The 54,656-nt window shown below is 61.6% G+C and carries 59 protein-coding genes, 1 pseudogene and 1 riboswitch (1 of these 61 cut by a window edge); of the genes and pseudogenes, 32 read left to right on the forward strand and 28 right to left on the reverse strand.

Translation table 11 applies throughout. The features are described 5' to 3' along the window. Window positions 1–20: 20 nt before the first annotated feature. Together RLCC275e_RS03935 and RLCC275e_RS03940 are read right to left on the reverse strand one after the other, a co-directional pair. Window positions 21–590, reverse strand: coding sequence for a pyridoxamine 5'-phosphate oxidase family protein (locus RLCC275e_RS03935; RefSeq protein WP_033182955.1), 570 nt, complete (start codon window positions 588–590; stop codon window positions 21–23). A gap of 89 nt (window positions 591–679) precedes the next feature. Further along, entirely contained in the window at window positions 680–1,384 is a 705-nt protein-coding gene (locus RLCC275e_RS03940) for an SDR family oxidoreductase (protein ID WP_033182810.1), read from the reverse strand. A gap of 116 nt (window positions 1,385–1,500) precedes the next feature. Here RLCC275e_RS03940 and RLCC275e_RS03945 point away from each other — a divergent pair, with 116 nt between their 5' ends. Next, complete coding sequence (locus tag RLCC275e_RS03945) at window positions 1,501–2,388, forward strand: LysR substrate-binding domain-containing protein (protein ID WP_033182811.1); 888 nt, start codon at window positions 1,501–1,503, stop codon at window positions 2,386–2,388. 108 nt (window positions 2,389–2,496) lie between these two features. Here RLCC275e_RS03945 and RLCC275e_RS03950 read toward each other — a convergent pair whose 3' ends face one another. The 3 genes from RLCC275e_RS03950 to RLCC275e_RS03960 form a co-directional block, all read right to left on the reverse strand. Continuing rightward, complete coding sequence (locus RLCC275e_RS03950; RefSeq protein WP_033182812.1) at window positions 2,497–3,987, reverse strand: gamma-glutamylcyclotransferase family protein; 1,491 nt, start codon at window positions 3,985–3,987, stop codon at window positions 2,497–2,499. Between the two features lie 259 nt (window positions 3,988–4,246). Beyond that, on the reverse strand, window positions 4,247–5,230 hold the full coding sequence (locus RLCC275e_RS03955) for a phosphotransferase enzyme family protein (RefSeq protein ID WP_033182813.1): 984 nt from the start codon (window positions 5,228–5,230) through the stop codon (window positions 4,247–4,249). Between the two features lie 230 nt (window positions 5,231–5,460). Beyond that, on the reverse strand, window positions 5,461–5,805 hold the full coding sequence (locus RLCC275e_RS03960) for an ArsR/SmtB family transcription factor (protein WP_033182814.1): 345 nt from the start codon (window positions 5,803–5,805) through the stop codon (window positions 5,461–5,463). Between the two features lie 106 nt (window positions 5,806–5,911). On the opposite strand from RLCC275e_RS03960, the gene RLCC275e_RS03965 reads away from it, so the two are divergent. Then, complete coding sequence (locus RLCC275e_RS03965) at window positions 5,912–6,658, forward strand: glucose 1-dehydrogenase (RefSeq protein ID WP_033182956.1); 747 nt, start codon at window positions 5,912–5,914, stop codon at window positions 6,656–6,658. 98 nt (window positions 6,659–6,756) lie between these two features. Here RLCC275e_RS03965 and RLCC275e_RS03970 read toward each other — a convergent pair whose 3' ends face one another. From RLCC275e_RS03970 to RLCC275e_RS03985, 4 genes are all read right to left on the reverse strand, one after another. Beyond that, window positions 6,757–7,299 (reverse strand): BA14K family protein, encoded by a 543-nt coding sequence (locus RLCC275e_RS03970; RefSeq protein ID WP_033182815.1) that lies wholly within the window; start codon window positions 7,297–7,299, stop codon window positions 6,757–6,759. Window positions 7,300–7,927: 628 nt separating this feature from the next. Continuing rightward, window positions 7,928–8,647, reverse strand: coding sequence for an SDR family NAD(P)-dependent oxidoreductase (locus RLCC275e_RS03975; RefSeq protein ID WP_033182816.1), 720 nt, complete (start codon window positions 8,645–8,647; stop codon window positions 7,928–7,930). A gap of 123 nt (window positions 8,648–8,770) precedes the next feature. Next, window positions 8,771–9,199, reverse strand: a complete 429-nt coding sequence (locus RLCC275e_RS03980; protein ID WP_033182817.1) for a putative quinol monooxygenase — start codon at window positions 9,197–9,199, stop codon at window positions 8,771–8,773. A 92-nt stretch (window positions 9,200–9,291) separates the two neighbouring features. Beyond that, window positions 9,292–10,143 carry a VOC family protein gene (locus RLCC275e_RS03985; protein ID WP_033182818.1) on the reverse strand — a complete coding sequence of 284 codons (852 nt, stop codon included), beginning with the start codon at window positions 10,141–10,143 and terminating at the stop codon, window positions 9,292–9,294. A gap of 247 nt (window positions 10,144–10,390) precedes the next feature. On the opposite strand from RLCC275e_RS03985, the gene RLCC275e_RS03990 reads away from it, so the two are divergent. Next, on the forward strand, window positions 10,391–11,533 hold the full coding sequence (locus tag RLCC275e_RS03990) for an MFS transporter (RefSeq protein ID WP_033182819.1): 1,143 nt from the start codon (window positions 10,391–10,393) through the stop codon (window positions 11,531–11,533). On the opposite strand, the gene RLCC275e_RS03995 is transcribed toward RLCC275e_RS03990, so the two are convergent. Together RLCC275e_RS03995 and RLCC275e_RS04000 are read right to left on the reverse strand one after the other, a co-directional pair. Beyond that, window positions 11,534–14,440: an ATP-binding protein gene (locus RLCC275e_RS03995; protein ID WP_033182820.1), complete on the reverse strand. Its 2,907-nt coding sequence runs from the start codon at window positions 14,438–14,440 to the stop codon at window positions 11,534–11,536. 330 nt (window positions 14,441–14,770) lie between these two features. Then, on the reverse strand, window positions 14,771–15,667 hold the full coding sequence (locus RLCC275e_RS04000; RefSeq protein ID WP_245484961.1) for a LysR family transcriptional regulator: 897 nt from the start codon (window positions 15,665–15,667) through the stop codon (window positions 14,771–14,773). Window positions 15,668–15,803: 136 nt separating this feature from the next. Here RLCC275e_RS04000 and RLCC275e_RS04005 point away from each other — a divergent pair, with 136 nt between their 5' ends. The 3 genes from RLCC275e_RS04005 to RLCC275e_RS34175 all read left to right on the forward strand — a co-directional run bounded on the left by RLCC275e_RS04005 (window position 15,804) and on the right by RLCC275e_RS34175 (window position 17,412). Then, complete coding sequence (locus tag RLCC275e_RS04005) at window positions 15,804–16,796, forward strand: MBL fold metallo-hydrolase (RefSeq protein ID WP_033182822.1); 993 nt, start codon at window positions 15,804–15,806, stop codon at window positions 16,794–16,796. Window positions 16,797–16,845: 49 nt separating this feature from the next. Continuing rightward, window positions 16,846–17,052 (forward strand): hypothetical protein, encoded by a 207-nt coding sequence (locus RLCC275e_RS34170; RefSeq protein ID WP_245484963.1) that lies wholly within the window; start codon window positions 16,846–16,848, stop codon window positions 17,050–17,052. Between the two features lie 123 nt (window positions 17,053–17,175). Further along, a complete protein-coding gene (locus RLCC275e_RS34175; protein WP_245484965.1) occupies window positions 17,176–17,412 on the forward strand; it encodes a hypothetical protein in 237 nt (78 codons plus the stop codon). Window positions 17,413–17,601: 189 nt separating this feature from the next. On the opposite strand, the gene RLCC275e_RS04015 is transcribed toward RLCC275e_RS34175, so the two are convergent. Then, a complete protein-coding gene (locus RLCC275e_RS04015; protein WP_033182823.1) occupies window positions 17,602–18,492 on the reverse strand; it encodes a LysR family transcriptional regulator in 891 nt (296 codons plus the stop codon). 104 nt (window positions 18,493–18,596) lie between these two features. Between RLCC275e_RS04015 and RLCC275e_RS04020 the strand changes: the two genes are divergently transcribed. Next, on the forward strand, window positions 18,597–19,466 hold the full coding sequence (locus RLCC275e_RS04020) for an SDR family oxidoreductase (RefSeq protein ID WP_033182824.1): 870 nt from the start codon (window positions 18,597–18,599) through the stop codon (window positions 19,464–19,466). Between the two features lie 33 nt (window positions 19,467–19,499). After that, window positions 19,500–19,973 carry an SRPBCC family protein gene (locus RLCC275e_RS04025; protein WP_033182825.1) on the forward strand — a complete coding sequence of 158 codons (474 nt, stop codon included), beginning with the start codon at window positions 19,500–19,502 and terminating at the stop codon, window positions 19,971–19,973. Between the two features lie 65 nt (window positions 19,974–20,038). Here the strand turns inward: RLCC275e_RS04025 and RLCC275e_RS04030 are convergent, their stop codons facing one another. Continuing rightward, window positions 20,039–20,731, reverse strand: a complete 693-nt coding sequence (locus tag RLCC275e_RS04030) for a type 1 glutamine amidotransferase domain-containing protein (RefSeq protein ID WP_033182826.1) — start codon at window positions 20,729–20,731, stop codon at window positions 20,039–20,041. Between the two features lie 121 nt (window positions 20,732–20,852). On the opposite strand from RLCC275e_RS04030, the gene RLCC275e_RS04035 reads away from it, so the two are divergent. Then, window positions 20,853–21,785 carry a LysR family transcriptional regulator gene (locus RLCC275e_RS04035; protein ID WP_033182827.1) on the forward strand — a complete coding sequence of 311 codons (933 nt, stop codon included), beginning with the start codon at window positions 20,853–20,855 and terminating at the stop codon, window positions 21,783–21,785. A gap of 192 nt (window positions 21,786–21,977) precedes the next feature. Here the strand turns inward: RLCC275e_RS04035 and RLCC275e_RS04040 are convergent, their stop codons facing one another. The 6 genes from RLCC275e_RS04040 to RLCC275e_RS04065 form a co-directional block, all read right to left on the reverse strand. Beyond that, window positions 21,978–22,352 (reverse strand): VOC family protein, encoded by a 375-nt coding sequence (locus tag RLCC275e_RS04040; protein WP_003557411.1) that lies wholly within the window; start codon window positions 22,350–22,352, stop codon window positions 21,978–21,980. Between the two features lie 109 nt (window positions 22,353–22,461). Beyond that, entirely contained in the window at window positions 22,462–23,082 is a 621-nt protein-coding gene (locus RLCC275e_RS04045) for a glutathione S-transferase family protein (protein ID WP_171816961.1), read from the reverse strand. Then, window positions 23,075–23,560, reverse strand: a complete 486-nt coding sequence (locus RLCC275e_RS04050; protein ID WP_033182828.1) for an SRPBCC family protein — start codon at window positions 23,558–23,560, stop codon at window positions 23,075–23,077. The genes RLCC275e_RS04045 and RLCC275e_RS04050 overlap by 8 nt, the downstream gene beginning before the upstream one ends. Continuing rightward, on the reverse strand, window positions 23,553–23,885 hold the full coding sequence (locus tag RLCC275e_RS04055; RefSeq protein WP_033182829.1) for an ArsR/SmtB family transcription factor: 333 nt from the start codon (window positions 23,883–23,885) through the stop codon (window positions 23,553–23,555). Before RLCC275e_RS04055 ends, RLCC275e_RS04050 begins: the two co-directional genes overlap by 8 nt. Window positions 23,886–24,179: 294 nt before the next feature. Beyond that, window positions 24,180–24,500 (reverse strand): DoxX family protein, encoded by a 321-nt coding sequence (locus RLCC275e_RS04060; RefSeq protein ID WP_033182830.1) that lies wholly within the window; start codon window positions 24,498–24,500, stop codon window positions 24,180–24,182. A 1-nt stretch (window position 24,501) separates the two neighbouring features. Continuing rightward, on the reverse strand, window positions 24,502–24,882 hold the full coding sequence (locus RLCC275e_RS04065) for a DUF4267 domain-containing protein (protein ID WP_033182831.1): 381 nt from the start codon (window positions 24,880–24,882) through the stop codon (window positions 24,502–24,504). 130 nt (window positions 24,883–25,012) lie between these two features. Between RLCC275e_RS04065 and RLCC275e_RS04070 the strand changes: the two genes are divergently transcribed. The 3 genes from RLCC275e_RS04070 (at window position 25,013) to RLCC275e_RS04080 (ending at window position 26,753) form a co-directional block, all read left to right on the forward strand. After that, window positions 25,013–25,606 carry a TetR/AcrR family transcriptional regulator gene (locus RLCC275e_RS04070; RefSeq protein WP_033182832.1) on the forward strand — a complete coding sequence of 198 codons (594 nt, stop codon included), beginning with the start codon at window positions 25,013–25,015 and terminating at the stop codon, window positions 25,604–25,606. A gap of 309 nt (window positions 25,607–25,915) precedes the next feature. Beyond that, a complete protein-coding gene (locus RLCC275e_RS04075) occupies window positions 25,916–26,278 on the forward strand; it encodes an ArsR/SmtB family transcription factor (protein ID WP_033182833.1) in 363 nt (120 codons plus the stop codon). Further along, window positions 26,259–26,753 carry an SRPBCC family protein gene (locus RLCC275e_RS04080; protein WP_033182834.1) on the forward strand — a complete coding sequence of 165 codons (495 nt, stop codon included), beginning with the start codon at window positions 26,259–26,261 and terminating at the stop codon, window positions 26,751–26,753. The genes RLCC275e_RS04075 and RLCC275e_RS04080 overlap by 20 nt, the downstream gene beginning before the upstream one ends. Window positions 26,754–26,776: 23 nt before the next feature. Here RLCC275e_RS04080 and RLCC275e_RS04085 read toward each other — a convergent pair whose 3' ends face one another. Both RLCC275e_RS04085 and RLCC275e_RS04090 read right to left on the reverse strand, forming a co-directional pair. Then, entirely contained in the window at window positions 26,777–27,511 is a 735-nt protein-coding gene (locus RLCC275e_RS04085) for a phosphotransferase enzyme family protein (RefSeq protein ID WP_033182835.1), read from the reverse strand. A gap of 115 nt (window positions 27,512–27,626) precedes the next feature. Further along, a complete protein-coding gene (locus RLCC275e_RS04090) occupies window positions 27,627–29,558 on the reverse strand; it encodes an adenylate/guanylate cyclase domain-containing protein (protein WP_033182836.1) in 1,932 nt (643 codons plus the stop codon). A 419-nt stretch (window positions 29,559–29,977) separates the two neighbouring features. Here RLCC275e_RS04090 and RLCC275e_RS04095 point away from each other — a divergent pair, with 419 nt between their 5' ends. Continuing rightward, the gene (locus RLCC275e_RS04095) at window positions 29,978–30,448 is read left to right on the forward strand and encodes a hypothetical protein (RefSeq protein ID WP_171816962.1); all 471 of its coding nucleotides are present in this window, start codon (window positions 29,978–29,980) and stop codon (window positions 30,446–30,448) included. Between the two features lie 130 nt (window positions 30,449–30,578). Here the strand turns inward: RLCC275e_RS04095 and RLCC275e_RS04100 are convergent. Continuing rightward, window positions 30,579–30,949: pseudogene (locus tag RLCC275e_RS04100) on the reverse strand (DUF308 domain-containing protein); the annotation flags it as partial. A gap of 49 nt (window positions 30,950–30,998) precedes the next feature. Further along, a riboswitch (Fluoride riboswitch) is annotated at window positions 30,999–31,075 on the forward strand. An 86-nt stretch (window positions 31,076–31,161) separates the two neighbouring features. Here RLCC275e_RS04100 and RLCC275e_RS04105 point away from each other — a divergent pair. From RLCC275e_RS04105 to RLCC275e_RS04115, 3 genes are all read left to right on the forward strand, one after another. Beyond that, window positions 31,162–32,982 (forward strand): voltage-gated chloride channel family protein, encoded by a 1,821-nt coding sequence (locus tag RLCC275e_RS04105; RefSeq protein WP_033182837.1) that lies wholly within the window; start codon window positions 31,162–31,164, stop codon window positions 32,980–32,982. An 85-nt stretch (window positions 32,983–33,067) separates the two neighbouring features. Next, window positions 33,068–33,505, forward strand: a complete 438-nt coding sequence (locus RLCC275e_RS04110; protein WP_033182838.1) for an EamA family transporter — start codon at window positions 33,068–33,070, stop codon at window positions 33,503–33,505. A 207-nt stretch (window positions 33,506–33,712) separates the two neighbouring features. Continuing rightward, window positions 33,713–34,288 (forward strand): dual specificity protein phosphatase family protein, encoded by a 576-nt coding sequence (locus RLCC275e_RS04115; RefSeq protein WP_082229827.1) that lies wholly within the window; start codon window positions 33,713–33,715, stop codon window positions 34,286–34,288. Between the two features lie 60 nt (window positions 34,289–34,348). Here the strand turns inward: RLCC275e_RS04115 and RLCC275e_RS04120 are convergent, their stop codons facing one another. From RLCC275e_RS04120 to RLCC275e_RS04135, 4 genes are all read right to left on the reverse strand, one after another. Further along, window positions 34,349–34,927, reverse strand: a complete 579-nt coding sequence (locus RLCC275e_RS04120) for a DUF308 domain-containing protein (RefSeq protein ID WP_033182840.1) — start codon at window positions 34,925–34,927, stop codon at window positions 34,349–34,351. A gap of 223 nt (window positions 34,928–35,150) precedes the next feature. Then, window positions 35,151–35,780 carry a hypothetical protein gene (locus RLCC275e_RS04125; protein WP_033182841.1) on the reverse strand — a complete coding sequence of 210 codons (630 nt, stop codon included), beginning with the start codon at window positions 35,778–35,780 and terminating at the stop codon, window positions 35,151–35,153. 70 nt (window positions 35,781–35,850) lie between these two features. Next, complete coding sequence (locus tag RLCC275e_RS04130) at window positions 35,851–36,441, reverse strand: TetR/AcrR family transcriptional regulator (RefSeq protein WP_033182842.1); 591 nt, start codon at window positions 36,439–36,441, stop codon at window positions 35,851–35,853. Between the two features lie 64 nt (window positions 36,442–36,505). Then, a complete protein-coding gene (locus tag RLCC275e_RS04135; RefSeq protein ID WP_033182843.1) occupies window positions 36,506–37,333 on the reverse strand; it encodes an oxidoreductase in 828 nt (275 codons plus the stop codon). A gap of 79 nt (window positions 37,334–37,412) precedes the next feature. On the opposite strand from RLCC275e_RS04135, the gene RLCC275e_RS04140 reads away from it, so the two are divergent. Further along, entirely contained in the window at window positions 37,413–38,351 is a 939-nt protein-coding gene (locus RLCC275e_RS04140) for an AraC family transcriptional regulator (protein WP_033182844.1), read from the forward strand. Window positions 38,352–38,460: 109 nt separating this feature from the next. Here the strand turns inward: RLCC275e_RS04140 and RLCC275e_RS04145 are convergent, their stop codons facing one another. Continuing rightward, complete coding sequence (locus RLCC275e_RS04145; protein WP_033182845.1) at window positions 38,461–39,063, reverse strand: TetR/AcrR family transcriptional regulator; 603 nt, start codon at window positions 39,061–39,063, stop codon at window positions 38,461–38,463. A 51-nt stretch (window positions 39,064–39,114) separates the two neighbouring features. Between RLCC275e_RS04145 and RLCC275e_RS04150 the strand changes: the two genes are divergently transcribed. From RLCC275e_RS04150 to RLCC275e_RS04165, 4 genes are all read left to right on the forward strand, one after another. Continuing rightward, window positions 39,115–39,564, forward strand: coding sequence for a VOC family protein (locus RLCC275e_RS04150; protein WP_033182846.1), 450 nt, complete (start codon window positions 39,115–39,117; stop codon window positions 39,562–39,564). A gap of 194 nt (window positions 39,565–39,758) precedes the next feature. Beyond that, window positions 39,759–40,157, forward strand: coding sequence for a hypothetical protein (locus tag RLCC275e_RS04155; protein ID WP_033182847.1), 399 nt, complete (start codon window positions 39,759–39,761; stop codon window positions 40,155–40,157). A gap of 185 nt (window positions 40,158–40,342) precedes the next feature. Then, window positions 40,343–40,750 carry a GFA family protein gene (locus RLCC275e_RS04160; RefSeq protein ID WP_033182848.1) on the forward strand — a complete coding sequence of 136 codons (408 nt, stop codon included), beginning with the start codon at window positions 40,343–40,345 and terminating at the stop codon, window positions 40,748–40,750. A 169-nt stretch (window positions 40,751–40,919) separates the two neighbouring features. After that, window positions 40,920–41,396 (forward strand): hypothetical protein, encoded by a 477-nt coding sequence (locus tag RLCC275e_RS04165; RefSeq protein WP_033182959.1) that lies wholly within the window; start codon window positions 40,920–40,922, stop codon window positions 41,394–41,396. Window positions 41,397–41,505: 109 nt separating this feature from the next. On the opposite strand, the gene RLCC275e_RS04170 is transcribed toward RLCC275e_RS04165, so the two are convergent. Continuing rightward, on the reverse strand, window positions 41,506–42,351 hold the full coding sequence (locus RLCC275e_RS04170) for a dienelactone hydrolase family protein (protein ID WP_033182849.1): 846 nt from the start codon (window positions 42,349–42,351) through the stop codon (window positions 41,506–41,508). A 1,165-nt stretch (window positions 42,352–43,516) separates the two neighbouring features. On the opposite strand from RLCC275e_RS04170, the gene RLCC275e_RS04175 reads away from it, so the two are divergent. The 11 genes from RLCC275e_RS04175 to RLCC275e_RS04225 all read left to right on the forward strand — a co-directional run. Beyond that, window positions 43,517–43,753 carry a spike base protein, RCAP_Rcc01079 family gene (locus RLCC275e_RS04175; RefSeq protein ID WP_033182850.1) on the forward strand — a complete coding sequence of 79 codons (237 nt, stop codon included), beginning with the start codon at window positions 43,517–43,519 and terminating at the stop codon, window positions 43,751–43,753. A gap of 21 nt (window positions 43,754–43,774) precedes the next feature. Then, window positions 43,775–44,248, forward strand: a complete 474-nt coding sequence (locus tag RLCC275e_RS04180; RefSeq protein WP_033182851.1) for a terminase small subunit-like protein — start codon at window positions 43,775–43,777, stop codon at window positions 44,246–44,248. Continuing rightward, window positions 44,214–45,785, forward strand: coding sequence for a hypothetical protein (locus tag RLCC275e_RS04185; RefSeq protein WP_033182852.1), 1,572 nt, complete (start codon window positions 44,214–44,216; stop codon window positions 45,783–45,785). Before RLCC275e_RS04180 ends, RLCC275e_RS04185 begins: the two co-directional genes overlap by 35 nt. After that, a complete protein-coding gene (locus RLCC275e_RS04190; protein ID WP_130707368.1) occupies window positions 45,785–47,884 on the forward strand; it encodes a hypothetical protein in 2,100 nt (699 codons plus the stop codon). Before RLCC275e_RS04185 ends, RLCC275e_RS04190 begins: the two co-directional genes overlap by 1 nt. A gap of 13 nt (window positions 47,885–47,897) precedes the next feature. Beyond that, window positions 47,898–48,209, forward strand: coding sequence for a hypothetical protein (locus tag RLCC275e_RS04195; RefSeq protein WP_033182854.1), 312 nt, complete (start codon window positions 47,898–47,900; stop codon window positions 48,207–48,209). Window positions 48,210–48,325: 116 nt separating this feature from the next. Next, entirely contained in the window at window positions 48,326–49,426 is a 1,101-nt protein-coding gene (locus RLCC275e_RS04200; RefSeq protein WP_033182855.1) for a hypothetical protein, read from the forward strand. A gap of 15 nt (window positions 49,427–49,441) precedes the next feature. Next, window positions 49,442–50,416, forward strand: a complete 975-nt coding sequence (locus tag RLCC275e_RS04205; protein WP_033182856.1) for a phage major capsid protein — start codon at window positions 49,442–49,444, stop codon at window positions 50,414–50,416. 22 nt (window positions 50,417–50,438) lie between these two features. After that, on the forward strand, window positions 50,439–51,224 hold the full coding sequence (locus RLCC275e_RS04210) for a hypothetical protein (RefSeq protein ID WP_033182857.1): 786 nt from the start codon (window positions 50,439–50,441) through the stop codon (window positions 51,222–51,224). 368 nt (window positions 51,225–51,592) lie between these two features. After that, the gene (locus RLCC275e_RS04215) at window positions 51,593–52,165 is read left to right on the forward strand and encodes a hypothetical protein (RefSeq protein ID WP_130707370.1); all 573 of its coding nucleotides are present in this window, start codon (window positions 51,593–51,595) and stop codon (window positions 52,163–52,165) included. Between the two features lie 16 nt (window positions 52,166–52,181). Beyond that, window positions 52,182–52,889, forward strand: a complete 708-nt coding sequence (locus RLCC275e_RS04220) for a phage adaptor protein (protein WP_033182859.1) — start codon at window positions 52,182–52,184, stop codon at window positions 52,887–52,889. Beyond that, window positions 52,886–54,656: the 5' portion of a hypothetical protein gene (locus RLCC275e_RS04225; RefSeq protein ID WP_033182860.1), read on the forward strand. It continues 53 nt past the right edge of the window; 1,771 of the gene's 1,824 nt are visible here — the first part of the coding sequence; its start codon is at window positions 52,886–52,888; the stop codon falls past the right edge of the window. The genes RLCC275e_RS04220 and RLCC275e_RS04225 overlap by 4 nt, the downstream gene beginning before the upstream one ends.

The following is a 54,656-nucleotide window of genomic DNA, read 5'->3' on the forward strand; positions in this document are numbered from 1 at the left end:
GCTTCGACGTCATCAGGTGTTCAGGGGTTGACCCAGCGGGACGAGGTCAGCGCGCCCAGTTTGTCGTAGGCAAAGACTGCGCGTCGGTTGTCGGCGTGGCGCAGCTGGAACCAGTCCAGCGTCTCGGCTCGGAATAGCAGTACCCCGAAGAAGGCCCGTCCATCGGCGTCCGTGACCGCTGCCTCGCTTGCCGGCGGCTCGCCGATTGCGTCGCCCGGCGGCCCGCCCATATAGGTGCTGCGCGTCGATTGCGGCAGCAGGCTCCAGGCTTCAGTCGCGCGTTCGCTTGCCGGTCCATTGAGTTCGGCCGATCCCTGAAGGCGAAGCTGCACTTTCGGCTGCGGCCCATAGCCGAGGATGGTGACCAAAGGATTGGCCGATATTTCCTGCCATTTCGGGCTTCTGACATCCGTATGGATTTCCAGGAGGCGTCGCGCCACATCCACGCGCCGCAGCACCACCATGCGGGCTTGCGGCCGGCCGCCGGCATCGACCGAACACAGGTTCAGGTAGCGGAAGGCCGACTGCGGATCGGCGGCAGCACCTTCCAGCTCGGCCCAGGCCGATGCATCGACCTCGGCGAGGTTCACCGTGTCGCCTCCGCGTTCCTTATCTTGCCGGCCCTGACGTTCCAGTCGAAGCACATCGCTGTTCTCCTTAGGCGTTGAGAGCGATCCCATCAGACGGAGCGGGTAAGGCCGCCGTCGATCCTGAGGCTCTGGCCTGTGATATAACCCGCCCCTTCGGAAACCAGGAAGGAAATCGTTGCGGCCACTTCGGCGCTGGTGCCGTAGCGCTTCATCGGCACGCTGTCGCGGCGCTCCTCCGTCGGCGGCAGGCTGTCGATCCAGCCCGGCAGCACGTTGTTGATGCGGATGCCGTCGCCCGCATAGGTATCGGCGTAAATCTTGGTGTAGGCGGCGAGCCCGGCGCGGAAGACTGCCGATGTCGGGAACATCGCCGACGGTTCGGATACCCAGGCGGTGGAGATATTGACGATTGCGCCCGACTTCTGCGCCTGCATGACCGGCGTGACCAGCCGAACCGAACGGATGACGTTCATCAGATAGACGTCGAGGCCGGTATGCCACTGTTCGTCGGTGACCTCGGTGATCGGCGCACGCGGGCCGTGGCCGGCGCTGTTGACGAGCACGTCGACCCGGCCCCATTTCTCCATCGTGGCGTCGACCAGGCGCTTCAGGTCATCGCTCGACTGGTTCGAGCCGGTGACGCCGATGCCGCCCAGTTCGGTGGCAAGCGCCTCGCCCTTGCCCGACGAGGACAGGATCGCGACCTTGAAGCCATCGGCCGCCAGCCGCCTCGCGGCTTCCGCACCCATGCCGCTGCCGCCAGCCGTAATGATCGCTACCTTTTCTACTGTCATCGTCGCTCTCCCTACACGATTTGCACCCATTGCCGGGCATTGATCCCTGGAATACCATGGGCTTTAAGCGAGAGCGAACCAGTTTTCGTGAAATGTCCCAGTAGAAAAACTATCGGATATCCATGTCCATCGGCAATCTTCCATCCCTCAACGGCCTCAAGGCCTTCGACGTGGCGGCGCGGCATCTGAACTTCCGGCTCGCGGCCGAAGAGCTCGGCGTCACCCAGGGAGCCGTCGCCCAGCATGTGCGGGGACTGGAGGCGGAACTCGGGGTGACATTGTTCGAGCGCCTGCCCAAGTCATTGGCGCTGACGGGCGAGGGGCGAAGCTATATCGCCGACGTCAGGCGCGCCTTCGAACTGCTCGCAAACGCGACGGCGAACCTGAAGCCTCAGCCGGTCAAACTGGTGGTCAGCACCACACCGACCTTCGCCTCGAGATGGCTGATCCCGCGTCTTCCGGATTTCACCTCGAGACATCCCGATCTCGATCTCCACATCCTGGCGACGGACCGCATTTCCAGCTTCCAGACAGACGGCGTCGATCTCGCCGTCCGATATGGCAGCCCTCCCTTCGGTCCCGGCCTCGCCGCCGAACTGCTGTTCGAGCAGGAGATCATTGCCATCTGCAATCCAAATCTCGTCGCCGAGGGAGCCGAGCCCAACAACGCCGAAGAACTCTCGCACTACACGCTGCTTCACGATGCCCATAATTCCTGGCCCGAATATATCGATCGCTTCCTCGGCGGCGGTGATCCCACGCTGTTTCGGGGCATCAGCTTCTCACAGACATCGCACGCCATCGAAGCTGCCATCGCCGGGCAGGGCATCGCCACGGCAACCCGCGCTTTCGTCTCGACCGACATCGAGGCGGGCAGGCTGAGGCAAGTCTTCGACGGCGCCCTCAGGGCGCGGTCGCATTTCTATCTGGTGAAGCCGCGATATCGGAAGTCCGGAGCGGTGGAAAAGCTTCAGGACTGGCTGCGCTCGCAGGTGCAGAGCTGACGGTCGGACAGCCATCGCGCAAGGAATGAACCAGCTGCGGCAGGTTTGCGGTAGAAGCAGACATCGGGTCCACAGGCTGGACAGACAACTCGAACCGACCCCATAGTTTCATCGGTTGGAACTCCCCAGCGTGGCTCGCTGCTTCTTGTCCCGTGTCTTGTCGGGATCATCTATCTTCTCAACCGACTCGATATATTCAGCAATATATTCCTGCGGCAGGCCATGTTCCGTGCCACCTGCAAGGACAAAGTCCTTATACCAGCTATAGGGTTTGAGGCTGTCGTCGATGTAGTCGGGGGTGGCGAGATAGGTAAGGACCTTTCGCCTGCGACCTTTGTCGTTAGTGACCGTGACCGTCGCATGCTCGTAGCCGCTGCCGACGCCTTCGGCCTTATCTAGCTCCGCACGCTCGGCAGGATCGAAGCTGAACAGGACTCCGATCACGCTATCCTCGTTGCCAGTGGCAAATGCGTTGCACTTCCCGGACTTGTCCAGGCTACGCTTATGAAAACGGAGCACATGACCCGGCAAGGTAGCGATGCCAAGTGGCTTGCAGCTCGGCATGCGTTCGCGTAGCCGGGCGGTCGACATGTTGGACCCATAGGCAAAATAAACAACGTGCTCCGGGGCCCCGGTCTCTGTGTTCTGCAGCGGCTCGATCGTCGGATTTCCCGGCTTCAGGATCGTACGCAGCGGTACTGTCATTATGCTGCACTCGTCGGTTTCTTTGCCTTCGCGTGTGATGATGGGCTGTCCATTCTCGAGGTCGAGGATTGGAATGGGTCTGCCAGCCCATCCGCAGTCGGCGCAGCGCGGTCGTTCCCAGAGTACACCGGGTGCCTCAGTATTTTCGCCATGTTCGGGTTCGAGATGCGGTGAGCCGCAGTTCGGGCATGCTCCAGGCACACCGCGCAACTCGCGAAGGATCAATGATGTCGCCATGCCGATGGCATGCTGGATCAAAGAGTGTGCCATGTCGGCATCAATCCAGGTGGCCGACTTTGCATGCGTCAGCCAGTTGGAAAACGTCCATGAGGACTCGAGCGCGCCCTTGAGGGCCCCGCGACGCTCCTTATTGGAGTCACCCGGCAGGAGATCGTTGCAGATGATCTCCGTCCACGCGCGGAAGTTCGCACGCTGTGGAGGTGTCTCTGTCCATATTGCCGCGTCCTGCGCGACGCCGACCAGCTCGAGTAGCGCCTCGCGGCAGCGAACGCCGACTGCCTGATAGTCCGAGAGGTTATGCGCCTGTGTCACGGCGGTGCCAGATTCTTCCATCTTCTCGAAGACGGGACCGAACGGAAGGATGCGCAGATCGTCTTCCTGTTGTTTTTCCGTACGCGGGATGCGGAGCATCAGGCCAATATGGAAGGTCAGAGCAAGGTCCATATTTGGGAACTGCTCCTGAGAGTAGAGGTTTGTGCCGCCCGTGATGACCCACCAGCGATCCTTGTTAGTGTGGATGTCCCACACGTCGTGGCGGGTATTGAGGACGGCCTCCGAGTAGACCTTCTGCATAAAGGTCACTTCGAGGTCGGGCGCCTGCCATTCAAAGTATTCCCGTACTTCCTCGATCTCCTCCTTGGTAGCTTTCAACATAATCGGCTCCCGCGATGGGTTCGTCGCATCGCGCTGCAAAGGGTTTACGAAGGCCTCAACAATAGACCGATGTCGCTGAAATTTCAAAATTCGCCGCGGCAACGCGGGATGCTCGCTTTGGGCCGACAGATGTCTCCGACAAGTTCCCGTATATCGATTATCGCGGGCGTCCCTTTACCTGCACCAGAAGTGCGAAGGTCGAAGCGATCACGGACTGCGCCGACGCACCGTCGATCCTCCGGGCCGAGCAGAACTGAATTCAAAACAGCCGGTCGACACAGCGTTCGGCCTCCCACCGCCTGAGGAAATTTGCTTCCCGGGCAATCCAGCCGACCGTCTCGCTTCCCCATTCCTGGGCCCGGCTGGCGTACTCGCCCATCAGCCAGATGTGGCGGATGATCACAAAGCGATGGGCGGCTTCGAAGTCGGCAGGCGTGATCGGCCGGATGGCCCGATAGCCATCGACGAAGGCGTCCCACATTTCGGTTGAGCTCCGGCCGAAGGATGTTTGCGCCCACAAGAATACCGACAAGTCGTAGGCGAGGTATCCCGGACCGCCGTCATCGAAGTCGAAAAAGACGGCTTCGCCGGCGTCGTTGATCCGCGCATTGAAGCCGTGACAGTCGCCATGGCAATAAGTCGACGTCAAATCGCCGAAGGCTTCGATCGCCTTTGCGGTCCGCGCAGCGATGTCTTCAAGGTCGCTGCGGACCTCGGCGTCCTCCACGACGCCGCTGTCGCATATGCGGGCAAGCGGCCGATGCAGCAGGTGTTCGAGGTCAAGCCGATAGAGCGCTCCTTCCGGCTGGAATCTCTCGGCGGCGTTGTGCAGCAAAGCAAGGGTCTTGCCGTTGGCCCGTGCATCGCCGGCATCCGCCGTATCCGGCTTGCGGCCCCCGATCTCCCGGAAAAGCACGGCCTGTCGCACGCCCTCCGGCGCATCTCCCTCAACGAACAAGCTGCCCTCCTGTGTCGCGATGGGCGCTGCGACCGGAACGCCCGATTGCGCAAGGTGCGCCAGGAACGCCGTTTCGGTCTTGACGTCGGCTGGCCCGCGCGCGCGGTGATGAGAAAGCCGGAACACATAACGCTCGCTGTTGCTCCCGAGGGCCAGATACACATCATTCAGGCCGCGCTGCAGCATCCGGCAGGAAACCGGCCCCACAAGCGGATAATGCCGATCGATGAACTGTTCGATGGCCGCAATCTGCGGGGTCGAATAGAGCGGATTAAAGTCGAGCATGGGCGCTGTACCACGGGCTTTGCTGGCAGGCTGCTTCCGCGGTGAAAAGACCATGAAGGCGGTGGCGGCCGCAGGCACTTGCGATTGCAATGATCTGCTGATTGGACAGGGTGAATGACGCTACTAATAAAACTATGAGATGAAAAACAAAATGCTGGGTTCGCGATTTTTCGCGCACAGGCGAACCTCCCGTCGGCAGCGGCCATTGGGGACTATGCTGCTAGCGGCGATCAGTCCGTCTTCGGCTGCCCGGGAAGCTGGCCGTAAGCCGTCAGAATGGCCCTGATCAGGCCCGGGAAGCGTTCGTCCAGCTCGGTGCAGCGCGTTTGATTGCGCATCTCCACACCCTGGCGCTCGCTCATGATCAGCCCGGACTCGCGCAGCACCTTGAAATGGTTGGACAGCGACGACTTTGGAATGACGCGGTTGCCGAGATCGGCAAGCGCAGAGCACGTCCCGCCACTGCTGGCGCCGGCAAGCTTTGCATAAATGGCAACGCGCTCCGGATCGGACAGCGCATAGAGGATCGCCTCGGGCTTGATGTCCTCCAGGGCTGGGTGAAAGAGCGGTCTCATGAATTTTATATAGCCTCCCTTGACATCGAGATCAACAGTTCCGAATTTCTGAACTATGGAACAAGCCTGTCAATCCGGCGGCTATCCAGATCTGAAGGAACGAGAAATGGCTAAGCTTACAGGAAAAGTCGCTGTCGTAACGGGCGCCTCCAAAGGCATTGGCGCTGCGATTGCCAAGGCGTTCGCAGCAGAGGGTGCAAAAGTGGTGGTCAACTACGCATCGAGCAAGGCGGGAGCCGACGCCGTGGTTGAGGCGATCAGCGCGGCCGGTGGCAAAGCCATCGCGGTGCAGGGCGATGTTTCGAAGGCCGGTGAGGCACGGGGGCTGGTCGATGCTGCGGTCAGGGAGTTCGGCAAGCTCGACGTGCTGGTCAACAACTCAGGTGTCTATGAATTCGCGCCGATCGGTGAGGTGACCGAGGAGCAATATCGCCGCATCTTCGACGTGAATGTTCTCGGTGTTCTCCTGACCACCCAGGCAGCGGTCAAGCATCTCGGCGAGGGCAGCAGCATCATCAACATCTCCTCGGTGGTCACCAGCCTGGCGCCGCCAGACTCCGCCGTCTATACCGGCACGAAGGGAGCCGTCGAGGGCATCAACAGCGTGCTTGCCAAGGAACTCGGCCCGCGCAAGATCCGCGTCAACGCCATCCTGCCGGGGATTGTCGAAACCGAGGGCACGCACTCGGCCGGCTTCATCGGCTCGGATTTCGAACAGACCCTGGTCGCCCAGACACCACTCGGCCGCATCGGCCAGCCGGACGATATCGCCGGCGTCGCCGTCTTCCTCGCTTCCGACGATGCCCGCTGGCTGACCGGCGAACGATTGGCCGCCAGCGGCGGTTTCCGCTAAAGCGCGTCGCGATCTTTCAGACTCGCTTGGCCCACGCTTTTGGGTCTTGGTTTTGCGCATGTCGCGCAAAACCGCTGCGCACTTTTGCGCGACATGCTTTAGTAGGGCGACACGCACGCCCGTCGCGGACCGTAATAGGGCTGGAACGTGTTGTCGTAGGCCCTGTAAGACCGGTAGCGCGAATAGCACCAGCTCGTATGTCCGTCGCCGCCACTATAGACCTGGCGGTAATAGCGCGGCGCGTAGTAGCGCGGACGGTAGATGGTCGAGCCGTAGTAGCGCGGCGGACCGTAATAGGGCGATCCGTAATAGCCCCGGTCGTAGTAGCCTTGATCGTAGTAGCCCCGACCGTAATAGCTTCGGCCATAATACGGCTGCGCCAGCATTCCGCCGATGATTGCGCCGGTCGCGAGCCCGCCGAGACCCCAAGCCCAATTGTCGTTGTGGTATCCACCCCCGCGGTAGCCTCGATAGCCGCCTCGGTATCCACCGCGGTAGCCGCCGCGGTAATGTCTGTACTGGACCGGCTGCGCCTCTGCGGCTTCGATTTTCGGCATTGCAACGGTGGGAAACGCCATGGCCGGCGGGACGCTCGTCAGCGCCGTCACCAGCGACAGGATAACAATTGCTAACCTTTTCATTGGCTCATCTTTCCTTCGTAAGCGCTGCGCGACGCATGCGGCGCGCAAGGACGTTTCAGCCTCCTAAATGCACTGGTTAATTTTACCCTAAAATCGACTTTGAATCGAGGAATTATGCAGGCAAGCCTTTCTTCGACGGCGGCGTCGCGTCGAAAGCACGCGCCCACCCTCCGTCATCTGATATGAGCAGTGCGCGCTCCATGAAACATGTGCTGCAGGGCTCATCCATGACGCCGGCAAAGCGCGGTCGTCACCTGCCGATATAGGCGGCCAGCTCGTCCGCCGTGCCATTCGGGAAGGCCTGTTATTTTCGGCCATTAACCTGATGGAGCCGATATCGATGACCTCAGGAGGCAATATGCAACGTGGCCCAAATATCTGCCGCCCGGAACAGGGGAAAGATACTGAGGCTTTCAAAAACATCCGACCAAGCGGACCATGAAGGTTGCGGCGCTGACCGGCGGTCATGCGCCCCCCAATCCAGTCATTGGCGTTTGCGCTAATGGAATCGAAAGCTCCCGAATAATGGAGGGAACAAAGGATAACAGGTCCGGATCAAGTTGTCTGACTGATCGCGTCTGCGGCTCGTAAGAGAGAGCCGCCCGCGATGACCCGCATGTCTCTTGCGCTACTGGGCAAGATAACCGCCGTCGATGTTCAACTCGACGCCGGTCACGTAGCTTGCCTCCTCGGAAGCTAAATACAGGCAGCCATAGGCGATCTCGATCGACCTGCCACCGCGCTTCATCGGTGTTGCCGCGATGACAGCTTCATTGAGCTCTGGCGCCTGTGCATCCGTCAGCGGCGTGTGTACGAAGCCCGGATGCACGGAGTTGACCCGGATTCCGTCGGATACGTACGTCATCGCCGCGTTTTTCGACATGTTGCGGACTGCGCCTTTGGCGGCATGGTAGGAATGCGCACCCGCAACCGCTGCACTGCCCCAGATCGAGGAGATGTTGACGATCGAACCCGCTTGCTGCTTGCGCATGACGCGAATTGCTTCCCGCATGCCGAGGAAGACACCAGTCTGGTCGACGGCGATCATCTTCAGCCAGTCCTTCATCTCCAGCTTGTCGAGCGGCTCGTAGGCGATGATGCCGGCATTGTTTACAAGCACGTCAAGTCGGCCATGTTTCCTGACGATCGCGGCAACGACCGTTGCCCATTGCTCTTCGCTGGTCACATCAAGCGTCATTGCCTCGACGGCGTCGGGATATGGTTTTTCGGACGGCTTGATGTCGCCGGCGATAACGATGGCACCCTCGCTATTGAACAGCTCCGCGACTGCGAAACCGATACCACCTGCGGCTCCTGTGACCAATGCAACCTTGCCCTCGAGTCTCATCTTGCAGCTCCTTCCTGGCTTGATGGTGTCGTGTGCAAAAGCGGCGCCTGCGGCGCGGCGTGTTCTTCCCCGAGCAATCCCGCGATGGCCCTCGTTCGCCGACGTCCAGTCTTGGGAAGTGTGCTAGTCGCCAGCCGGCGCGAGGATCTGCATTCGCATCACCTTCACTCCGCCATCGGCGAGTTCGGGCAGCTTGGCAAACCACTCCTTCACATACGGCATGGCGTTATGAGCCTCAAAGTCGGCTTCGTTGGCGAATATCTCGTAGAAGATGAAGTGTCCGGGGGCCTCACGGTCCTCCTGAAGAAAATAGACGAGGTTTGCGGGATCGCTGCGGACAAGGTCAATGAGAGGAAGCGTGACGGCCCGTAGTTCGGCCTCCTTGCCCGGTTTGGCACGGACCTCGGCAACAACCGAATAGGCTCCACTTGCAATTTTGGCATAGCCCTGGCCCGGGCCTTCCTGTGCGAGCGCGTCCGTTCGGAGAACGGGTCCCACGAGCAGGCCCCCGAGCAGAATAGCCGAAGCTTGCAGCCGCAGCGTTGTGATCATGTCGTTTCTCCTTATCTTGCCAAGCGCGGTAAGATGGCCCGCTGGCCAAATCCGGGTGCCGGCCTGCAAAGTGATGCTGATGCCTCTTGCGCCTACTTCGCGCTCGCAAGTTGCAGATGCGCCGCCAATGCATCGGCAAACCGCTTTTTCACGGGTCCAAGCGCCTTCACGAACTCCAGTTGTTCCCCCTCCGGGCCCTTGCAATAGATCAGTTCCCAGCCGTCTGATGGCGCAACGGTCACCTTGTTGGTGTTGGCGCTCTGGGGGGCCGCCTTTCGTTCGTCTTCTGTCGAAACACGTATGATGCGATTTGCCCGCACCTGCGTCATGCCACGTCGCGCGGACTCCGCCTCGAGATCGGCGATAAACTGATTGAAGTCGACATCATCCCGGACATAGAAGCAGATGTGCATCATTCGCGGAAAAGCCGGGCTCATGTGCTCCACAGGTTCCGCGAACGCCTTGGGGCCACCCATCGGTTGGTCCGCATCGCGATACTGCAAGAGCTCAATGACGACGTTGTCGAACTGGATGAAGCGCACATCGAGGCGTTGGGCGCCGTCCCTGAGGTCAGGCACGCCGATCGTCCGCGGATTGACGCCGAGCTGATTGGCCAGGATTTCCTGGTCGGCAAGCAGCGTGTTCTGTACGGCGTCGCCTTGAAAGTCACCATGGCGGAAGACTTCGGTCCCACCGAGTACGGCTGTGTAGAACTCGTAGGCGCGTTCCATGTTCTGCACGGTCAGGCCGAAATGCTGTACGCCTTGAAGCCGGGCACCCAGCGAACCTGGATCGCCGGTTGCGATTGGCGCTTGTGCGGACGCAGTTGCATCGCCTGCGAGGGCAGCGGCAATTCCGCCGATTGCAACGCCTCCGGCGGCGCGAAGGATGGCGCGGCGCTCCGGGTCGTCCGGTTGGGTAGCTGGCTTTTGATCGCGAGACATCGTTGCCTCCTGTGTTCGCGGGGTGACTGCGCAAATTCTAACGCGTCCGCGCTTGCGAGGCTGGTTAAGATCTGGGAAATTTGGTGAACCGAACAGCCATCCGGTCGGTAGGATAACGGCGACCTGGTATCTTCCTGCGCGCGGACCGCGGCCCCCGGACCGGCGCCAACAAAGGCTCATAAGGGATATGGACACAACGGCGGGGCGGACCAAACGGATTGCAATCGTGCTGGGTGCAGGCGCGGGAATGTATTTCAGCATCGGGATCGTGCTGATCTATGGCTTCAGCGTTTTCATCGTGCCGATCACCGAGGAAACTGGGTGGGATCGGACCGTTGTGGCCGCCGTCGTCGCACCGATAGCCGTCGTAAACGGTCTTATGTCGCCTGTAGTGGGGGCGTTGACGGATCGGTTCGGCCCGCGCCGGGTGCTTGCCGTATCGTCCATGTCGATGGCGATCGGCCTTATCGGGGTGGGCATTGCGTCGCAGAATTTGACCACATTCATCGTGGCCGTCGCCGTAGCAAGCCTTATGGGTGCCGCGCAGACCGGCGTGCCCTACACCTATGTGGTGGTCGGATGGTTCTCCGCGCGACGCGGTCTCGCACTGGGTGTCATGCTTTCCTTCGTGGGGCTTGGGATCGCAACGCTTCCTCCGTTCCTTGCATTGCTGATTTCCGAGTGGGGCTGGCGCTTTGCCTTCATGGCAGCCGGTCTGATATCGATGGCGGTCACGCTTCCCGTCGCGCTTTTCGCCATTCGTGATCCACCCGTGCTTCAGCGACCCGACCGCACAGGGGGCGAGGGCCACACTGTTCGCCGGGCGGTGGAGACGGCAAGCTTCTGGTTGATGCTGGGCGCATTCTTTCTCAACTACTTCGCCGCTGCAGCCGGGTCTATTTCGCTCCCTGTCGTGCTGGCGGATCGCGGAGCGGATCCGGCAATGGCGGCCTTGGTCATGAGCCTTGTGGGGTTGTCCTTCATTGTCATGCGTCTCGGCTTCGGGGCATTGCTCGATCGATTTCCCCCGGTCCCGTTGACCAGCCTGGCTTTTCTGTCACCCGTTATCGGTCATTTCATTCTGTTGAATTCCGAAGGTCTGATCCCGGTCTATGTCAGCGCCGTATTCTTCGGCCTCGCCACCGGAGCAGAGGGCGACGCGATCGGTTACCTGCTGTCGAAACGCTTCGGAATGCGAAGCTTCGGCAAGCTCTTCGGCATCAACTACATGGCTTTGACCATGGGCGCTGGACTTGGCCCGGCATCGCTGCACATCATGGCCGCCGAAGGTACGCGCTACGTCGAGGCCTTCTCAATCTTCGCGGGCATTGCCGTGATCGCTCCGATCCTTCTCATGTTGGATCGCCGTACGCGAGCGCTGACGCGCTAGCTAGGAGTTCGGATGTGTATGCCCATCGCGACGAGCCTGACGAGCAGCGCTTTTGCTCCCCTTGCCGGCATCCCCCAAGGTATCGAGGAGTGCGCGCGCCTTCACCAGATCGCGGGTGGTGAGCCCTTCGCCGAAGCGTCGATAAATCGGTGCCAGAAGCCCGCCAACCCTTTCGCTTTGTCCCGACTGAGCCCAATGCTCGGCGAGCGCCGTTGCGGCGCGCAACTCCCATGACAGTGCACCTTGGTGGCGCGCGAGGTCGAGCGACTGAAAATAAAGGGCTTCTGCGGTTTTTACCGACCGGTTGGCGCTTTCCTTGCCCAACAAAACCGCCTTTATGCGCAGCAGTTCCGGCATGCACCAGATTTCGCCGGTCGATGCCGAAAGCGCGACTGCCTCGCCGATCGCGGTCTGCCCCGCATCAACGTCCCCATGATCCCCCAGACCAGCAGCGTAAACGCCGATGTAGAAAGGGCAACGCATGCGGAAACCGACCACAAGAAGCTCATCGAGCGCGCCTCTCAACATCGCCAGTCCAGACGGATCACCGCTTTGCAGCAACCATTCTGCGCGCAGGCAGCGGCTCATGGCACTCCAAATCGACATCGCGTGCTCCGCGACATGGGCTTCGATACCAACAAGCAGGCGCTCCGCGGCAGCAAGGTCTCCCGTCCACAACGCAATGGGGCAGGTTGTGTGGACGATGGCATTGCAGAGCGCGAGGGCGTGCTGCGAGGCCCGTGCCTCTTCCAATTGACGCTGCGCCATGGCAACCGCCTTGTCAGGATGCCCCTGCAGCCACGTGACGTTCGCAAGGGTGCCCCTTGCCGCAGATCGTGGGTCCAACTGGAAACGCGCAATGTCGGAACGGGTCACGGGAGGGGCATATCGGGAGATCATGCGTTCGAGGTGACGCCGTGCCTCGGCAAGCTCTCCCAGGTAGCGCAGAGCGGTTCCAGTCTGCCTATCGACATTGTTGCGTGCATCCAGATCGCCGCGGTCGGTTGCCAGCCTTCTTATCCGATCCGCCATCCCCAAGGCCGATTGGTGATCGCCCGTCCAGGTGAAATAGTCACATAATCCCCACAGGCACCTGAGCATGTATTCGGTGTCGTTGAGCACTTCGGCGGAGCCGAGGGCTGTGGTCCAGGCGGTCTTGACTTCGGGTAGCGGGCCGCGGGTGTGAAGCAGCGCCGTGCCATAGGCAAGCTGCAGCTTCATCTCGTCGCTCGCACTGCGGAAATCGGCAAAACAACGACTGAGGGCGAGTTCTACCCCGGTGCGGCACTCCTCCAGGAGCGATAGATGTTCCCAAAACGGGAGAGCAGCAACCGTGAGCGCTACGCCGGTGGCAACGCTGCGGTTCCCGGAGAACGCCCAGCCCAAAGCACCGCGGATATCGTCCATCTTTCGCCCGTACTCGGCGAGCCATTGGGCCGTCGGCCGGATTTTCCATTCCGCCTCGGCGCGTTTGGCGAGTTCGAGGAGATGTTCGGCGTGGCGCTGGCGTAGGCTGTTGCTTTCGCCGCTCTCGGCAAGTTTCTGCAGCGCATATTTGCGGGTTGTATCGAGCAATCTGTAATGCGTCCCGAGCTCTCCTCTCTCCGTCGATATAAGCGACTTCGCAACGAGGTTCGCGACACCGTGAATGCATCCGGAGCGGGCATGACCCTTGTCGACTGCAACGGCGCAGGCCGATTCGAGACTGAAGGCGCCAGCAAAGACCGAGAGGCGTCGCAGCAGGACGCGCTCAGGCTCGCCGAGCAGGCCATAGCTCCAGTCCAGCGTTGCAGCCAAGGTGTGGTGGCGAGGGTCGCCACACCGCCTATCGCTCAACACATGAGATTGATCGGCGAGAAGGTCGAGGAGCTCGCGTGTACTGAACGCATCCAGCCGCGGCGCGGCGAGTTCGATCGCGAGTGCCAGCCCATCGAGCCTGCGGCAGATCTCAGCAGCGACTGGCGCGTTCCCGTCGTTAAGCTTGAACTCGCCGCGACTTCCGGCCGCGCGCTCGACGAAGAGCTCCACCGCTGGGAACGCCAAAGCCTGGGCTGCGGAAAGTTCGGACACTTCGGGTGGTGTTTCGAGAGGCGGCAGGCGATAGACCTGTTCTCCGACAACCCGTATGGGTTCACGGCTCGTGGCGAGAATCCGTACCCTCGCGGCGGCGGCCAGGAGCGTTTCTGCGCAGGAGGCCACCGCTTCGATGACGTGCTCACAATTGTCGAGCACAAGCATGAATTCCCGGTCGGTTGCGAAGGCGGCGACCGCAGCTTTGATATTCGCCGAGTGGACCCTCAATCCCATCGCCGTGGCGATCGCCGTCGGTACGAGAGTCGCATCGTTCACGGTCGCCAGATCAACGAACCAGATGCCATCGTGATACGCAGCAGTAAGTTGATCAGCTATTGCGAGAGCCAACCTCGTCTTGCCGACGCCACCCGGGCCAACGATCGTCAAGAGGCGCGATACCTCAACTGCGCACCGGATTGCATCAACAGCATCGCCTCTTCCCACCAAACGGGTTGTTGAAACAGGCAGATTGTTCGTGCGGGCACCTTGAGACGTCGCCGTGACGGAGGTGTCACTCTGGCCCGAAATACGCACGGGAAAGACGAACCGATAACCCCGGCCGCTCACCGTCGCTATGTATTGCATGTCGCCCGGAGCATCGCCAAGCGCGCGACGAAGAGCTGCAACGTTTACCTTGAGATTGCTTTCCTCGACGAAGGTATCCGGCCAGACGCGCGACACAAGCTCAGCCTTGCCCACCAGTTCGCCGGGACGTTCGATCAGCGCCGCCAAAATTTCCAGTGCGCGGCTACCGACACGAACGGCCGTCTGATCCCGCGTCAGCGACTGCCGTTCTGGTACAAGTACGTACGGGCCAAAGAAGTAGGAAAGCACGGTCGAAGCTCCGGACGCAAACGTACAAACCCCTTGAATACGTGAACGATCGCTTAATGAAACCGCTCACAGCCCCAGGACAATAACCAATATCACATGTGAAATACATCGCAGATCGATCGACAGGAGCAGCCGACCTGCAGGCCCGAAGATTATGGTCCCACCTCCAATCAACGGCAGTTCCGCGTCCTCGTTGCAGTCCTGGAGATGTTTGGCTCTTTCTGGAAAGCCCGAGCTGTTGGGAGCTTAGGGAAGGCGCGCTGCACCTTGCAGCATTCGCACCGGTGTGCCTGGCCGCCATTAACGGAGGCGCGCCTGGATAGCGGGACGCTAGCGAGCCATCTGCGCGCGTAGGCGGGGCGCGATCCAGTCGAGGAAGCAACGCACCTTCAGCGGCAGGGGATCGGCTGGTCCATGGACAACGTTCACCGGAAGCGGTTCCGGTGCGAACTCCGTCAGCAATTCCTGCAGCGCGCCGGAGCGCAATTGATCGGAGATCTGGTAAGAAAGCACGCGGATAATGCCGATACCGGCCAGTGCTGCCTGAATGGCAGCCTCCGTCGTGTTGACCGCGAGTTTGTAGCGCGGCTCGACGGCAAAGGCCGCGCCATCCCGGCGGTAGCGCCATTCCGGCGCGGTTGCGAAGCCCTGGAAGCTTATGCCGTCATGCTGGGCGAGGTCATCCGGCTGACGCGGCACTCCTCGGCGGGCGAGATAGTCGGGGCTCGCGCAGATCACCCGGCGGACGGTGCCCACGCGCGTTGCGATAAGCGCGCTGTCCGCCAGATGCCCGATCCGCAGGGCCACATCGACGTGCTCATCCGCCAGACTTAGCTGCCGATCGACCAGGCTCAGGCGCAGGTTGATATCGGGTTGCTCCTTCAGGAATTCCAGCGCAATTGGCAGCAGATGGCGCTCGCCGAAGGCAATCGGTGCGGTCACGTGCAGCCCGCCACGCAGCGCGCTGTAATCGCCGTTGGCTTGCCGCTCCGCCGCGTCCAGTTCCTCTAGAATGCGACGTGACGCGGCGACGAAGGCGCGCCCCTCCTCCGTCACGGCGAGGCCGCGGCGGGTGCGCAGGACCAAGCGCACGCCAAGGTGCTTTTCGAGATCGGTGACCTTGCGGCTGACCGTGGCGAGCGGTGCATGCAGTCGCCGCGCCCCGGCCGAGAGGCTGCCTGCCTCGACCACCGCCAGCAGCACCGACATTGCTTCGAACCGATCCATCGAAACCTTCCGGAATTTGAGAGGTAAGTTCTCTAAATGATAGGATACCCTATCAATTGTGGATATCATAGCTTTCATGTCGTCCAGGGGACGCCGGCCGGCTGGCTCCCGTATTGCCAAAGATCCGGAGGAACGCATGCCTCAACTTTCACGTCGCGCCTTTGCCAGCGCGCTTCCTTTGGGCCTCATCGGGGGGAGCCTCCTCGGGGGAGACCTGATCGGTGGCGCTCTCGCACCCGCCCTTGCCGCGACGCAGGATACCGCTCAGACGCCGGTCAGCGTTACGCCGCTGGCGCAGATCCGCATTGGCCGCTTCACGGTGACAGCCCTGACCGACGGGTATGCCGATATGCCCTACGACTATTTCCCGGGACGCGCCGCGGCCGAGGTCGAACAGGCGGCAATCGCGCAGTTCACCGCCCGGCCGAGCGGCGTGCGGTTCCTCTTCAACCAGTATCTCGTCGAGGATGGTGAGCGCCGCATCCTGATCGATGCCGGTCCAGCGGGCTCGATCGGGCAGACCGGCGAACTGCCGCAGGCGCTCAGCGCGCTCGGCCTGCAGCGCGACCAGATCGACGCGGTGATCGTGACGCATATGCACCAGGACCACATGGGCGGTCTGATCGTCGGGGGCAAGAACAACTACCCCAAGGCGGAACTCTACATCGATCGTCGTGACGTCACCCATTGGACCGACCCGGCCAAGCGTAGCGGCGCGCCCGATTATCTGCAGACCAGCTTCCACATGGCCGAGGAGGTCGTGCGCCTCTACCCGAAACTCCAGGCGATTGATGGAGAGCGTGAAATAGTGCGGGGCGTCTCCATTGTCGATCTTACCGGCCATACACCCGGCCATATCGGCGTGCGGGTCGAAGATGGCGGGCAGAGCCTGATCATGGTTTCTGATATGATCTTTCCCGTCGTGCATCCTGGGGCGACCGATGTGTTCTTCCTGTTCGAGCAGGACCCTGCAGCGGCCAAAGCGATGCGCGACCGCTTTTTTCCTCGCGCCGCTTCGGAGGGCGCGCTCATCGCCGCCACGCACATGCCCTTCCCGGGGCTCGGCCGTGTCGTCGCCGACCGCGGGCAGGTGCGCTGGCAGGTAGCGGACTGGGCCCTGCAGAACTGAGGTCCGCTACGGCGGGCCCCGCTCCGGCAGTCGCGAGGGTAGAAACGGCATGAGCACCAGATATCTCGGTATCGCCACGACGGCCTCCGTCGCGGCCGCGCAGGAACACTATGGCAGCGCGGCGCAGTGGGAGAGGATAGGCGCGCGCGGCCACGCAGACGATACCGGGCAGAGCCAGCGCCTGGGTCCGTCGGAAACGGCCTTCATCAGGGCGCGCGATGGTTTCTATCTCGGCAGTGTCTCGGACACCGGATAGCCCTATGTCCAGTACCGTGGCGGGCCCGCGGGCATTCTCACCACCGTCGATGTATCGACGCTGGGCTTCGCGGATTTTCGCGGTAACCGGCAATAGATCACTACGGGCAATGACCGCGTCTCATTGTTCCTGATGGACTATGCGCACCGGCGGCGTCTGAAGATCTTTGGTCACATGTGCATCATCGATGCGACAGACGATCCGGTGCTGGCGAAGAAGCTGACCGTGCCTGACTACGCCGCTCGCGTGGAACGTCTCGTCCTCATCGCGGTGGAGGCATTCGACTGGAACTGCCCGCAGCATATCACGCCGCGCTTCGCGCAGGCTGAGCTCGAGCGTTGGCGAACTCAACCAAAATAATCATTGGGGATGGAATTGACATCATAAACAGCATCAAGACGAAAGACGGCGCCCAGAGCAGGCCCATCGGCTTCGGCTCTGCCCCGCAATATCTCTCCGCAAGCAATAACGAAACACGCTGCTCTCCTCTGGATGTCGATATCGTCGGTTATGGGCCAGATTCTCTGCGTCCGAAAGCGGGTTCGGTCATCACCGGCCGATATAGGCGGCCAATTCGTCAGCCGTCCCATGGGGGAAGGCTTGTTTGAGAAAGTCCAGGAACGCCGAGACGCGCGCGCTGAGCAGCCGCCGGGAGGGGTAGAGCGTCCAGAGAGCGATCTCGGGGCCGTCGATATCGCCCCAATTGACCAATGTGCCGTCCGCCAGGTCACGGCTCACCAGCGAAATCGGAAGACGTCCTGCACCGACGCCGGCGCGCACCGCATCCCGGACCATGATGAGCGTCGCCAAGGTGAGCACAGGTTCGATCCTGATCGTCGACCGGCCGCCTGGTGTCTTCACCTGCCATGTTTGCGCTTCGCCTGCGCCGCGCGCGACGCCGGGAGCGGCACGTCCGCCGGTCGGGCGGGGGAGCTCGGGGCTTGCCACCACCACCAGCCGGTCGCGGAGAAACGCCCGTCCGACCAGGCTTTCGTCGGGATCCGGATTGACCCGGATGACCAGATCGTAGCCTTCCTCGATCATATCGACAGGCCGGTCCTCACTCGTCACCTCAAGCCTCACCTCCGGATATTGGAGGGCAAAGCCCGCAGCGATCCTGCCCATCGCGGTCTGGGAAAAATGCAACGGTGCGCTGATCCGCAATCTTCCCTTGGGCTTTTGACCGCCCGAGGCAATCGCCGCAGCCGTCTCGTCCAGTTCGGCGAGCAACGCCCCTGTCCGCTCGAACAGCGCCCGTCCTTCCTCGGTGAGCTTCAGGTTACGCGCACCCCGTTCAAACAGCCGCAGAGCGAGGCTGCTTTCCAGCTCGGCAACACGCCGCGACAGGGTTGCCTTCGGCCGGCCGGTGGCCCTTGCCGCTTTGCCGAAGCCACCATGGCGGGCAACCAGATTGAAATCGGCAAGCGCAAGAAGATCCATAAGTGTTCCACCAGCGAGACGGTGCGTCTAAAATTTCTGTCTATCAGACTACCAGTGAACCACACATATTCGACGTGTCAAGCAACCCAACACGGAGAAAGACCATGACCATTCTCGTTACCGGCGCCACAGGCAATGTTGGCCGCCAAGTCGTCGAACACCTCGTCAAGCGCGGCGCCGATGTCCGTGCTCTTGTCCGCGACCCGTCGAAAGCCGAATTCCCGGCTGGCGTCAGCGTCGTGCAGGGCGACTTCCTCGACGTCGACTCGCTGCGTAACGCCATGTCAGGCGTGTCGACCCTTTTCCTGCTCAACGCCGTGGTGCCGGACGAATTCACCCAGGCTTTGATCGCGCTGAACGTCGCCCGATCGGCCGGCATCGAGCGGATCGTCTATCTCTCGGTGATCCACGCCGACCTCTACGTGAACGTGCCGCATTTCGCCGGCAAGTTCGGGGTCGAGCGAATGATCGAGCAGATGGGTTTCAATGCGACGATCCTGCGCCCGGCCTACTTCATCCAGAACGATCTGACGGTCAAAGACGTCATCACCGGCTACGGCGCCTACCCGATGCCGGTCGGCGCCAAGGGTCTCGCCATGATCGACGTCCGTGATATCGCCGAGATCGCCGCCCTTGAGCTGCTGCGCCGCGAACAGTCTGCAGAGCCGCTGGCGCTCGACCGGATCAACCTGGTCGGTCCGGAGACGCTGACTGGGGCGGATATCGCCGCCATCTGGTCAGACGTGCTCGCCCGCCCGATCCACTATGGCGGCGACAATACCGAGGGCTTCGAGCAGAATCTCAAGCAGTTCATGCCCGCCTGGATGGCCTACGACATGCGGCTGATGGGCGAGCGCTTCCTGACCGACGGCATGCTGCCCGAGGCCGGTGACGTCGAGCGCCTGACAAAGCTGCTCGGCCGCCCGCTGCGCTCCTATTCCGCCTTCGCCGCGGAATCTGTTGCTTCCGCCTGAGGCAGCAACAGCGATCCCAAAAGGACGATCACCATGATCTATTCCGCAGCCACAGTTCCGGTGAACCCGGAAGGAGAAACCCCTTTGACGCACGCTGAGGCCTGGCGAGGTCTCGAACACAAGGCACGCGACGCCCGGCTCTTTCTTCCCGCCGGTCTCTGCACCCGCTGCGACGTCGTCGAGGAAAGCCCGACCCACTTCGTGCGCGAGGCGACAATTGCCGGGCAGGATCTGCGCGAGATCATCACTCTCGAACAGCAAAGCAAGGTCACCTTCTTTCAGGCAACGGGGCCACGCGAGGGAGCGATCATCAACGAGCTCTTCGAGGATGAAGAAGGTGCCTTGCAGCTGCGCTTCTACTGCTATCTCGGCCTGCGCGGCAAACAGCCGAACGGCCCGGAAGAGCAGGCCGAGCAGGCACAATTCGATGGCGAAACGGGCTACAAGGCCGCACTGCTGTCGACGCTGAAGCGGACCCGCCAACTGCTGGCAGAGGGAAAGCTCTGATCATCGCCGCAACACAAGCAACAGAGCGGCTGGTCCTGGGTTTATCCCCGACCAGCCGCTCTGTGTCAGGCGGCCTTTGCCGCCGTCACGGCGGCGAGCAGAATGCCGGCGGTTTCCACCGATGAGCCGGGGTTCTGCCCGGTGATCAGCAGGCCGTCCTTCACCGCATAGGACGACCAGTCATCGCCGCTGGAATAGACGCCGCCGTTCTCCTTCAACATGTCCTCGACCAGGAACGGCACCACCTGGGTGAGGCCGACGCCGTCTTCCTCGGAGTTCTTGAAGCCGGTGACTTGTCTGCCCTGAACCAGCGGCGTGCCGTCCAAAGCCTTGACGTGGCGCAGCACACCCGGCGCGTGGCAGACAAAGGCGACGGGCTTGCCGGCCTGATAGAGCGATTGGATGAGGGCGATCGAATTCCTGTCTTCCGCCAGATCCCAAAGCGGGCCATGGCCGCCCGGATAAAACACGGCGTCGTAATCGTCATGGGAGACCGAAGCGAGCTTTACGGTCGAGGCGAGCACGGCCTGGGCATCCGGGTCGGCATGGAAGCGGCGGGTCTGGTCGGTCTGGAAGCCCGGTTCGTCGCTCTTCGGGTCGAGCGGCGGCTGTCCGCCCTTCGGCGATGCGACGGTGATATCGGCGCCGGCTTCGAGGAAGGCATAATAGGGGGCGGCGAACTCTTCGAGCCAGAAGCCGGTCTTCCGGCCGGTATTGCCCAGTTGGTCGTGCGAGGTGAGAACCATGAGGATTTTCATCTGGAGATCCTTTCGAGACAGATGTGATCGGTTGCTTTCGATGAGGGGATCATGCCTCGGCGGCTCTCATTCCTGAAATTTATTTCTTTGATTTCAGATATGCGTTCGGCAATATATCTGGATGAAGTATGACCTCAACCTCCTGCCTGTCTTCGTGGCGCTCATGGAAGAGCGCAATGTCACGCGCGCAGCCGAACAACTGGGCATGACGCAGCCGGCCGTCTCCAACGCCTTGAACCGCCTTCGCGAGACGCTGCGCGATCCGCTGTTCATCCGCGAGCGCTATGGCATGAAGCCGACTGAGATGGCAGAGACACTTGCTCCAGTGATCCGCGGAGCCTTGGCGAGCCTCGATGACGTCATTCTCGGTCAGCAGGCGTTCGATCCGGCGCGGGCGACACGGCAGTTCACCATCGCCCCCAACAGCTACGTTGAGTTTGTCCTGATGCCGGTGATCGTGGCGCGGCTGCGCGAATGCGCTCCCGGGATCAGGCTGCGCCTGACGCCCTTCGGCAATGATCTGGCCGAGACCGGCGCGATGTCAGGAACGACGGAAATGGTGCTCGGCCGGATCGTCGAGCCGCCTGATAACATGGTCGTGCAGCATCTCATGGACGATGGACTGGCCTGTGTCGTGCGCAGAGATCATCCCGAGATCGCCGAAAGCATCTCCGAGGAACAGTATCAGCGGATGCGGCATGTCAACGTGCTTCCGCCTGGCCGGATGCGCGTCGGCCTGTTCCAGATGCTGCAGCAGGCAGGTCTCAGGCGCGACGTCTCGGTCTCCGTCACCCATTTTCTGGCCGTCCCTGAAATGGTTGCTGTCACCGACTATTGCGCCACGCTGCCCCGGTTGATCTGCCATCGCCTTGCCCGCGACCCGCGTCTCAAAGTCCTGCCCGCGCCGGTCGATCTCGGCAGCTTCCCGGTAGAGCTGGCATGGCATGTCCGCTACCGAAACGATCCCGCCCATCGCTGGTTGCGGTCATTGATATCAGAGGTGGCAAAAGAAGTCTCCGACGCTGCGGTGGCAGAAGCGATGGCTGGGAATTGAAAACGGGTTTTCGGTCGCCGCGGGCGCCACGCCGACAATGCTGCTGACGGGAAGCGCAATCAGGACGGCGCTCAATATCTCCATCCCGCGGGCCATGATGCCCCACCAGCGCGGATAGTCCCACCGAGCGAAATCGCCTCTCGCCTCTTGAGCATCGACCACGCTGTCCAGTAGGCGCTGCTGAAGGCTAACTCATTTCGTCGGCTGCGATCGTACGGTCAGTTTATTTCCGTCAGGATCGCGAAGATAGGCGACGAATGACCCGTTCGGACGTTCCCGTGGCGGGCTCTCGATCGCTGTGCCACCATGCGCAGTACCGGCGGCATGCCACGCTAGAACATGGTCGGGGCTCGCGGCGGCGATACCGATAGTCCCGCCGTTGGCTACGGTCGCCGGCTTGCCATCAATTGGTTTCGTGATCATCAGCCGACCTCCCTCGTGGGCATAGATCAGTCTGCCTCTTGCATCCATTTCGCCGGGCTTGCCTCCCAAAGCAGCGAACGTGGCGTCGTAGAAGTTTCTGGCCCGCTCCAAGTCGTTACTTCCAATCATCACGTGGGTGAACATGCTTCATCTCCAGTAAGGTAGCCAATAGATCAGTGGCCGATCTCGATAAATTCACGTGCCTTTGCCAACGCCTTTCACCCTGGCAAAATGGTTCTTCGCCCGTGCCCTCTTAGACCGGGAAAGGGTTTCGCCACGCATCCAGTTCTTCAAGCCGTCCGTACCACGTTTGGATATGCCGAAACTCGGCGAGTGGAATCCCGGCGGCGGTTGCAAAAGGAAGTGCAGCGGCCAATGCGAAGTCTGCCACAGTCAGTGTCTTCCCGACGGCGACGCTGTTCTTGGCCAAATGATCGTCGAGCACGCGAGCGTGGAGCCGAAAACTCGTCTTCGCATCGTCGATCACGGCGACGTCAGGCTCCCCGCCGAACAACGGCTTGATCAAGGTTTCAAACCACAGCGTTGCCCCGTGCCGGGTGAAATGACTGGCATCCCAACTCAACCAGCGCAGCACGTCGATCTGCCGGTGGTCATGCGGCCAGAAATCCGATGCGACGCTGTCAGACAGCCTGCACATGATGGCGTTCGCTTCCCATAAAGTTCCCGCATCATCCTCCAGCACCGGGACTTTCCCGTTCGGGTTAAGCGCCAGGAATTTTGGACTGCGCTGTTCTCCGCTTGCCAGGTCAACCCTGACGAACTCGACATCGGCTTTGAGAAAACGAGCGGCGGCGCAGGCCTTCCGGGGATTGAGCGTCTCGCAATAATAGAGCTTCATCGCCACCTTAGGCATGATCCGGCCCTTCGGATTCAGTCCCGAGAAACAAGCTCAAGCGCTCGAGACTTTGCGACCAGCCGTCTTCGTGACCCTTTAGTGACGATGCGCTATCAAATCCACTCTGTCGAAACGTCATTTCGGTGCCTCCGTCGCTTTCCCTGAATGTGATGGTGACGACCGTTTCCGGGCTGTTTTCGCCGGTTGCGAGCTCCCAGGCATGTGTGAAGACAAGCCTGTGCGGCGGCTCGACCTCCAGATATTTTCCGCCGACCCAATGCTCTTCTCCATCTGGGGCGATCAGACAGGCGCGGTGCCTGCCGCCGGGCCAGGCTTCAAGCTGGTCGCCTACCGCCTTGAAACCGTGAGGACCGCACCACTGTGCGAACGCTTTCGGGTCGGTCCATGCCCTGAAAACCAGATCGCATGGGGCATCAAACCTTCGGACAAGAACCAGGTCGCGGGTATTGTCGGTATCGGTCTCTGGATTAGTCATTGTCGTATCCTTGTACCTTGGACAGATAGTCATCGAGACGATCAAAGCTTTGATCCCAGAAGCGTCTGTAATCGGCGACCCAATCGGCAACCGTCTTCAACGCGGCCGGCTCGAGGACGCGGGGACGCGAATTCGCTTCACGGCCGGAGCGGATCAATCCGGCCTGTTCCAGGACCTTGAGATGCTTTGATATGGCAGGCTGAGACAACTCGAAGGGATCAGCGAGTTCAGCCACCGTCGCCTTGCCGTTCGCAAGCCGCCCAAGAATTGCTCGCCTCGTGGGATCGGAGAGTGCGGAGAAAATCGCATCAAGCTTGTCGTCCATATATCACCACCTAGCTATATAACCGTATGGATATATTCTACGCAGCGTAATGTCAACGGTTTTGCATGGGCGAAATCACGGGACAAAAATCGGTGTTGATGGCTCCCGATCATGTCGGGATACGTCGCTGTTCCCAGAGCAGACGCCACCCCGCGCTCCGTCGTCCTCGGGCTTGACCCGAGGATCCACTCTGGCCTCCTCGATCAGCAGCGGGCATGGATCCCAGGCTCAGGGCCTGGGATGACGGAGGGTAGGGGGCGGGTTGCACACGCCTGTCGGTGAAAGCGGTCGTGCTCAAGATGAGATCGCGGCAACAGCAATCAAGGTGACAAAGACGCTGAGCGGCGCCAAGTGTGCATGGTCGCGGTGGCGGAGAACAGTGAAAACCGCAGCCGCGATGATGACTGCGCCGAGCGCCACTCCGACAATGCGGCTGACGGGAAGCGCAATCAGGACGGCGCTCGATATCTCCAGTCCACCCGTCACGATGCCCCACCAGCGCGGATAGCCCCACCGGGCGAAATCGCTTCGCGTCCCGGACGTGCCGATGGCGTTGACGAGGCCTGCGCCGGAGAAGGCGGCGACCAGGAACCAGATTGAAAGAACGTGAACCATCTTAGTCGGCCCCGATCATCATGGGGACTGCAACCAGGACCATGATCATTGCCGTCAGGCCGTGAATGCCGAAGGCGCTTTTGGTGGAGCCTTTCGCTGCGAGAATGAGCAGCATGTCGCCTGCGGGGATCATCGCTTCGATCAAAAGCACGATGCCGACCTCCCGTTGGGAACCCCACATCATGAACGCCAGCACGAGTAATCCCGCGACGATATCGCGAACTCCCTTCAGGCGGAGCCACCAAGCGACGTTTGGGCCATCTTCGGGAAGCGGCAGGCCGAAACTGCGCATCATGGTCGTCGGGCTGGCAATATAGCCGGTGCCGATCGCGATAATAGCGAGGGCGAGCAACAACCCGGCCCCGTTGGCAAACCAAAGCATGAGACAATCCTTCTATCATTGATATAAAAAATAGCAACGCTAGATAAAGGTGCCTTAGCATTGCTAGTTAGTCAAGCATCGATATAATCTGTGACGGGAATTGGCCCTGCAGCGGCATGGAGATTGAGCAATGGGGATCGCAGAGCGAAAAACGCGGGAAAGGGCTGGGCGGGAAGAGCGCATTGTCGCGGCAGCACGTGCCGTCGCGGAGAATGAAGGATGGGATGCCGTGACGATCCGCCGCCTGGCCAAGGAAATCGAATACAGCCAGCCGATCCTCTATTCGCATTTCGCCAACAGGGACGCCATCGTTGCAGCGGTCGCAGTCGAGGGCTTCAAGGAGCTTGCAACCGTTCTGCAGGATGCGGCGGGCGCGGCGAACGGGCAACGAGAGTCCCTCATGGATGTCGCCATGGCCTATTTCGCCTTCGCCTTCAGCCGGCCTGCACTCTACGAGGCGATGTTTATCCTGCCCACCCAGCTGCAGTTCGCCGAGGCGGAAACGAGACCGGAACTTCGGGCCGGTTTCGACGCCATTGCAGCAGCCGTGTCGCCGTTCTGTGCCGATGTGGAGATCGCGACCGAGACCTTCTGGGCCGCCCTTCATGGGCTTGCCGAGCTCGAACGTTCAGGCCGCATCAGGCCCGGCATGCGTGACAAACGCATCGCGCTTGTTGTTCAGGCGATCGTCGATGCAGGAAGCAACGCGCCTATGCGGGGCTGATGACATTCCGTCGGATGACGCATCGGCTACCGGATGTGGACCGCGCATCTTCAACGGAGAGCCGTCGCCGATCATGTCCGGCTACGTCGCTGTCCTTGCTCCAGACGCCACCCCACGCTCCGTCCTCCTCGGGCTTGACCCGAGGATCCACTCTCGTCTCGATCAGCAGTGGGCATGGATCCCAGGCTCAGGGCCTGGGATGACGGAAGGTGGGGCGGCGACTTCCATGCCGAGATATCTGCGCCGCCAGCCTGAGGCCGATCTCGGCCGCTTGCATGGCGCCGATCTGCGTGCTAAACACTGAACTAGATGGTTCAGTTTTCGACAACTCGCCTTGATGCCTCCTTTGCCGCGCTCTCGGACGCCACGCGACGTGGCGTTCTGGAGCAGCTCGGGAGCGCGGATGCTTCGATCACGGAGCTCGCAGAGAACTTCCACATGACCCTCACGGGCATGAAGAAGCACATCGGTGTGTTGGAGCAGGCGGGGCTGGTGACGACGGAGAAGGTCGGGCGTGTGCGGACCTGCAGGCTGGGCACACGCGGGCTCGAGGAAGAGGCGGCATGGATCGAAGCGCGCCGCCAGATCTGGAATGCACGCTTCGACGCGCTTGATGACGTCATCGAGGCCCTGAAACGGAAGGAGAAAGTCGATGGGGGACAGAGCGAGTAACGGCCGCACGGCGGTCGAACGGATATCCGAACTTGAACTCGTGGTAACGCGCACCTTCAACGGCCCGGTTCGCCTCGTATTCGACGCGTGGACCAAGCCGGAGTTGTTCAAGCTGTGGTGGGCGCCGAAGTCGATGGGCGTGCCCCTGCTTTCCTGCGAGATGGATGTTCGCACCGGGGGCAGCTATCGCATCACGTTCGGACACGGTGCCGCCGACGCCATGGCCTTCTTCGGCAAGTATCTCGACGTGTCGCCGCCATCGCGCCTCGTCTGGACCAATGACGAAGGCGGGGAGGAGGGCGCCGTCACCACGGTGACCTTCGAGGAAGAGAACGGCAGGACGCTGCTGATGCTGCGGGAACTCTATCCCTCGAAGGAAGCGCTCGACCAGTCTTTCGTCGGCATGGAAGACGCGATGCCCGAGCAGTTCGAGCAGTTGGATGAACTTCTCATCACGCTTAGCGCGAGCATGTGACAGCCCGCCTTCAACTCAATTGTTTAGACCGCCCGAACCTCGGCAAGCCGCTTGACTGCGTATTCGTCCTGCCAGCAGATGGCGGCTTCCCATGCGGCTGAAGCTTGCGCGGCGATGTCATGTGCGCCGTCGTCGAGATCGGCAGCGTTGTCGGGCAGCACCAGGTCAAGGTCGGGGACGTCGACATGTGACTCATCCCAGTCGATCAACGCGACCCGATCTGCGGTGATGCGGACGTTGCCGGGGCTGTTGGGATTGCCGTGGACAACACATGTCTGACGCCCGATGAGCCGCGCCCACGCTGCTCGACATCGAATAACGCCCTCAGGCGGCATCGCGGCAAGGTTGATCCTCGTTCCGGTCTCAGTATGCAGGAGGTCGCTCGACGATCGCCAACCCGGGCGCTGCGGCCAGCCCTGCGTCAGCCGATGCAGCTCGCGCAGCGTGTCGGCGACGCGACGCCAGTCGGACGCCGTCTCGGGCGGTCCGCCCTCCATGTATTTCATCACCACCAGACCGTTTGCGAATAGCCGGCCGTCGGTCGTCGGTATCGGCACCGGAACGGTCATGCCTTCACGGTCGAGGTATTGCAGCAGCTCTGCTTCCCATGCAAGATCAGCGTCGCTCCTGGAGCCGAGACGAGCGACCGCGATCTGCCCGTGGACGCGAACGCTCCACACGTCGTTGGCAACGCCACCCGTGAGCCGTTCGATGCGAACCGCGTCTTCACCCCATTGCCCGAGTGCTTCCCATCCCATTGGCGATACCCTTGGCGGCCATGATTAAATTGACCGAAGAAATAGAGAAAGTTTACGACGCCACAAAGGCCGCTGGCGGCGCGAAGCTGCCGTTGGTCGCAACCCGAACGCTCATTCATTCCGTTGCCCTCCGGCTTTCCCCGACAAGTTCCCATAAATCGACCTTCTCGGCCCGCCCCTTGAGCTGCACCAGGCCAAGCGGGCGAAGGGCGAAGCGATCGGCGACAGCCTCGTGGATGGCGGCGCTCACCAGGATCGAGGTGTTGAATTCCTTGTTCAGTCCTTCCAGCCGTGAGGCGACATTGATCGTATCGCCCATGGCCGTGTACTGCTGCCTGGAAATCGCGCCGAAGCTGCCGACCACCGCCGGTCCGGTGTGCAATCCAAATCGGGTGATGAGCGCGGGACGGCCATTCCGGCAGTTGGCTTCATTCAACTCGTCGACCGCTGCTTTCATGGCAAGCGCGCATCGGCAGCCGTTTTCGGCATGTCTGGCATCCGGAACAGGGGCGTTCCACATGACGAAAATGGAATCGCCGAGATATTGCACGACAGTCCCGCCATTGCGCTCGGCGATGGTGTTCAGCAGTTCGAAATAGGCCGACAGCGTATCGACCACGTCCTCGGGCGAATGTTGCTCGGATATGGTGGTGAAGTCCCTGATGTCGGTGAACAGCACGGTCACATCCTGCCGCTGCGCCTTGACGGCAGTTCTTGCCTTGGGATCGATGATCCGCCTGACGACTTCACGCGGAACATAGAGGGCAAACTGGCCGATGGCGTGGCGGCTTGCCGCCAGCGCGCCCGCCAGCGTGTTGATCTCCGATATGAAGGAATGGGATACGCCTTTCTCGCCGACGTCGAGATCGCCGATCCTGCGCGCCTCGTCGGCGAGGCGATAGAGGGAGCGGCTGACCATGCGCGAGAGCATCACCGAGGCAGCAACGCCCGCAATCACGAAGGCGGCCGCAATCAGGAGATTGTGCAGGAGCAGCCGATTGGCCTCTGCCACCAGATCTTCCAGGGGCACGACGATTGCGGCAACGCTTCCCTTGAACAGACCGGACACGCCGACGGGGGCGATCTGCAGGATCTGGCGTTCGCCATCGAGATCGATCCGCACAACGCCGCCGTTTGCAAAGGCCGGATCCCGCCTGAGCCTCGCCACCGTTTCGAGGCTCGTGTCGTAACTGTCTGTCGTCGTATCGACGGCAACGGCGCCATCGGCATTTTTCGACCATATGCCGAGAAGCCTGTTCATGATTGCCGGGTCGGAATGGGCGATCAGATCATCGGCATCATCGATGATATAAGCCCGCGCCCGCGGCGAAATCTCCTGCGCATCCAGCAGGCGGCTGACAGTCATCAGGTGGATGTTGATGCCGACGACAACCTGATCGTCGTCTCTCATCGGTGCTGCGATCGTCAGCGTTGGAAGCTGCAGCGTTCCCGCAACATACGGTCCGACGGATACTTCCTCGCCGTGCTGGATGACGGATTGGTACCAGGGGCGTTGCCGCGGATCGAATGATGCATAGTCGACGTCACGCTCGGCGATCGGCCTTGCCTGGCGGTCGAGGAAGCGAAACGTCGATACGACGTCCGGCCCCTGACTGCGTGCTATCATGCGGATCGCAAAAGCCGTGCCATCGGGTGCTGCGAGGATCCGGCGGACATCCTGCCTTTGCGTGTTGATGACCTGCAGATACGAGCCGTCAGGATAGCCGGTGTAGACGCTCGTCGCGTTGGGGACGTTTCTGAGAACCTCCAGAAAGAATTGCTGTTTGGCCGTGATATCCTGGGGAGGCGGGGAGGTGAGCTGCGGCAGGGTCGATGCCAGTGCCACCGCCTCGGTGCCGCCCTGCAGCGTATTGCGGTACCCCTCGATCAGCCGCAGGCTCATCTCGCGCATCTGCTGCACGCCCGCACTGACCGCAGCATCGCTCCCTTGCCTGAACGCCAGCCAGATGATCGGCGTCGACGTGCAAAGCAGCGATGCGACGACCAGGACGCCGAGATGCAGTCTTAGGGGTTTGGACCAGTGCACGAGATTTCCCCCGAAATGCGGACACGTCTCAGCACACGAGGCATAGCCAACGATGGCAGCTAACTGCTTTTTGAAAACTTACACAAGGCGGTGAGTGCGGTCACACCGCGCTGCGCGTCTCGGTAGAACAAGATCACCGACCGCGCCGGTATGGAACTCGCTTTTGGACACCGCATCTCGATCAGCAGCGGGCATGGATCCAGGCTCAGGCCTGGCTGCCCCTCACCCTAACCCTCTCCCCGTAAAACGGGGCGAGGGGACGTGGCAAACGCAACGTCGAGGTTGGGGGAAGCCGGTGCGGCATGTCCCTTCGCCCCGTTTACGGGGAGAGGTGCCGGCAGGCGGATGAGGGGCTGGTCCGTTTCAGCCTCACGCAATCAACGCGAAATAGACATGCCTATGCATAAGGAAAGACACCGATGCCGAAAGCGCTCCTGAACCCGCATATGCGACTGTGCTTCACAGCAATTCTTGCTTTATTGGCTATTGGTCTAAGGCCAGCAGCCGGAACGCCCCAGTGCCCTCCTCAGAATGAGCTGCTGGCGAAAGCGAAGATCGTGGTGGAGGCGCGCGTGAAATCGCTGTCGATCGGCGAATCCGGTTTGCTCCTGGCGGAAGGCGTTCCGACGCGCATGATACGGGTGGATTTGGCGATCAAGCGAGTTATCAAAGGCAAATACCCCGGAAAGGAGGCAATCGTGTACGGAGCCGCGCTTCCTCCAGGGCCGTTAAGCGAGCTGACCATGATGGCGTTGATTACCGGGCTCGGTGGCGACGACACCTTCGAATGGGAGCTTGCACGCCAAGAAATAGGAGATGGTGCGGCGTACTTTTCGATGAATGCCTGCAGCTATTACAAATTCCCAGTTTATAACGTTGGTCCCGACTGATCGATGGATTCACATCGCAATCGGCGCACGACGCGCCTCACCCACAATTCATGAAATGACAGGAGATAGGCGGCGCCGGCGAGCGGTTCGCCGCCGCTCGCCGCCCCGGCACTTTCCCGCCCCAGCCAGCTCAGGCCCGCTTCCGCCGCATCTGCGTGACGCTCCGCCAGACGGCCGACACCAGGAAATAGCAGGCGCCGAGGCCGGCATAGCCGGCGATGTTGGCGATGGAGGGTGGTTCCGGCATTTGCGCCTGGGCGATGAAGAAGGCGCCTGCCACGGCGGATTGGCCGCCGCTGAGGATCATCGCCCACTGGCCGCCATTGGTCTTCCAGCGCCGGGCAGCGGTTCCAAGCTGCAGCAGGCCGGAAAGATCGGCCACAGGCCAAAGACGCCGAGAACCCAGTTCATGCTCATCGTCAGGGCGACGATCACGGCAGCCGTCGTCGCCGAACTGACGGCGACGTTGATCGCATGGCTGCGGTTGTTTGCCAGTCGTGACCGACGGAACGGCTCGACGTTGACAGGCCGCCCATGCATGACATATGCGTTTCGGAACGGTAATGGATTCTGCCGGGCATCACGCCGAACCGCTTCCCCGATGAAGCTGATGACTCCTACTCAACGCGAACCACGCGAAGGAGTAGAGTCGTGTCTGGAATTCATCTGTCGTATCCCCATTTGATTGCCGTGCTCGATGGAGCGGCGCGCCTATGACGCCCGCTTCGATATTCGGTCTTCGTTTGCAGCAAATCCGCAGCCTGGCAAAATGGATCGCCGTCGTTGTTCCGATGGCGATTGCCGTTGGATCGCTCGTCGCCCTCTTCCTGTGGAGCCTCGATCGGGCGACGGAACTGCGCTTCGAATATCCATGGCTGATCTACTGCATGCCGTTCGCAGGCTTTGCCATGGTCTGGGCCTACGGCAGGTTCGGCAAGGCTGCCGAAGGCGGCAACAATCTTATCGTCGATCAAATCCATGAACCGGGCGGCGGCGTGCCGCTGCGCATGGCTCCGTTCATCCTGGTGACCACCGTGCTGACACACCTTGTCGGCGGCTCGGCAGGGCGAGAGGGAACAGCCGTCCAGCTCGGCGGCAGTCTGGCCAGCGCCTTCGGCAAAGTCTTCAAGCTGACCCCTGCCGATGTCCGCATCCTCCTGATGGCCGGGATCGCGGCGGGCTTCGGCGCGGTCTTCGGCACCCCGATCGCGGGTGCGGTCTTTGCGCTGGAAGTGCTCACCATCGGCCGGATGCAATACGAGGCTCTGCTTCCGGCACTCTTGGCGGCCGTCATCGCCGACTGGACCTGCCATGCCTGGAGCATCGGCCACGTTCACTATTCCATCGCCTATCTTGGCGGCGTCGGAGAGGCGGCCGGCTTCCATCTCGACGCTCTGCTTATGCTCAAGGTGGTCATTGCCGGCGTCGCCTTCGGGTTGGCAGCCCATTTCTTCGCGGAATTCTCGCATTTCGCCTCGTCTGCCTACAAGGCGATTCTGCCATACGCGCCGCTGCGTCCGGTGCTGGCGAGCACCATCCTCATCGGCCTAGTCTCCTGTCTCGGAACCACCGAATATCTCGGCCTCGGCGTCTGGTCTCCCAATCCGCAGGACGCAACGATCCTCGGTTTCTTCCGCCCCGACCACATCGACGACTGGAGTTGGGCCTGGAAAGGGCTGTTTACCATCGTCACCCTGAGCGCAGGTTTCAAGGGTGGCGAGGTCACGCCGCTTTTCTTCATCGGCGCGGCGCTTGGAAGTGCGCTCGCCGGTGTGCTTGGTGCGCCGCCGGACCTGTTTGCGGGCCTCGGCTTCGTGGCGGTGTTCGCAGGGGCCACCAACACGCCGCTCGCCTGCATGATCATGGGGATCGAACTGTTCGGAGCGACACACTCCGTCTATCTCGCGGTCGCCTGCTTCGTCGCCTATCTCTGCAGCGGCCATTCCAGCATCTATCTCTCGCAGCGTGTCGGCGTGCCGAAGACGGCCGTCGCCAATGACATCCCCCCGGACATTTCCGTTCGCCACATGCGCGACATGAACGCAAAGGCCATGGGCGATTTGATGAGCCGCGTGCGGCTGCGCTCCCTCCGGACAACCGCAAACCTTCAGGAAAGGCCAATCGTTATGACCAGCCACAAGCTCTCCTCCCGCGAGATCGGGATGATCCGCATTTATTTGAAGCCGCGCGAGAAGGCTGTCGGCAAGGGCGGATGGTTCGGCGGCGGCAAACCGCTCTACCGGGAACTGGTGATGCAGGCCAAGGCCGCCGGCATCATGAACGCCGTCGCCCACCACACCCATTTCGGCTACTCGAACAGCGGCAAGCTTCAGGACGAAGGCTTCGAGATACCCAATCCCGACCTGACCATGTGCGTCGAACTGATCGCCGACCGTGGCCAACTCGAAGAGTTCTGCCGCACGCATGGGTCGATCCTGACGAACAAGGTGATCATCTACAAGCACATCGAGCATTGGGATGTGCTGGGTCACGAAATCGCCACCGACGAGGCTTTGAAGCAAGCCGCCCTTTGAGGAGACCGGAATGATCCATCTGGTCGTCGTCTTCTTCCGTTTGTCGGGCTATTGATGATCCGGTTCAGCGGACAGGGAATTGAGCATGAAGAACTTTCTCACGAGCTGGCCGTTCTGGGCGTTGCTTTCGGCGGGATTTGCAGCCCTGACGGCGATCTTCGCGAAGGTCGGCGTCGAGAATGTCAATTCCGATTTTGCCACCTTCTTCCGCACCATCATCATCCTGATGGCGGCTGGCCTGATGCTCTCCATCACCGGAAACTGGCAGGAGCCGTCGTCGGTTTCGCCGCGAAGCTGGCTCTTCCTCGTCCTATCCGGCCTTGCCACAGGCGCGTCGTGGATTTGCTATTTCCGGGCCCTCAAGCTCGGCGATGCCGCGCGCGTGGCCCCCATCGACAAGCTGTCCGTCGTCTTCGTCTCGGTGTTTGCGGTGCTGTTCCTCGGAGAACGATTGTCGCTGCCCAACTGGCTCGGCGTGGCCATGATCGCGGGAGGAGCCGTGCTTGTCGCCTACCGGGCTTGAGATCAACAATCAGCAGGGAGCGAGCCGGAAGAAGCCGATCGACAACGTCATCTTCCGGTTCGAGACCGCCTGGCGGCGAGGGAACCCGCAAACGAGCCGTCGGGAATTCAGGTCGCTCCGCACCGGTCGGGAGCAGGACTGTGAAAACACAGGTCGAGAATGTGAAAAACGCAAACCATGCCGGGAAACGAAGCGAGGACCTCCAGATTGAAGCAGACTCTTAGACAATTGGCAAAACGGGCCGGCCTTGCAGTCCTCGGCACCTCGGCACTCCTTGGAAGCTATCTCGGATATCTCCAGCTGTCTGGAAATTTTGCACCAGTGATCGCAGGCGAAGTATACCGGTCGGCGCAACCCTCACCCGCGGATATCCGCGAATATGCCGCGCGCAATGGCATTCGTTCCATCATAAACCTTCGGGGCGAGAACGTGGGAAAGGCCTGGTACGACGAAGAAATAGCGGTCTCCAAGGAATTGGGCATTACGCATATCAACTTCGGTATGAGTGCCCGTCGGGAGCTCGATCAGAACAAGGTCGAAGAGTTGCTTGCAACGATGCGGAGTGCTCCAAAACCCGTCTTGATCCACTGCAAGGCGGGTGCAGATCGCACGGGTCTGGCTTCCGCCCTATACCTCGCGGCTGTCGCCAAACAGGGAGAGCAGGCGGCAGAGGGCCAAATCTCGTTCTATTTTGGGCACATCTCACTCCCGTTCATTCCTGAATACGCGATGGACCGGACATTCGAGGCCATGGAGCCGATGCTCGGCCTCATCAGCAACTGAGCAGAGCGGACTTCAGTATGCCAAGCTCGGACGTTCCGTGCCGGTCGTCGCACTCGCGGCTCAGGCCCGCTTCCGCCGCATCTGTGTGACGCTTCGCCAGATGGCCGAGACCAGGAAATAGAAGGCGCCGAGGCCGGCATATCCGGCGATGTTGGCGATGGACGGCGGTTCCGGCATTTGCGCCTGGGCGATGAAGAAGGCGCCTGCCACAGCGGATTGGCCGCCGCTGAGGATCATCGCCCACTGGCCGCCATCGGTCTTCCAGCGCCGGACAGCGGTTCCAAGCTGCAGCAAGCCGGAAAAGATCGCCCATAGGCCGAAGACACCGAGAACCCAATTCATGCTCATCGTCAGCGCGACGATCACGGCGGCTGTCGTCACTGCGCTGACGGCGACGTTGATTGCCTGGCTGCGGTTGTTTGCCAGGCCGCCGTTCCGCGTTGCGTCGATGAGGTTGGCGGCGGCATCCCAGGCCGGGTAGAGGATCAGCAAGGCGGCCGCGACGGCGAGCGACTGGCGGCCTGCGGTCAAGGCTGTGGCGACCCAGATGGCGGAAAAGGCTGCGCGGGTGAAGTAATAGCGCGTCAGCCACTCTTGCCTGTCGCCAGACGCGACGGTGGTTTGATCGGTGGTCATCATGATCTCTTTCCTGTGTGTGATGGTTTGGTCTGATAGGGGCGGCTCGCCGTCATGAGCGGTGTCGTCCGTCATCGAGATTGGGTTTCACGGAACCGCCCCGGCACCGCCGGGCTGCTGTCCGGTGTTCTCCGTCGTTCGAGTCCATCGCCTGCAGTTCAGGCGACATTCCCTGGTAAATCGCCGGTCGAACCGGGGGCGGCCCGGCCGACCGGCGACGACGTGGTCACATGGGCGGGACCACGCCATTCTTTCCGACAAGTACCTGATGGGCGAGGGGCCCCGAGGCAGCCTTCTCGGCGGGGATGAAGACGACGGCGCCGGGAATGAGATCGTCATTTGTGGCCGGAGCGATGGTGACGACGGGCGTGCCGTCCGGAATGGCGATCTTCTTTTCCTTGCCGTGATAGGAGACAGTGACGGTGCGGCCATCGACGCCCTTGACGGCATCGGCGACGGTCGCATTGGTCATGCTGCTGTCGGGCTTGAGGTCCCAACCGTAGCTGCCTTCACCCGCACCCTTCATCGCCGGCGGGAAGATCAGCACCTCAAGCGCGCCGTCACCGCCGCCTGCGCTCGGCAGCGATGCGATGCCGACGAAGTCGCCCGGCTTGATGTAGGTGACCGCAGCATTTGCAACGCTCGCCAGTTTCCAGCCGTCGGCGAGGGTGACATCGACGGTCTCTCCTTCGCGGGTCTTCACCTTGAGAACAGAGCCGCGGTAGGTGACGATGCTGCCCCTGACATGGACCTGCTCGGGTTTCTGGTCTTCGGCATGGACCGGCGTCGCCGGGAGGGCCGCCGACGCGATAGCGGTGAGCCCCAGGAGGAGGGCGGGGAGAATGGTCTTGATCATGTCGTTCTTCCTACTAGTTGGTAGTTTCACTGAACGTCGTTATCGCTCCGTGCTTTATTCCGCCCGGAACTTATCGAGCGGCGGTCGGAGTGAGCCGCTGCAAGGTGGGGGCCAGAATGGTGGCGAAGACCTCCGGGGTCCCGTAGGCCCGGGCCGACAGCATGGCGCCGTGAACGGAGGCCATGAAGGCTTCGGCCTCGACGCGCGGTTCGCTCGACAGTTTCAAACTCCCGTCCTGAGCGCCTCGCTCCATGACCGAGGTCAGCCATGCCGACGCAAAGCGAAAGAACGCCTTGACCTCGGCCGCGACCTCCGGCGGCAGCGCCGGCAGTTCGCTCGCCAGCAGGGCGCAGACGCAAAAGGGCCGGCTGGCATCCTCGATGCATTGGGCCCAATGACCCGCATAGGTTTTAAGGAGTGCGAGCGGATCTCGCACCTGTTGCTCCAGGCCGGCGATACCCGCCTCCGCGTCTTCGCGATATCGCACCACCAGCGTCCGCACCAGGTCGGTCTTGCTGGGAAAGTGGTGATGGATGCTCGCCTTGCGGATCCCGACGACGGCAGCGATATCGGCATAGCTGAAGCCGTTATAGCCTCCGGTCATGATCAATGCTCGGGCGGAGGCCAGGATCTCGTCGGATGTCGTCGAAAGATTGCTCATGAGATTTATCTACCTTCCAGTAGGAAGGTTGTCAAGCAGCATGCGGAATTTCCGCCGTCAGCCGTCAGCCGTCGGTCGAGACGGTGACGGATTTCCACGCCTCGATCTCCTGCTGCAGGCGAACGATCCTGTCCGACACGTGCTTGAGGGCGTCGCTGCCGAGCAGAAGCTGCGGCGGCGGATTGTCGGATTCGATGAGTTCTAAAACCGCCGCGGCCAGTTTGGCGGGTTCTCCGCGCTGCTTGCCGCTGACGGCCTGCCGCGCCTCGCGGATCGGATTGAAGAGGGCATCATAATCGGCGATCGACCGCTCGGTGCGGACCATCGATCGTCCGGCCCAGTCCGTCCGGAAGGAGCCGGGGCAAAGGGTCGTCACATGCACCCCGAACGGAGCCATTTCCGAACGCATCACTTCCGATATGCCCTGGAGCGCAAATTTGCTGCCGCAGTAATAGGCGATGCCGGGCATGGTGATCATGCCGCCCATCGAGGTGACGTTGACGATGAAGCCGCGGCGTCGCGCGCGAAACCGCGGCAGAAATGCCTTGGCGACGGCGACGGCGCCGAAGACGTTGACGTCGAACTGCCGCCGCATCTCTTCGATCGGCGACTCCTCGAGCACGCCCTCGTGGCCGTAACCCGCATTGTTGATCAGCGCGTCGACCGGCCCATGCTCGTCTTCCGCGTCGGCGACGACATCATCGATGCGGTCGAACTCGGTGACGTCGCAGACGACCGGCCGCAGGCCAGGCAGGGTTTTGGCGAGCGCCGTGCGCGACGCCTGCGAGCGCACAGTGCCGATCACCATGTGGCCCGCCTGAAGGGCCGCAGATGCAATGGCGAGCCCGAAGCCGGAATTCGATCCGGTGATGAAGAAGGTCTTTCGTGACATCAACGATACTCCTTGATTGAGGATAGGAATTGACAAATAGTATGGAGAAACCGGCGCATCGATTGCAGATTCTCTCAAAATGTTGCCAAATCCTATGAATGGTGATCGCGGCCTATCCAGGCGAGGGGAGATGGTCGCCTTGGCCGCACGTCTCGCTCTCCGTCACGGATATAATCCGACCGCTCTTGCTTCCGTTCGCATATTGCGCACCGAAGCCGTGCTCCACGACATTCCGGTCCTCTATCAGCCGGGCGCGGTTTTCGTCCTTCAGGGGAGCAAGCAGGGCATCCTCGAAGGTGAGGTCTTCACTTATGACGAGGAGCACTATCTGGCGGTGTCGCTGCCCGTTCCGTTTCGGATGACGTCGATGGCCAGTCCCGAGCGGCCCTTGCTGGCGGTCTATGTCGAGTTCGATATGCAGATGGCTGCCGAGATCGCACTACAGGTGGAAGAGCATGCCGAACTGCCAGGCGACGAGCCGAGAAGTCTCGTGTCGAGCAGGATGTCCGGTGATATCGAGGATGTCCTGCTGCGCCTGCTGATGGCGTTGCGCAGCAGCGTTGAGACGGATGTGCTTGGCGCCGGCCTTCTGCGCGAACTGCACTACCGGGTCCTGGTCGGTCCGCAAGGCGGCGCGATGATCGCCGCTCTCCAGCAGAAAGGCAGATCCGGAAAGATCATCCAGAGCCTGGCCTGGTTGCGGGAAAACTATGGCCTGGAGATCGCGGTCACCGATCTGGCAAGAGCTGTCGGCATGAGTGTTCCGTCCTACCACGTCCATTTCAAAGGTCTGACCGGCAGCAGCCCGATGCAATACGTCAAAGCGATGCGGCTTCACGAGGCAAGATTGATGATCGCCCGCCAGACGAGAACGATCGCCGAGGTCGCGGCTTCGGTCGGCTACACCAGCCCGGCGCAGTTCAGCCGCGATTTCAAACGGCATTTCGGGCGCACGGCGTCGGAGGAGATCAAGTGGGTCCAGCGCCATCTTGGCGAACTGGGGGACGATCACGGCTAAAGCATGTCTCGCAAAAGTGTGCAGCGGTTTTGCGGCAAAGACATGCGGAAAACAAAGACTTAATGCGCGGGCCAAGCGAATGTCCCTCGCCCATCGCGACGTGACGGTCTCACGCGCCCGATGGTGCAACGGCCTGCAACGCGGTCCTGACGATCGCATCGCCGAACTCCGGCGAGACCGGGCGATGGCCGACGAGCAGCCGGAAGAAGACCGGTCCGTAGATCATGTCGAGCAGCACCTCCATATCAAGCGGCGGAACGATCTCTCCCCGAGCCAGAGCCTCCTCCAGAATGACACGACCCGCGTTGCGGCTCGACAGGATCACCTGATTGCGGAAGGCCTTGGTGAATTCGCTTTCCGGGTCGGCGGCCGCAAGTGCCATCGTGATCTGCCGCCCGCGTGTGCTCGCAAAGGCAGTCACCAGTCCGCTCATCTGCGCGCCGAGAGCCGCCTGCGCCGTGCCCCCTCCAACTTCCGCTTCCGGTAGCCGGTTGACCAGAAGAGCGGCCATCGCCAGTTCCTGCGCATTGGCCCAGGAGCGGTAGATCGTCGGCTTGCCGACGCCGGACCGCGCCGCCACGGCTTCGATGGTCATGCGGCCGAAACCTTCGGCCATCAGGATTTCATGGGCGGCCTCCAAGGCACGCCTCTGCGCGGCAGCGCTTGGCGGCCGCCCTCGTTTCTTCGGTGTTGCGTTACTCTCTTGACTCATATCTTTACGATACGTAACGTTAATGAAGAACCCAGTCAAGGAGGATCATCCATGCCGAGTTTTGCCCGAAAAGTGAGCGCCTACTTCATCGTCAAGGATGCGGCACGGGCCATCGATTTCTACAAGCAGGCTTTCGGCGCCACGGAAGTCTTCCGCATGACCGATCCTTCTGATGGGCGGATCGGCCATGCCGAGCTGCGTTTCGGAGAGACGCTGATGATGTTGGCAGACGAATATCCTGATTTCGGCGCCCTGTCTCCCGATGCCATCGGAGGCTCGCCGGTGACCTTCCACATGGACACGGTTTCGACCGACGCAGCACTGGCGCAGGCACTGTCGGCCGGGGCGACGATGTTGCGCCCGGCGACCGACCAGAGTTTTGGCGAGCGGGTGGCACAGGTGCTTGATCCCTTCGGTCATCGCTGGATGTTGTCGCAAACCATCGAACAGGTCACGCCTGAGGAGATGCAACGCCGCTGGAACGAGGACATGTCGGCGTGACTGCCGCAGCCCTTGAATCGCTCGAGGAGGCCGGTGGCCGGCGTCCGTCCCGAGCGGCTGCACCATTTCTCTGGCGGTTCACTGAAAGGCAGCTCACACCAAAATATCCGTCTTGACTCTCTCGGTTGTCAGAACATAATAAGAACATCGGCGCGGCGGCCGCCATCTGAAAACCGAAGATGTGGAGAGCGGATATGCGTGAGCAGCCGATCGGCGAAGCCGTGGAAGATGATGCTTGGCCTGCAAGTGATGTGATGTGGCCGCCGGAGAAGGAGATTGAGGTCTCCGAGGCGCATGCAAGCCTGGTCAAGGCCGTGGCGGGGAGCCGAGGCGTGAGATATTTCACGGCCTTCATCATCGACATCCCCAGCGATACCTGTCTTGGCGATGTCCAGATGGCGATCGACGAGGCTGCCGGCGAGGCCTGCGGCATCCTGCTGACGCAGCATGTCACCGGCCGTGACGCCGCAACAGGCGAGCCGGTTCTGACCGAGGAAGCCACGCGACCGTTCAAGTTTCCCTGCGGCGAGGGCGTCGCGAAAGCCATATCGGTATTCTGCAGCAAACTCAAAATGGCGGGCATCTTCGCTTGAGCGCCGCCATGCAACGCTTCCAGCCGGATCTCTCGAAAACGCCGATGCATCGTCGCCGCGAAGACGGTGGAGCTCCATCCGGTCATGCTTTGCCGCATGCGAGGGTCCTGGCAAATTTTGATAGACCGTGTCGATTCCGGCGTCGTAAAATCGACAACCGTGAGAAAAACACGGAATGAGCCCCCATGCCCATATTTCATGCGCAGTGTACCTGTGGCGCCCTTGCCCTGGAGGTCGATGGCGATCCTGTGCACAACCACGTCTGCACGTGCACGCGTTGTCAGCGTGCATCCGGCAGTGCACTTGCGCATAATGTGTGGTTCCGTGAGGAAAATGTCCGGATCGTCTCCGGAGAATATTCCGTATGGTATCCGCAAGGCGAAACCACGCCGGATGTGATGAAAGCCTTTTGCCGGATCTGCGGCGGGGGCGGATTTTCCAAATCCGGAACATACTTTCCCGGCACTGTCGTCATCGCCGGCGGCACATTCGCCGATCCGTCCTTTCCGGCACCCGACCATGTTCATTGGTGGGACAATCGCCCGCATTGGCTCGACCTCGCCGAACCGATCGAGCGTCTTGCTGGAAATTGACCTCTCCGGGCATCGCTTGCGTCACCCCTGAATGATGCCGCTTATGTTTGAAACCTGCACAACACGGAGGCTCTCTTTTGCCCCCGACGCAGCGGATGGCGCGTCAAGTAGCCAGGGATAGCGGAGTTGAGTTGCGGGCAACCATATGCTGATGCAGAGTGCCGTGGAAATGGGAAGCCCAAAAGTGACCAGGAAAAACCGTAGCAACCCGCGCTCGCGAAAACACACCGCCGACGCTCCAGCGGTCGACGCGTTCACCCGGAGCGCGCTCGCATCGGATCTGACGTGGCTGCCGGATATGACGGGTGTTGGAAAGCCACCGCTTACCGCTGAGGCCTATATAGAGGCCTATCTCGCAGATCCCGGCGAATGGTATTGGTCGACGATTTTACTGCACGATCCGAGCGAGGTCGTCTTGAAACGAGTGCTCGCCATTATCGATCAAGCCCGATTGCCTGGCCACGAAAAAGCGCTCGGTCAATTGGGCGCCGGCCCGCTCGAAGACATGATGTCGGAGGAGTTGCTGGATCATCTGCAACATTGGCTGCCCTTCACGCCGGCCATGCGCCATGCGCTCAGTCTGGTTCGAATGGATGTCGAACCTCCTGTCTTGCAACAGCGACTGAAGGCGATGCTCTCGCGGTAGTGCCTCCGCGGGCGGCGGGCATGGATTCCAGGCTCAAGGCCTGGAATGACGGAGAATGGGGTGCGTTACCGCCAAGCTCCCCGCCGGCGACGCGCTCCGAGCTCGTGCTTTAATTCGAGAGGTATTTTTGGAGGAATGTGTAAACGCTGCGGATCGATTTTTCGGCGGCGTCTGGATTGTATTTTTCGATGTGACCCAACACCTTCCTTCCCACCTTAAACTCCGGGGCATCGAAATCGTGGTAGGTACCCTTGTAGATGTTGAGCTCGATGGGCGGGCTATCGTCACTCAGACGCGCAAGCCTCTTTCGGCATCGGTCAGCCGGGCTCCAATTGTCTCGTTCGCCACTCAAAATCAGGATCGGCACGGTCGCATCGCCCTGACTTGCGGCGCAGACCGGATAGTAGGCAACCGCTGCTTTGAACTTGTGGTCCATAAGCTGTTCGTTACCCTCGATTTTTGTTCCCTCCAGCGTCGCGGTGCCGCCCGCTGAAAAGCCCATCAAGGCGACGCGACTGATATCGACAAAGCTTTGCTTCGATAAAAAATTCAAAGCGCCATAGGCGTCGAAGACGCGATCGGGGAGATAGCTTTGACACGTGTCCTTGATGTTGCGGGTGGTGAAGCTATCGACGACAAGCACGACGTAACCCCAGGAGACCAGCCGTTTCGGCCAAAGCTCATTGATGCTCAACCGCATACCCTCGCATCCATGCAGGACGACGACCGCCGGGAAGGGGCCATCACCCTGGGGGCGGGATAGATATCCGAGCAGGGGCGTGCCTTGCGGTTGAGGGAGGTTCTCTCCCTGTTCATTGGCCTTGCGTATTCGAAATGGGCTGAGCTTTACGGGCGCGCTTTCGAACCGCACCAATTCGTCGGCATCAGCCCGGTTTCCAGCGAGCGTGGCGCTGAGAAAAGCGACAAGGCAAAGAAAAAGTCTCGTGGTTTTCACTGAGCTTCTCCACCGTTGGATCAACAGCCTGCTTATTGTACGCCGGACCTGAAGGCGCGCAAAGCGGGCGAGGGGTTTTACCGCCGATTGGGTCGGGTTGGGTGGCGTTCAAATTAACCGCATGCTGCGGCTAGAAGCCCTTGATCACCCCCTGGCAGGTCGTTTATGACTAGCGTAAATACAGGCTGCGAGATTTGAATTCAGAGGTGATGTCGACCAAGTCGGCGCCGCCCTCCGATCGTACACGCCATTCGCCAAGGCTTGCGGATTTGCCACAGGGCTCACCTCTTGCTCCGTCCTCCTCGGGCTTGACCCGAGGATCTACGTCGACCTCCACCAGCAGCGGGCATGGATCCCAGGCTCAAGGCCTGGGATGACGGAGGTTGGGGAGCGCGTTTTGCCAGATCCGCCGCCGGCACGGGGTAAGCCGTTCTGTCGCCGACTGGGTTGCGCAGGCTAGATTCCAGACTGCCCCACGACCACAATTAGCCCTTGATCACCCCCTGGCGGATCATTTATCACTACCGTAAATCCAAGCTGCGAAATTTGAGTCCAGAGGTGATGTCGATCAAATCGGCGCCACCGGCTGATCAAGGGTGACATGCCGAACCAGATCGCGAGACCGGCAAGACCACGTTGATCGAGCCAATAACATCCGTCAGCGTCGCTGAGCCACCACCGCAGATTTGCCACAGAGCTTACCCCTTGCTCCGTCCTCCTCGGGCTTGACCCGAGGATCTACGTCGACCTCCACCAGCAGCGGGCATGGATCCCAGGCCCAAGACCTGGGGTGTCGGAGATTGGGGAGCGCGTTTTGCCAAATCCGCCGCCGGCGCGGCGTAACCGTTCTGCCGCCGACTGGGTTGCGCAGGCTAGATTCCAGACTGCCCCACGACCACAATTAGCCCTTGATCACCCCCTGGCAGATCATTTATCACTACCGCAAATCCAAGCTGCGAAATTTGAATCCACAGGTGATGTCGACCAAGTCGGCGCAGCCCTCCGATCGAATGTGTCACTCGCCAAGGCTTGAGAACCGGTCATCTTAGACGTCCGGACACCGTCCTCAGATCATCGTTGATCCCCATCCCTTTCCGCCTGACCTCTCATGCTCGATCACATCGGGATCGGGCCGGATAGCGCGCCTCTTCCAAGGAGAACTGCAATGGACCCTTCGATTGCTCCGGCCTCGCGGGCCGCAGTGGTAACGCCGAACGATACCGCCATTGTCGGTGCGCGCGCGCTTTATATCGGCACGGCGGGCGATGTGGCCATTGCGCCGCGTCGGGACATGGATCCTGTGATCTTCAAGAGCGTGCCGGCCGGGACGATCCTGCCGGTTCACGCCGCCATCGTGGCGCTGACCGGGACCACGGCATCCAACATCGTCGCGCTGTTCTAGACGCTCCAGAAGCGGCGCCTCATGGGCAGACCCATCAAGTTCACCCAGGCGATTGCCGACAGGATTTGCGAGCGCATTGCTGACAGGGAAAGCCTCCGGTCGATCTGTCGGGATGAAGAGATGCCGTCCATGTCGAGCGTGCTGTCCTGGCTCGCCGATGACGAGAAGGCCGCGTTTCGGGTCAAATACGCCCTGGCGCGCGAGATCCAGGCGGACGGCTTTGTCGATGAGATGGTCGAGATTGCCGATGACCGTGCGGACGACTGGATCGAAAAGAAGAATGCGAGCGGCGAGACCACGGGCTGGCAGGAGAATGGCGAGGCCATCCGGCGCTCGCAGCTCCGCATCGCCACCCGGCAGTGGGTCGCCGAGAAGCTGAAGCCGAAGAAATACGGTTCCAAGGTCGAGCCCGACCATGGCGCGGTGACCGGCGGGGTTTCGCAGTTGCTGGAAGATATCAATGGCAAGACGCGCGGACTTCCAAACGGCAATTGACCAGTTTTCCGACTGGCGCTGGCGTCTGAACAATCTCTATTGGATCACCGACAAATCGGGCAAACGCGTCAGGTTCGAGATGAACTGGACGCAGATGACGTTTTTCGAGCAGATGCATTATCTGAATGTGCTGCTGAAGGCCCGCCAGCTGGGTCTCACGACCTTCATTCAGATCTTCATGCTCGATGCCTGCGTCTTCAACAGGGATATCCGCGCCGGTACCATCGCCCATACGCTGGGCGACGTGCAGACGATCTTCCGGGACAAGATCAAATACCCCTATGACAATCTGCCTGATGGTATCCGCAACGCCGTGCCTGTTGTCAGGGCCAACCAGACCGAACTGCTGCTTGGCAATAATTCGAGCATTCGTGTCGGCACCTCGCTGCGCTCGGGAACGCTGCAATATCTTCATATCTCCGAATATGGAAAGCTTTGCGCGAAATATCCTGACAAGGCGAGGGAAGTCCGCACCGGCGCTTTGAATACGGTGCAGGCCGGCCAGCTGGTCTTCGTCGAAAGCACTGCGGAGGGCCAGGAAGGGCATTTCTACACGCTCTGCGAAGATGGCCAAGTCAAGCAGCGCCAGGCGGCGAAACTGACCGAACTGGACTTCAAGTTCCATTTCTTCCCGTGGTGGAAGGAGCAGCAATATGCGATCGCGCCTGAGGGCGTCATCATCACCGATGCTTTCGCAAAGTATTTCCGCAATCTGGCCGATCAGGGCATCACGCTGACGGACGGGCAGAAGGCCTGGTACGTCAAGAAGGCCGAAACCCAGCTCGGCGACATGAAGCGCGAATATCCCTCGACGCCGGCCGAAGCTTTCGAGGCGAGCGTCGAGGGCGCCTATTACGCCGACCAGATGGCGGTCGCCGACGCTGAAGAGCGCATCGGCGTCTTCCCGCATGTCGAAGGTTATCCCGTCCATACCATTTCAGACATCGGCATGGACGATACCAACAGCGTCTGGCTGTTTCAGGTGCTGCCCGGCCGTGTGCGGATGATCGGCTATTTCGAGCACACCGGCACCGGCATGGACGGCATGCTCGACGAGCTGGAGCGGCGTAGCGCCGAGCATGGCTATGTCTACGGCGTCCACAACATGCCGCACGACATCAAGGTCAGGGAATGGACGCGCGGCGGCATGACCCGCATCGAAGTCATGCTGAGAGAGGTCAAAGCCCGCGGCCTTGGCACCGTCCGCAAGATCGAGCGCGCCTATGTCCATGACCGGATCAACGGCACCAGGCGCATTCTGGCGAAGATCGAGTTCGACCAGGCCGGCTGCATCCAGGGCATCAAGTGCCTGAGGAACTACCGCAAGGACTGGGACGAGGATTTGAGCGTCTTCCGCGACGAACCCCTGCACAACTGGGCCTCGCACGGTGCCGACGCTTTCGGGGGCCTGGCGATCATCTTCACCGGCTTGGCGCCCGAACCGCTGAAGCCGCAGGTGAAGAGCCTCCCGACCTTCCAGACGATGACCTTCAACGAATTTGCCGATTCCACCCCTGCATATAGCGAGCGTGTTTGATGGAAGACGAAACAACGGCTTTGGCGGACGGGCAGCAATGGGACCTGGCAAAGGTCGGCGCCCGTTGGCAGCAGGAGCTCGAGCGCGCGCAGCGTTATTTCAGATCCTGGCATGACCGCTGCGTCAAGATCGAGAAGATCTATCTCGACCAGCAGTCGGACCAGACGAATGCGGCCAAGCGAAGGTTTCCGATGCTCTGGGCTAACACCTCGGTGCTGCAGCCGGCCGTCTATGCCCGGGTGCCGCAGCCGGTCGTCGAGCGCCGCTTCAAGGACGCCCAGCCGGTGGCGCGCATGGCCTCCGAGCTCGTCGAGCGCAACCTGTCCTATATGGGCGACGAAGCCGATATCGATTCCATCATGCGCGCGGTGCGCGACGATTTCCTGCTCTGCGCCCGCGGCACGGTATGGCTACGCTACGAGGCCGATTTCGAGCCGCTCGACATGGGCGTTCAGCCTTCCGACGCGCCTGCGAATAGGGGCTTGCCCGAAGGTCTCCTTGGCGGGATGGGCGAGGATGGCGGAGCGCCGCCGGAGGCGATCAGCGACGAACGTGTCTGCATCGATTATGTGCACTGGTCGGATTTCCTGCATTCTCCGGCCCGGCGCTGGAAGGATGTGACATGGGTGGCGCGCCGCGTTCCGATGACCGACGAGGAGATGCAGAAGCGGTTCGGCCCGGACGCGATGACATCTCTCCAGGCGCAGGGTGCCGGCAGCAACAAGGGCAGCAACCAGACGGAGCGCGCCGAGAACGAGGGCAAGACCCATGTCTGGGAGATCTGGTGCAAGAGCGAGAACTATACGGTGTGGATCGCCGACGGCGCGCCGGTGGCGCTCGAAGTGTCGGAGCCGCCGCTGGATCTGACACACTTCTGGCCTTGCCCGCGCCCGGCCTATGGCACGATGTCGACGAGCTCGCTGATCCCGGTTCCCGACTATGTCTATTATCAGCAGCAATGCGACGAGATCGATCTCCTGACGAAGCGCGTCAACAAGCTGACCGATCAGCTGCGGCTGAAAGTGTTCTACCCCTCCGGCGATGGCGCGATCTCGCCGGCGATCGAGAAGGCGATGCGGCCGGAAAACGACACGGTGATGGTGCCGATCCCGGAATGGGCTGCCTTCACCGACAAGGGCGGCTCGAAAGCCATCGTGACGCTGCCGATCGACGAGGTGCAGAAGGTCATCATCGCCTGCATCCAGGCCCGCAAGCAGCTGATCGAGGACGTCTACCAGATCACCGGCATCTCCGACATCGTCCGCGGCGATACCCAGGCGTCGGAGACGGCAACGGCGCAGCGCATCAAGAGCCAGTGGGGCTCGATCCGCATCCGCGACCGCCAGTCCGAGCTTGCCCGCTTCGCCCGCGATATCATCCGCCTTGCCGGCGAAATCATCTGCGACCAGTTTCAGCCGGAAACGCTGATGCTGGTGAGCGGCATCAAGCTGCCGACCATGGCTGAAAAGCAGCAGGTCCAAATGCAGATGCAGATGGCGGCACAGCAGGCCGCGGCGCGCGCCGAGCAGCTGGGACAGCCCGCACCGCCGCCACCCGAGATGCCGCCGCAGCTCCAACAAATGATGCAGCAGCCGACGATCGACGAGGTCGTGCAGCTCTTGCGCAACGACAGCATTCGCGGCTTCCAGATCGACATTGAAACGGATTCGACGATCGAGCCCGACGAGGACGCCGAAAAGCAGCGCCGCATGGAATTCGTGCAGATGATCGGCGGCTTCCTGCAGCAGGCCGGCGCCATGGCGCAGCAGAACCCGATGCTGGTGCCTGTCATGGTCGAGACGCTGCTCTTTGCCGCCCGCGGCTTCAGGGCCGGCCGCCAGCTCGAAAGCACGCTGGAGCAGGTCGGCGCCCAGCTCTCCGAGGCCGCCACTGCGCCAAAACCACCGCCGGAGCCGCCGGCCGAGCAGATGATCAAGCTGAAAACGGCTCAGGTGAAGGCGGGTGCGGAACAGCGGAAAGCCGAGCTTGGTGTGGCGCAAGCCGAGATCGAGCATCGCGCCGTGGTGGAACAGGCACGCGGCGAGGCGGCGGCGCAGGCCTTGCAGCAGCTGCAGGCGCAACAGCCTGCCTATCAGTGAACGGAGTGAAAGCATGAGAGAACGCTATTGCCGCGTCTGCGGCGGCTGGCACCAGCTCGACAAATGGCCGCACAACTGCATGCCGGTAAAGAGCCAGGCGCAGTCCGATCTGCCAGCGCCGCATTTCGTCAGCGACAGCATCGATATCCAGTCGATGCATGACGGCAGGCATTACACCTCGAAAGCCAAGCTGCGCTCCGCCTACCGGGCAGCCGGCGTGGTCGAGATCGGCAACGAAAAGCCGCAGCCGATCGAAAAGCCGAAGACGGATCGAAAGGCGATCCGCAAGGAGCTGCGGCGAGTTCACGCCGAATACAACGCTTAGAGCCCAGGAAAGGCTCTAAACTTTTGTTTTTACGCAATTCCGGACGGAAAACCGCTTCGCACTTTTCCTGGAATTGCTCTAACGGGCATCAACCCCCGACAAAGGAAGTTTCCGACATGGACATGGAAGACCTGAACGAGGCCGGCAACGGAAGCGAAGATTTTGGCGCGTTCGACGACAAGCCCCTGAATGACAGGCCAGTCAGCATCCGCGACAGCCTGAAGGCAGCGATCGACACCGTCGAAGGCAATGGACCGGGCGATATTACCGGCCAGCCGCGCGACGGGGAAAACGGCCGCTTCCTGGCCAAGGGGCAGGAGCAGGCCGCCACAGCGGCGAGGGCAGGGCAGGCGCCCGCGGCAAACGCCGCTCAGCAGACGCCCCAAGCACAGACCCAGATGCAGACCCGGGAACAGCCGGCAGGCATCGGCAGCCGGGTTCCGCCCGGCTGGTCGACGGAAGCCAAGGCGCAATTTGCAAGCCTTCCCGGAGAAGTGCAGGCGGCCATCACCAAGCGGGAACAGGAGGTCGATAACGGCTTCCGCGTTCTCCAGGATTACAAGGGGCTCGAGGAGTTCACGCCGCTCATCCGCCAGGCCGGCATGACCCATGCCGATGTCATGCGCCGGGCGATCGACTGGGAAAAGGCGCTCATCCACAATCCCGTCAACACCGTCGTTCACGTCGCCAGGATGGCAGGCGTCAATCTTCATGCCCTGGTCAATGGCCAGACGGATCAGGTCCTGCAGCGGAGTTCGCAGCAGGCCGGACCACAGCCCGGACTACAGCAAGGAGGACCGCAGCCTCGACACGTCAACGTCGAGGCGACGGTCGAACATGTTTTGCGGAAAAGGGACACCGAAACTCAAGTCGATGCCTTCCTTTCCGACCCGGCAAACGCGCACGCCGATGATGTGCTTGATGACATGATCGCCCTTATCAATGCAGGGCGGGCAACGTCACTCCAGGACGCCTACGACGCCGCATGCTGGATGCGCCCGGACATTCGCCAGCAGTTGATCAACCAGACTGCGCAGGCGCCCGTCCGAGAACAGCAAGCCCAGAGGGCAGCAGCGGCAGATCAAGCCCGCCGCGCCTCGCGATCCATCTCTGGATCTTCCGCGCCGGGGCCGACCCGCGATGCGGCAAGAGGCCAGCCCACCTCAATCCGAGACTCGCTGCGCGACGCCATGCGTTTTTCGCGCGGTCAAGTCTGATCAAAGGAATGATCAATGCCCATTTCGCCCAACCTTTCTGAAATCGTGACCACGACGCTGCGCAACCGCAGCGGCACGGTCGCCGACGACGTGACGAAGAACAATGGTCTTCTCACCCGTCTGAACAGCCGCGGCCGCAAGAAGCCCATCTCCGGCGGCCGCACCATCGTGCAGGAACTGCAATATCAAGAAAATGGCAGCTTCAAGCGCTATTCCGGCTACGATATCCTGAACGTCCAGCCCTCCGACGTCATCACCGCTGCCGAATACGACCTCAAGCAGGCGGCGGTGGCCGTCTCGATGTCGGGCCTCGAACAGCTGCAGAATTCCGGCGAGGATGCGATCCTCGATCTGCTTGAGCAGCGCATCGAAAACGCCGAAACGACGCTGAAGAACAACATCGCGCTCGACTGCTATTCCGATGGCACGGCCGATGGCGGGCGTCAGATCGGCGGCCTGCAGCTACTGGTCTCGACCTCGCCGACATCAGGCACCGTCGGCGGCATCTCGCGCGCCACCTGGGGTTTCTGGCGCAACCAGAAATTCTCGGCCTCGGCCGATGGCGGTGCCGCCGCCTCGAATGCCAACATCCAGAGCTACATGAACCGGCTCTATATGTCCTGCGTTCGCGGCTCCGACGCGCCCGATCTTGTCGTCGCCGACAACAACTTCTTCCGCCTCTACTGGGAATCGCTGCAGGCGATCCAGCGCATCACCTCGGCGGACAAGGGCATGGCCGGCTTCCAGTCGCTGCAATACATGGGCGCCGACGTGATCTTCGACGGCGGCTTCGGCGGCGGTGCGCCTCTCAACCAGATGTTCTTCCTGAACACCAAGTACCTGTTCTATCGCCCGCACCGCGACCGCGACATGGCCCCGATCGGCGACGAGCGCATGAACACCAACCAGGATGCCTTCGTGCAACTGATGGGCTTTGCCGGCAACCTCACCATGAACAACGCCTTCCTGCAGGGCGTGTTGTTCGCCTGATCGTCAACGAAAGGAAAAGCAAATGTCGGTCGCAACAATCCAGTCCGATCGTCTTGGCGCGAACCCGTTCGTCGTCGAAGGCCCGATCGTTTCCGGCTCCGGTATTCCGGGCCCGAACTTCTCCCTCGGCGCTGTCGCCGGCGGGGACCGCGAATCCGAATGGGTCTATTGCCAGCTGGTGCTGGCCTCGCAGACGACCCTTCAGCCCGGCCAGTGGTTCCAGTGGACCCGGGATTATGTCGCCTCGCTGCTAACCACGGCGGCTGCCGTCGTCGGCCAGCGCTGCGGCGTCTTCTCCGGTGCCGCCCAGCCGCCGACGCTGACCGGCGGCCCGGTCGGTGCTATCACGCTTGCACCCGGCACCTATTATGTCTGGCTGCAGCGCAATGGCCAGGCGCCGGCATTGGTTGCAACCGCAACGGCGGCCCTTGTCGTTGCCGAAACCACGACCACGGCAGGCCAGGCGAGCGCCCCGGCATCCGCCACGGCAACCACCAAGGCCATCGCCAACGTCAACTTTGCGGCGGCCAACCAGACGTTCACGGCAACCACCGTCAACGGCTCCAACCTGCTGACGAGCCTTTCCGGGCTGAATGCCGGTTCCGGCCCGTTCATCGGCGCGGCCGTTTCCGGCACCGGCATATCAGGCGGAAGCACCATCTCGGGCATCACCTACAACCCGAACGGCGTCATCCAGAGCATCACCCTCTCGGCCAACGCCACCGCCAACGGCACCGGCATCACCATCACCGCGACGGGTGTGCTCGAGGCAACGCTGATGCGTCCGTTCCTGTCGAAGGTGAACTAACATCGACGGGCGCTTCGGCGCCCGTTTCGGCAACCTCTCTATGCGTGACTGCCCCTCATCCAGTTCGTGCCGATGGCTGCCCCTCACCCTAACGCTACCCGGGTCGAGCCACTCGTCTCGACCCGTCCTCCGGACCCCCGTAAAAACGGGGAGAGGGGACGTGCCAAACGCAACGTCGAGATTGACGAAGCCGGCGCGGCATATCCCCTTCTCCCCGCCTGCGGGGAGAAGGTGGCGGCAGCCGGATGAGGGGCAGTCGGCGATCTCATGCGTCGAGAACGACGCCGAGTATCGTTTGTGAACAATCACGCCCGAGGCGCTTCGACGCCCGCTTCCTTTCCCCCGCCATCAACAGCGAGACAAACACAATGTCCGACAGCAACACCGGAATTTATGCCTCCTTCAGCCTCGAACCGGTCGAGCAGACCTTTTTGACGGAGAAGGAAGGTCGGCCGATTTTCGCCGACAAGGAATTCGTCCGCATCTTCATCTCCGGCGACAAGCACACCGAAGTCTATCGCGAGGTGACCGACAACGACAAACAGCGCTTTTCCCAAGCCTATAAGCGCTTCAAGGAAGGCGCCGCCGCCCGCGAGCAGCTGACCGGCACGCCCCTGGCGCAATGGCCCTATCTGAAACCCAGCCAGATCAAGGAGCTGGAGGCGGTCAACATCTACACCGTCGAGCAGCTCGCAGCCCTCTCCGACACCGTCAAGCAGAAGATCGGCATGGGAGCGAACGAGCTCGTCGCTGCCGCCCGGGCCTATCTGGCAACCGCTGAGAACTCGAGTGCCGCCTCGGCCTTTGCCGCCGAAAACGAACGGCTGAAGGACGAGGTGACGCGCCTGCAGGAGCAGATGAGGGAGATGGCCTCGCGCTTCGAGGCGCTCGAAAACGAATGCCAAGCCGGCGCCAAGTCCCGCGGCCGCGTCGCTGCTTGAACCGGAGATCCCGCGCATGTCGCTCTTGACTATCATTCAGAATGTCTGCGCGGAAATCGACCTCGATCCGCCGACGGCCGTCATGTCCTCGGCGGATCCGCAGATCATGCAGCTGCGCATCCTTTCCACCCGCGCCGGGCGCGACCTGATGCGTGAGCACGACTGGTCGGCGCTGATGGTGCAGCGGCAATTCGTAACGACCGGCGCCAACCCCGAGCCGGCCGAGCCGCCCGCCGACTGGGACCGTTTCGCCGCCAATTCGAAGATCTGGAACGCCTCGCGCCTCTGGCAGCTCAATGGCCCGGTGGAGCCGCAGACGTGGCAGCGCAATATCATCCTCAATTCGAACCCGGTGCCGCAGATCTGGCGCATGGCCGGCGGCAAGCTTGACATCCACCCGAATGCTGCAGGCGAGACGATGGCTTACGAGTATATTTCCGGCTTCTGGGTGGCGCTGAATGGCGAGGCGACCTATGCCGCCAATTGGGCCGGCGACACCGATACCGCCCGTTTCCCTGAAGACCTTCTCGAGCTCTCGCTGATCTGGCGCTGGAAGCGGGCCAAGGGCCTCGACTATGGCGAGGAGATCGCCAGCTTCGAGCGATCCAAGGAAGCCGCGATCGGCGCCGATCGGGCGGCAGCGCCCGTCGACCTCTCGCTGCCGGGCAGGGGCCAGGCGCCCGAGAATTATTGGCCCGGCACCATCACGGTCCAAAATCCATGACCCGCAAACCTGTCCCTCAAAACGGGCGCACCCGCCGCGTTTCGCCCAGCAAAGACTGGATCGCGCCGATCGGCGGCTGGCGAACCGATGTCGAGATGGCGGATATGCCCGCCGATGCGGCCTTTCAGCTCGACAACTTCTTTCCCGAGGCAAACCGGGTGCGCGCCCGCTATGGATTCCTCGCCTTCGCCACCGGGCTTGGCGCCGACGTGCAGACGGTCATTCCCTATTCCGGCGTCGGCAACCGGCTGTTTGCCGCCGCCGGGGACAAAATCTTCGACGTGACGGCGGGCGGCGCCGTCGGTGCGCCCGTCGTCTCCGGCATGGCAAGCGCCCATTGGTCGGTGCAGCAATATACCAACCCGGCCGGCCAGGAGTTTCTGCGCCTCGTCAACGGCCTCGACACGCCGCTGCTCTTCAACGGCACTGCCTGGACGAATAACTTTCTGGTGGGCACCGCAACGCTCGCCACCCAGAATGTTGCCATCAGGAACACGGCCTATACGCTGAGTTTCTTCGGCACCGGCTCCGTCACCCTTTCCGGCGCCTTCACCGGCACGCTGAACGGCACGGGCGTCGCCAACCGGGTGTCGCTGACCTTCACGCCGGCGGCCGGCACGCTTGTCGTCACTGTCTCAGGAACGGTCACCAATGCGCAGCTTGAGACGGGCGCGGTCGCCACACCTTACGTTCCCTCGACGATGATATCAGGCATTCCGGACGCATCGCTGCTGATCGCCGTCACCGCCTATCGCTCGCGTCTGTGGTTCATCGAGAAGAATTCGACCAATGTCTGGTATCTCGCCACCGACGCCGTCAGCGGCGCGGCGACGGTGCTGCCGGTCGGCGGCAACATGAAATATGGCGGCACGCTGATTGCGATCAATGTCTGGACCATCCCTGTTTCGACAGTCCTGCAGCAGTGCCTGGTGCTGATCTCCTCGGAAGGCGAGGTGATCGTCTTCCAGGGTTCGGATCCCTCGAGTGCTTCCAATTGGGGGCTGATCGGCACCTTCAAGCTCGGCCGGCCGCTCGGCACCGATCGATGCCTGCTGTCGGTCGGCGCTGATCTCGCGATCATGACGACGGACGGCATCGTGCCGATCACCAAGGCCGTGCAGCTCGACCGCGGTGCCACCAGTCTCGGGGCGATCACCGCCAAGATCGGCCCGACCTGGCGCGAGACCGTTGCGGCGACCGGCACGACCTCTGAGGAGTGGCAGCTTTCGAGCTTCCCGGCGCGGCAGATGGCGATCGTCAACCTGCCGTCCTCCTTCGGTCCCTATCAATATGTGATGAACACCGAAACCGGGGCCTGGTGCCGCTTCGTCGGCATGCCCGCCTCCTGCTGGACGACATGGCAGGACCGGCTGTTCTTCGGCGCGGGCGACGGCACGGTTTATGAGGCCGAGGTCGGCGCCAACGACAATGGCGTGGCGATCGATGCGCTGATGGTCGGCGCCTGGAGCCGCTATGGCGACGGGCTCTCGACCAAGCTCTCGAAGCTGATCGGGGTGACGGCGCAGATCGGGGTTTCCACGCTGATGTATGCGGGGATCTCGGTCGACTACCAGACCAAGATTCCCAACGCACTTCTGTCATCGATCGAGAACAATGCGGCGGCGAAGTGGGGAACGGCGGTCTGGGGTGTCGCGAAATTCCCCGGCATTTCGCTTGTCCGCAAATTCGCCTCGGCCGGCGGCGCGGGCTCGGCCTTGGCGCCGACGATCCGTGCACTGATCTCCGGCTCGTCCGGCTCGGTCTCTG

Origin of the sequence: Rhizobium brockwellii (genome assembly GCF_000769405.2) — a bacterium.
Taxonomy (GTDB): domain Bacteria; phylum Pseudomonadota; class Alphaproteobacteria; order Rhizobiales; family Rhizobiaceae; genus Rhizobium; species Rhizobium brockwellii.

Coding starts and splice junctions, on each gene's coding strand:
- RLCC275e_RS04055 (WP_033182829.1), bottom strand. CDS start 23,885: ATGGACGACAAGCTTGATGCGATTTTCTCCGCACTCTCCGATCCCACG.
- RLCC275e_RS04160 (WP_033182848.1), top strand. CDS start 40,343: ATGCCCATATTTCATGCGCAGTGTACCTGTGGCGCCCTTGCCCTGGAG.
- RLCC275e_RS04205 (WP_033182856.1), top strand. CDS start 49,442: ATGCCCATTTCGCCCAACCTTTCTGAAATCGTGACCACGACGCTGCGC.
- RLCC275e_RS04140 (WP_033182844.1), top strand. CDS start 37,413: ATGTTGCCAAATCCTATGAATGGTGATCGCGGCCTATCCAGGCGAGGG.
- RLCC275e_RS04075 (WP_033182833.1), top strand. CDS start 25,916: ATGGTTCAGTTTTCGACAACTCGCCTTGATGCCTCCTTTGCCGCGCTC.
- RLCC275e_RS03940 (WP_033182810.1), bottom strand. CDS start 1,384: ATGACAGTAGAAAAGGTAGCGATCATTACGGCTGGCGGCAGCGGCATG.
- RLCC275e_RS04110 (WP_033182838.1), top strand. CDS start 33,068: ATGAAGAACTTTCTCACGAGCTGGCCGTTCTGGGCGTTGCTTTCGGCG.
- RLCC275e_RS04135 (WP_033182843.1), bottom strand. CDS start 37,333: ATGTCACGAAAGACCTTCTTCATCACCGGATCGAATTCCGGCTTCGGG.
- RLCC275e_RS04175 (WP_033182850.1), top strand. CDS start 43,517: ATGGACCCTTCGATTGCTCCGGCCTCGCGGGCCGCAGTGGTAACGCCG.
- RLCC275e_RS04190 (WP_130707368.1), top strand. CDS start 45,785: ATGGAAGACGAAACAACGGCTTTGGCGGACGGGCAGCAATGGGACCTG.
- RLCC275e_RS04200 (WP_033182855.1), top strand. CDS start 48,326: ATGGACATGGAAGACCTGAACGAGGCCGGCAACGGAAGCGAAGATTTT.
- RLCC275e_RS03990 (WP_033182819.1), top strand. CDS start 10,391: ATGTATTTCAGCATCGGGATCGTGCTGATCTATGGCTTCAGCGTTTTC.
- RLCC275e_RS04220 (WP_033182859.1), top strand. CDS start 52,182: ATGTCGCTCTTGACTATCATTCAGAATGTCTGCGCGGAAATCGACCTC.
- RLCC275e_RS04020 (WP_033182824.1), top strand. CDS start 18,597: ATGACCATTCTCGTTACCGGCGCCACAGGCAATGTTGGCCGCCAAGTC.
- RLCC275e_RS03960 (WP_033182814.1), bottom strand. CDS start 5,805: ATGAGACCGCTCTTTCACCCAGCCCTGGAGGACATCAAGCCCGAGGCG.
- RLCC275e_RS04080 (WP_033182834.1), top strand. CDS start 26,259: ATGGGGGACAGAGCGAGTAACGGCCGCACGGCGGTCGAACGGATATCC.
- RLCC275e_RS04050 (WP_033182828.1), bottom strand. CDS start 23,560: ATGACTAATCCAGAGACCGATACCGACAATACCCGCGACCTGGTTCTT.
- RLCC275e_RS04145 (WP_033182845.1), bottom strand. CDS start 39,063: ATGAGTCAAGAGAGTAACGCAACACCGAAGAAACGAGGGCGGCCGCCA.
- RLCC275e_RS03980 (WP_033182817.1), bottom strand. CDS start 9,199: ATGATCACAACGCTGCGGCTGCAAGCTTCGGCTATTCTGCTCGGGGGC.
- RLCC275e_RS04155 (WP_033182847.1), top strand. CDS start 39,759: ATGCGTGAGCAGCCGATCGGCGAAGCCGTGGAAGATGATGCTTGGCCT.
- RLCC275e_RS04015 (WP_033182823.1), bottom strand. CDS start 18,492: ATGGATCTTCTTGCGCTTGCCGATTTCAATCTGGTTGCCCGCCATGGT.
- RLCC275e_RS04000 (WP_245484961.1), bottom strand. CDS start 15,667: ATGGATCGGTTCGAAGCAATGTCGGTGCTGCTGGCGGTGGTCGAGGCA.
- RLCC275e_RS04030 (WP_033182826.1), bottom strand. CDS start 20,731: ATGAAAATCCTCATGGTTCTCACCTCGCACGACCAACTGGGCAATACC.
- RLCC275e_RS04085 (WP_033182835.1), bottom strand. CDS start 27,511: ATGGGATGGGAAGCACTCGGGCAATGGGGTGAAGACGCGGTTCGCATC.
- RLCC275e_RS04210 (WP_033182857.1), top strand. CDS start 50,439: ATGTCGGTCGCAACAATCCAGTCCGATCGTCTTGGCGCGAACCCGTTC.
- RLCC275e_RS04180 (WP_033182851.1), top strand. CDS start 43,775: ATGGGCAGACCCATCAAGTTCACCCAGGCGATTGCCGACAGGATTTGC.
- RLCC275e_RS03975 (WP_033182816.1), bottom strand. CDS start 8,647: ATGAGACTCGAGGGCAAGGTTGCATTGGTCACAGGAGCCGCAGGTGGT.
- RLCC275e_RS04065 (WP_033182831.1), bottom strand. CDS start 24,882: ATGCTTTGGTTTGCCAACGGGGCCGGGTTGTTGCTCGCCCTCGCTATT.
- RLCC275e_RS04035 (WP_033182827.1), top strand. CDS start 20,853: ATGAAGTATGACCTCAACCTCCTGCCTGTCTTCGTGGCGCTCATGGAA.
- RLCC275e_RS04060 (WP_033182830.1), bottom strand. CDS start 24,500: ATGGTTCACGTTCTTTCAATCTGGTTCCTGGTCGCCGCCTTCTCCGGC.
- RLCC275e_RS03985 (WP_033182818.1), bottom strand. CDS start 10,143: ATGTCTCGCGATCAAAAGCCAGCTACCCAACCGGACGACCCGGAGCGC.
- RLCC275e_RS03965 (WP_033182956.1), top strand. CDS start 5,912: ATGGCTAAGCTTACAGGAAAAGTCGCTGTCGTAACGGGCGCCTCCAAA.
- RLCC275e_RS04120 (WP_033182840.1), bottom strand. CDS start 34,927: ATGATGACCACCGATCAAACCACCGTCGCGTCTGGCGACAGGCAAGAG.
- RLCC275e_RS04150 (WP_033182846.1), top strand. CDS start 39,115: ATGCCGAGTTTTGCCCGAAAAGTGAGCGCCTACTTCATCGTCAAGGAT.
- RLCC275e_RS04070 (WP_033182832.1), top strand. CDS start 25,013: ATGGGGATCGCAGAGCGAAAAACGCGGGAAAGGGCTGGGCGGGAAGAG.
- RLCC275e_RS04095 (WP_171816962.1), top strand. CDS start 29,978: ATGCCGAAAGCGCTCCTGAACCCGCATATGCGACTGTGCTTCACAGCA.
- RLCC275e_RS04130 (WP_033182842.1), bottom strand. CDS start 36,441: ATGAGCAATCTTTCGACGACATCCGACGAGATCCTGGCCTCCGCCCGA.
- RLCC275e_RS03970 (WP_033182815.1), bottom strand. CDS start 7,299: ATGAAAAGGTTAGCAATTGTTATCCTGTCGCTGGTGACGGCGCTGACG.
- RLCC275e_RS04215 (WP_130707370.1), top strand. CDS start 51,593: ATGTCCGACAGCAACACCGGAATTTATGCCTCCTTCAGCCTCGAACCG.
- RLCC275e_RS03950 (WP_033182812.1), bottom strand. CDS start 3,987: ATGTTGAAAGCTACCAAGGAGGAGATCGAGGAAGTACGGGAATACTTT.
- RLCC275e_RS04005 (WP_033182822.1), top strand. CDS start 15,804: ATGCCTCAACTTTCACGTCGCGCCTTTGCCAGCGCGCTTCCTTTGGGC.
- RLCC275e_RS04040 (WP_003557411.1), bottom strand. CDS start 22,352: ATGTTCACCCACGTGATGATTGGAAGTAACGACTTGGAGCGGGCCAGA.
- RLCC275e_RS04105 (WP_033182837.1), top strand. CDS start 31,162: ATGACGCCCGCTTCGATATTCGGTCTTCGTTTGCAGCAAATCCGCAGC.
- RLCC275e_RS04125 (WP_033182841.1), bottom strand. CDS start 35,780: ATGATCAAGACCATTCTCCCCGCCCTCCTCCTGGGGCTCACCGCTATC.
- RLCC275e_RS03955 (WP_033182813.1), bottom strand. CDS start 5,230: ATGCTCGACTTTAATCCGCTCTATTCGACCCCGCAGATTGCGGCCATC.
- RLCC275e_RS04165 (WP_033182959.1), top strand. CDS start 40,920: ATGGGAAGCCCAAAAGTGACCAGGAAAAACCGTAGCAACCCGCGCTCG.
- RLCC275e_RS04045 (WP_171816961.1), bottom strand. CDS start 23,082: ATGCCTAAGGTGGCGATGAAGCTCTATTATTGCGAGACGCTCAATCCC.
- RLCC275e_RS04025 (WP_033182825.1), top strand. CDS start 19,500: ATGATCTATTCCGCAGCCACAGTTCCGGTGAACCCGGAAGGAGAAACC.
- RLCC275e_RS04195 (WP_033182854.1), top strand. CDS start 47,898: ATGAGAGAACGCTATTGCCGCGTCTGCGGCGGCTGGCACCAGCTCGAC.
- RLCC275e_RS04185 (WP_033182852.1), top strand. CDS start 44,214: ATGGCAAGACGCGCGGACTTCCAAACGGCAATTGACCAGTTTTCCGAC.
- RLCC275e_RS34170 (WP_245484963.1), top strand. CDS start 16,846: ATGAGCACCAGATATCTCGGTATCGCCACGACGGCCTCCGTCGCGGCC.